The sequence below is a fragment of the Phreatobacter sp. genome, from assembly GCF_030691135.1.
In the GTDB taxonomy this organism is placed as follows: Bacteria; Pseudomonadota; Alphaproteobacteria; order Rhizobiales; family Phreatobacteraceae; genus Phreatobacter.
The window spans coordinates 1-49368 of sequence record NZ_JAUYFA010000032.1; the positions used below are offsets into that span (position 1 = coordinate 1).

39 protein-coding genes and 2 tRNA genes are annotated in these 49368 nt (G+C 66.2%); 16 read left to right on the forward strand and 25 right to left on the reverse strand.

The window, feature by feature from the left end; translation table 11 throughout:
* The 4 genes from nagZ to Q8O26_RS05085 all read right to left on the reverse strand — a co-directional run.
* Nucleotides 1-904: beta-N-acetylhexosaminidase (gene nagZ / locus Q8O26_RS05070; RefSeq protein ID WP_305574123.1), on the reverse strand; the 904-nt coding region annotated here is incomplete at its 3' end.
* Between the two features lie 16 nt (nt 905-920).
* Nucleotides 921-2588, reverse strand: a complete 1668-nt coding sequence (locus Q8O26_RS05075; RefSeq protein ID WP_305574125.1) for an SPOR domain-containing protein — start codon at nt 2586-2588, stop codon at nt 921-923.
* Nucleotides 2589-2652: 64 nt separating this feature from the next.
* On the reverse strand, nt 2653-4407 hold the full coding sequence (argS, locus tag Q8O26_RS05080; RefSeq protein ID WP_305574127.1) for an arginine--tRNA ligase: 1755 nt from the start codon (nt 4405-4407) through the stop codon (nt 2653-2655).
* 28 nt (nt 4408-4435) lie between these two features.
* Nucleotides 4436-5653, reverse strand: coding sequence for a deoxyguanosinetriphosphate triphosphohydrolase (locus tag Q8O26_RS05085; RefSeq protein ID WP_305574129.1), 1218 nt, complete (start codon nt 5651-5653; stop codon nt 4436-4438).
* Nucleotides 5654-5829: 176 nt separating this feature from the next.
* On the opposite strand from Q8O26_RS05085, the gene Q8O26_RS05090 reads away from it, so the two are divergent.
* Nucleotides 5830-6180 (forward strand): iron-sulfur cluster assembly accessory protein, encoded by a 351-nt coding sequence (locus Q8O26_RS05090; protein ID WP_305574131.1) that lies wholly within the window; start codon nt 5830-5832, stop codon nt 6178-6180.
* On the opposite strand, the gene Q8O26_RS05095 is transcribed toward Q8O26_RS05090, so the two are convergent.
* Nucleotides 6181-6786, reverse strand: a complete 606-nt coding sequence (locus Q8O26_RS05095) for a pyridoxamine 5'-phosphate oxidase family protein (protein ID WP_305574133.1) — start codon at nt 6784-6786, stop codon at nt 6181-6183.
* Between the two features lie 92 nt (nt 6787-6878).
* Between Q8O26_RS05095 and xth the strand changes: the two genes are divergently transcribed.
* The gene (gene xth, locus Q8O26_RS05100; RefSeq protein WP_305574135.1) at nt 6879-7661 is read left to right on the forward strand and encodes an exodeoxyribonuclease III; all 783 of its coding nucleotides are present in this window, start codon (nt 6879-6881) and stop codon (nt 7659-7661) included.
* On the opposite strand, the gene Q8O26_RS05105 is transcribed toward xth, so the two are convergent.
* The 4 genes from Q8O26_RS05105 to Q8O26_RS05120 all read right to left on the reverse strand — a co-directional run bounded on the left by Q8O26_RS05105 (nt 7651) and on the right by Q8O26_RS05120 (nt 14568).
* The gene (locus Q8O26_RS05105) at nt 7651-9033 is read right to left on the reverse strand and encodes a cytochrome P450 (RefSeq protein WP_305574136.1); all 1383 of its coding nucleotides are present in this window, start codon (nt 9031-9033) and stop codon (nt 7651-7653) included. The genes xth and Q8O26_RS05105 overlap by 11 nt on opposite strands.
* Nucleotides 9034-9046: 13 nt before the next feature.
* Entirely contained in the window at nt 9047-9859 is an 813-nt protein-coding gene (locus Q8O26_RS05110) for a tetratricopeptide repeat protein (protein ID WP_305574138.1), read from the reverse strand.
* Nucleotides 9846-11573, reverse strand: a complete 1728-nt coding sequence (gene ilvD / locus Q8O26_RS05115) for a dihydroxy-acid dehydratase (protein ID WP_305574140.1) — start codon at nt 11571-11573, stop codon at nt 9846-9848. The genes Q8O26_RS05110 and ilvD overlap by 14 nt, the downstream gene beginning before the upstream one ends.
* A gap of 310 nt (nt 11574-11883) precedes the next feature.
* A complete protein-coding gene (locus Q8O26_RS05120; protein ID WP_305574142.1) occupies nt 11884-14568 on the reverse strand; it encodes a valine--tRNA ligase in 2685 nt (894 codons plus the stop codon).
* Nucleotides 14569-14692: 124 nt separating this feature from the next.
* Here Q8O26_RS05120 and Q8O26_RS05125 point away from each other — a divergent pair, with 124 nt between their 5' ends.
* A complete protein-coding gene (locus Q8O26_RS05125) occupies nt 14693-15907 on the forward strand; it encodes an MFS transporter (protein ID WP_305574144.1) in 1215 nt (404 codons plus the stop codon).
* A 6-nt stretch (nt 15908-15913) separates the two neighbouring features.
* On the opposite strand, the gene Q8O26_RS05130 is transcribed toward Q8O26_RS05125, so the two are convergent.
* From Q8O26_RS05130 to Q8O26_RS05140, 3 genes are all read right to left on the reverse strand, one after another.
* The gene (locus Q8O26_RS05130) at nt 15914-16546 is read right to left on the reverse strand and encodes a PopZ family protein (RefSeq protein ID WP_305574146.1); all 633 of its coding nucleotides are present in this window, start codon (nt 16544-16546) and stop codon (nt 15914-15916) included.
* Between the two features lie 168 nt (nt 16547-16714).
* Entirely contained in the window at nt 16715-18094 is a 1380-nt protein-coding gene (locus Q8O26_RS05135) for a TolC family outer membrane protein (RefSeq protein WP_305574148.1), read from the reverse strand.
* Between the two features lie 205 nt (nt 18095-18299).
* Nucleotides 18300-18965, reverse strand: coding sequence for a protein-L-isoaspartate O-methyltransferase (locus tag Q8O26_RS05140; protein ID WP_305574149.1), 666 nt, complete (start codon nt 18963-18965; stop codon nt 18300-18302).
* Between the two features lie 183 nt (nt 18966-19148).
* Here Q8O26_RS05140 and Q8O26_RS05145 point away from each other — a divergent pair.
* Nucleotides 19149-19222, forward strand: a tRNA-Cys gene (locus tag Q8O26_RS05145).
* Nucleotides 19223-19238: 16 nt separating this feature from the next.
* Here the strand turns inward: Q8O26_RS05145 and Q8O26_RS05150 are convergent.
* A complete protein-coding gene (locus tag Q8O26_RS05150) occupies nt 19239-19556 on the reverse strand; it encodes a hypothetical protein (protein ID WP_305574151.1) in 318 nt (105 codons plus the stop codon).
* Between the two features lie 133 nt (nt 19557-19689).
* On the opposite strand from Q8O26_RS05150, the gene Q8O26_RS05155 reads away from it, so the two are divergent.
* Nucleotides 19690-19764 (forward strand) — tRNA-Asn (locus Q8O26_RS05155).
* A gap of 72 nt (nt 19765-19836) precedes the next feature.
* On the opposite strand, the gene Q8O26_RS05160 is transcribed toward Q8O26_RS05155, so the two are convergent.
* The 3 genes from Q8O26_RS05160 to Q8O26_RS05170 all read right to left on the reverse strand — a co-directional run bounded on the left by Q8O26_RS05160 (nt 19837) and on the right by Q8O26_RS05170 (nt 22667).
* On the reverse strand, nt 19837-20250 hold the full coding sequence (locus Q8O26_RS05160) for an ATP-binding protein (protein ID WP_305574153.1): 414 nt from the start codon (nt 20248-20250) through the stop codon (nt 19837-19839).
* 8 nt (nt 20251-20258) lie between these two features.
* A complete protein-coding gene (locus Q8O26_RS05165) occupies nt 20259-20603 on the reverse strand; it encodes an STAS domain-containing protein (protein WP_305574155.1) in 345 nt (114 codons plus the stop codon).
* A 90-nt stretch (nt 20604-20693) separates the two neighbouring features.
* On the reverse strand, nt 20694-22667 hold the full coding sequence (locus tag Q8O26_RS05170; RefSeq protein WP_305574157.1) for a hypothetical protein: 1974 nt from the start codon (nt 22665-22667) through the stop codon (nt 20694-20696).
* Nucleotides 22668-22726: 59 nt separating this feature from the next.
* Here Q8O26_RS05170 and Q8O26_RS05175 point away from each other — a divergent pair, with 59 nt between their 5' ends.
* Entirely contained in the window at nt 22727-23212 is a 486-nt protein-coding gene (locus Q8O26_RS05175; protein WP_305574159.1) for a hypothetical protein, read from the forward strand.
* Between the two features lie 21 nt (nt 23213-23233).
* Complete coding sequence (locus Q8O26_RS05180; protein ID WP_305574161.1) at nt 23234-24007, forward strand: MinD/ParA family protein; 774 nt, start codon at nt 23234-23236, stop codon at nt 24005-24007.
* Here Q8O26_RS05180 and Q8O26_RS05185 read toward each other — a convergent pair whose 3' ends face one another.
* The 4 genes from Q8O26_RS05185 to tssD form a co-directional block, all read right to left on the reverse strand.
* Nucleotides 24008-25369 (reverse strand): serine/threonine-protein kinase, encoded by a 1362-nt coding sequence (locus Q8O26_RS05185; RefSeq protein WP_305574163.1) that lies wholly within the window; start codon nt 25367-25369, stop codon nt 24008-24010.
* 53 nt (nt 25370-25422) lie between these two features.
* Nucleotides 25423-27069 (reverse strand): sigma 54-interacting transcriptional regulator, encoded by a 1647-nt coding sequence (locus Q8O26_RS05190; protein WP_305574165.1) that lies wholly within the window; start codon nt 27067-27069, stop codon nt 25423-25425.
* Nucleotides 27066-29768, reverse strand: coding sequence for a type VI secretion system ATPase TssH (gene tssH, locus Q8O26_RS05195; protein ID WP_305574167.1), 2703 nt, complete (start codon nt 29766-29768; stop codon nt 27066-27068). The genes Q8O26_RS05190 and tssH overlap by 4 nt, the downstream gene beginning before the upstream one ends.
* A gap of 139 nt (nt 29769-29907) precedes the next feature.
* Nucleotides 29908-30420, reverse strand: coding sequence for a type VI secretion system tube protein TssD (gene tssD / locus Q8O26_RS05200; RefSeq protein ID WP_305574169.1), 513 nt, complete (start codon nt 30418-30420; stop codon nt 29908-29910).
* 316 nt (nt 30421-30736) lie between these two features.
* Here tssD and Q8O26_RS05205 point away from each other — a divergent pair, with 316 nt between their 5' ends.
* From Q8O26_RS05205 to Q8O26_RS05245, 9 genes are all read left to right on the forward strand, one after another.
* The gene (locus Q8O26_RS05205; protein WP_305574171.1) at nt 30737-33772 is read left to right on the forward strand and encodes a DUF2169 domain-containing protein; all 3036 of its coding nucleotides are present in this window, start codon (nt 30737-30739) and stop codon (nt 33770-33772) included.
* Nucleotides 33759-34826, forward strand: coding sequence for a pentapeptide repeat-containing protein (locus Q8O26_RS05210; RefSeq protein ID WP_305574173.1), 1068 nt, complete (start codon nt 33759-33761; stop codon nt 34824-34826). Before Q8O26_RS05205 ends, Q8O26_RS05210 begins: the two co-directional genes overlap by 14 nt.
* 11 nt (nt 34827-34837) lie before the next feature.
* Entirely contained in the window at nt 34838-35245 is a 408-nt protein-coding gene (locus Q8O26_RS05215) for a DUF4150 domain-containing protein (RefSeq protein WP_305574175.1), read from the forward strand.
* A gap of 9 nt (nt 35246-35254) precedes the next feature.
* Nucleotides 35255-36760, forward strand: a complete 1506-nt coding sequence (locus Q8O26_RS05220; protein ID WP_305574177.1) for a type VI secretion system Vgr family protein — start codon at nt 35255-35257, stop codon at nt 36758-36760.
* Between the two features lie 66 nt (nt 36761-36826).
* Nucleotides 36827-37993: a hypothetical protein gene (locus tag Q8O26_RS05225; RefSeq protein WP_305574179.1), complete on the forward strand. Its 1167-nt coding sequence runs from the start codon at nt 36827-36829 to the stop codon at nt 37991-37993.
* A 27-nt stretch (nt 37994-38020) separates the two neighbouring features.
* Nucleotides 38021-38647 carry a DUF3540 domain-containing protein gene (locus Q8O26_RS05230; protein ID WP_305574180.1) on the forward strand — a complete coding sequence of 209 codons (627 nt, stop codon included), beginning with the start codon at nt 38021-38023 and terminating at the stop codon, nt 38645-38647.
* Nucleotides 38577-40457, forward strand: coding sequence for a tetratricopeptide repeat protein (locus Q8O26_RS05235; protein WP_305574182.1), 1881 nt, complete (start codon nt 38577-38579; stop codon nt 40455-40457). Before Q8O26_RS05230 ends, Q8O26_RS05235 begins: the two co-directional genes overlap by 71 nt.
* Complete coding sequence (locus Q8O26_RS05240; protein ID WP_305574184.1) at nt 40454-40819, forward strand: hypothetical protein; 366 nt, start codon at nt 40454-40456, stop codon at nt 40817-40819. Before Q8O26_RS05235 ends, Q8O26_RS05240 begins: the two co-directional genes overlap by 4 nt.
* An 82-nt stretch (nt 40820-40901) precedes the next feature.
* Nucleotides 40902-42539, forward strand: coding sequence for a hypothetical protein (locus Q8O26_RS05245; protein WP_305574186.1), 1638 nt, complete (start codon nt 40902-40904; stop codon nt 42537-42539).
* Nucleotides 42540-42543: 4 nt separating this feature from the next.
* Here the strand turns inward: Q8O26_RS05245 and Q8O26_RS05250 are convergent, their stop codons facing one another.
* From Q8O26_RS05250 to icmH, 5 genes are all read right to left on the reverse strand, one after another.
* A complete protein-coding gene (locus tag Q8O26_RS05250) occupies nt 42544-43515 on the reverse strand; it encodes a serine/threonine-protein kinase (RefSeq protein ID WP_305574188.1) in 972 nt (323 codons plus the stop codon).
* On the reverse strand, nt 43427-44143 hold the full coding sequence (locus Q8O26_RS05255) for a PP2C family serine/threonine-protein phosphatase (RefSeq protein ID WP_305574190.1): 717 nt from the start codon (nt 44141-44143) through the stop codon (nt 43427-43429). Before Q8O26_RS05255 ends, Q8O26_RS05250 begins: the two co-directional genes overlap by 89 nt.
* Nucleotides 44144-44145: 2 nt before the next feature.
* Nucleotides 44146-44871: a type VI secretion system-associated protein TagF gene (gene tagF, locus Q8O26_RS05260; protein ID WP_305574192.1), complete on the reverse strand. Its 726-nt coding sequence runs from the start codon at nt 44869-44871 to the stop codon at nt 44146-44148.
* The gene (gene tssM, locus Q8O26_RS05265; protein WP_305574194.1) at nt 44868-48467 is read right to left on the reverse strand and encodes a type VI secretion system membrane subunit TssM; all 3600 of its coding nucleotides are present in this window, start codon (nt 48465-48467) and stop codon (nt 44868-44870) included. The genes tagF and tssM overlap by 4 nt, the downstream gene beginning before the upstream one ends.
* 4 nt (nt 48468-48471) lie before the next feature.
* Nucleotides 48472-49368, reverse strand: an 897-nt coding sequence (gene icmH / locus Q8O26_RS05270; protein WP_305574196.1) for a type IVB secretion system protein IcmH/DotU, incomplete at its 5' end; no start/stop codon positions are given.

Genomic DNA, 49368 nt, shown 5'->3' on the forward strand with positions numbered 1-49368 from the left:
GGCCGGCGAGCCGGCGCGCCGCGCGCGCCACCGCCATCATCTCGTCGAGCTTGCCGTTGCAGTGGAGCACGACGTCGCATCCCGCGGCGTAGGAGAGACGGGCGCGGTCTCCGAGCGAGCCTTCGAGCGCGTTCATCGACAGGTCGTCGGTCATGACGAGCCCGTCATAGCCGATGGCTCCGCGGATGACGGACTGCATCACCCGTCGCGACGTCGTCGCCGGACGGCGCGGATCGATCGCGGTGTAGACGACATGGGCGGTCATTGCGAGCGGCATGTCGGTCAGGGTGCGAAACGGCAGGAAGTCGTTGTCCAGCGCAGCGCGCGGCGCATCGACGACGGGGAGCGCGGCGTGGCTGTCGGCCCCTGCCCTGCCATGGCCGGGAATATGCTTGATGACCGGCAGGACCCCGCCGGCGAGCAGGCCTTCCGCCACCGCACGGCCGAGGACCGCAACCTCGTCCGGTGCCAGGGAGAAGGCCCTGTCGCCGATGACGTCATGGGCACCGGCCACCGGCACGTCGAGCACCGGGGCGCAGTCGACGGTGATGCCAAGGCTCAGGAGGTCATGGGCGATCAGCCGGCCGGCGAGCCGCGCCATGGCGCGTGCGTGCAGCGGGTCATTGGCAACCAGGCGGGAAAATACCCGCGCCGGCGGATATTTCGGCCAGAATGGCGGTGCGAGGCGCTGCACCCGCCCACCCTCCTGATCGATCAGGACGGGCGCGTCGGCTCGCCCGACGGCATCGCGAAAATTGCTGACCAGGCGACGGATCTGTACGGGATCGGCGCAGTTCCGCCGGAACAGGATCAGGCCCCAGGGATCGAGATCGCGAAAGAAGGCGATCTCATCCGGCGACAGGGCAATGCCGGCACAGCCAAGAATCAGCGCCTTCTCGGCCATGGCCTTGCGGCGCCGGTCAGTTGAGGACGCAAGAGCCGCCGGCCGTCCTCAGCCGCTGGCACAGACCCTGGGCCTCGTCGCGGGAGAACGGGCCGACCCGCAGGCGGTGCCAGGTGCCGCGGCCGGGGATTTCCGCGGTCCGCACGTTCGGCGTCTGTCCCTGCAGCATCGGGAAGCGGCGGACCGCCGTCGTGAAGGCCGTGCGCGCTTCCTGATCCGACTGGTGCGAAGAAATCTGGACGAAGGTGCCGCCACCGGACGTGGACCCGGTGGAAACCGACGCCGTCCGCTGGGGACCAAGATCGAGGGGCTGCGTCTGGGCCACGGGGCGTGCCGGAGCGCGGCTAGGCTCGACCGAGGTCGCGGCCACCGGCTCGGCCCGTGCGACCCGGATCGTCTGCACCGGACGCGGCGCGGGAACGGGCGATGAACGGGCATCGGCGGCAGCCAGCGCGGGGGCCGAGGCGGGAACCACGGACAAGGCCGGCTGCGGCGCGACGGGAACTGCCGGACGCGCTGGAGCCGACTGGCTCGGCGTCTTGATAGTGCCGTCCGGGCCGACCTGAACGGTCCGCACACGACGCGGCTCTTCGGGAACGCGGGACTGGATCGGTGCTGCAGCCAACGGCGCGGCGGGTGCCGTGACAGGCACCGCATTGACGGTGCGCACGACGGGCTGGCCGGGATCGGTGACGACGCCGGACGAGGCCGCCGGTGCCGGAAAGAGCGGAATGACGCGGGCGGGCGTCGGCGGTTCCTGCACCTGTGCGGCCTGCTCGCGAACACTGACGGGGCGCTCCTCGCGCGTCACGACACGGTCGGCACCGGCGGCGCGATCAGCCACGGGTCGCGACTCCTGCGCCTGCGGCGCGGCGACGCGAACGGGGCTGGAATCGGCCCGCACGATACGCGGCTCGCCACCGGAGGCGCCCGAGCCATCCATGGCGCGATAGGCAAACACGCCGCCCCCGCCGATCAGCGCGAGGGCAACGATCGTCACGACGGCCGTGACGCCGGCACGACGCCGGCGCGGCGGAGCATCATCGGGATAGGCGTAGACGTCGCCATCAACAGCACCCTGCGGCGGCGTGGCATGGACGTCGGGTTCGCGGGGCTGATGGGCCCGCATCGCATAGACAGCCCCGGCTGCACCGGCGACACCGACGGCGCCGACGGCGCCGACGGCGCCGGCTGCCATGTAGGCCCCCGTATGGCCCTCGCGCAGCCTCTCCCCTTCGCCAAAGGACCGTTCGAACTCCGCCGCAAGACGACGCTCGAGATCATCGGCGGCAGCGGCCTCGCCGGGCCAGGCCTCGTGCGATCCGCGCAACGCGTCGATGGCCATGCCATCGTCGGCTCCGGAGACCTGGGCTGCCTCGCGGTGCTTGGTGAGCTCGGCTTCGAGGTCCTCCCAGTCGATACCCTGGTCGTCCGAGGCCGGGGCGCGGAGCGGCATGGCGGGAATGGCAATCTCGTCCTCGACGGCGTCGGACGGCGCTGCGGCGGGATCGGCGGGCGAACCCCGCGTCCGGGCCACCGCTTTCAGGAGATCGGCATAGCCGTCGTCCTGGCCGATGATCCGCGCGAGATCCGCAAGCGGATCACTGCCCGGACGGCCTGCAACTGCCGGCTCGGGCTCGCGGGCCTCGCGGTCGTATGAATCGTAGTCGCGATAGCTACGCACACTGTTCTCGTTGGCCATGGGCCCCGCCGTCGGTGGGCGCCGCAAACGAATACGCGCGGCGCGATCAACGCATTTCTTCGACGGCCTCGACGCCGAGGATCGCAAGACCCGATCTGAGAACGGTCACGATACCCTGGACCAGCGCAAGGCGCGCCTCCGTTATTTGTCGATCATTTTCCATAATGAAGCGTAAATGCGGCGAATCTTTCCCGCGATTCCACTGGGAATGGAGGTCGGACGCAAGCTCATAAAGATAGAATGCGACACGGTGTGGCTCATGCGCCTGCGCCGCAGCCTCGATCAGCCGCGGATACTGCGCCAGGCGCTGCACGATGGCGATCTCGCCCGGGTCGTCCAGCCGGTCCAGCGGTGCGGCGGCCAGCGCCTGTGCCGAAAGGTCGAGATCAGCCATGGCGGCCTTGGCGTTGCGCAGGATCGACCGGCCGCGCGCATGGGCGTACTGGACGTAGAAGACCGGATTGTCCTTCGACTGTTCCTTCACCTTGGCGAGGTCGAAATCGAGGGTCGCGTCGTTCTTCCGGTAGAGCATCATGAAGCGGACGGCGTCGCGGCCGACTTCGTCGACGACCTCCCGCAGCGTGACGAAATCACCCGAACGCTTCGACATGCGCACCGGCTCGCCGTCGCGGAACAGCCGCACGAGCTGCACCAGCTTGACGTCGAGCGCGGCGCGCCCGCCGCTGATCGCCTTCAGCGCCGCCTGCATCCGCTTCACATAGCCGCCGTGGTCGGCGCCCCAGACGTCGATCTGCTCGAGGAAGCCGCGATCGGCCTTGTCCTTGTGATAGGCGATGTCCGAGGCGAAATAGGTATAGGACCCGTCCGACTTCATCAGCGGCCGGTCGACGTCGTCACCGAAGGCGGTCGAGCGGAACAGCGTCTGCTCGCGCTCCTCCCACTCGTCGTCATCCGCGCCCTTGGGCCGCTCCAGCACGCCCTCGTAGATCTGGCCGTCGGCGCGCAGGCTCGCGATGGCGCCGCGCACCTTGTCCACGGGTGCCTGCAGCGATCGCTCGGAGAAGAACACGGCGTGGCGCACGTTGAGGGCGGCGAGGTCGCCGCGGATCTCCTCCATCATCGCCGCGATCGCCGCGTCCCGGCAGATCGGCAGCCACTCCGCCTCGGAAACATGCAGGAGGCGGTCGCCGTGTTCCGCCTTCAGCGCCTCGCCGACGGGCTTCAGGTAGTCGCCGGGATAGAGCCCTTCCGGAATCGTGATGGTCTCGCCGAGCGCCTCGCGGTAGCGCAAATGGGCGGAGCGGCCGAGGATCTGCACCTGCGCGCCCGCATCGTTGATGTAATATTCACGGGTGACGTCGAACCCGGCGACGTCCAGCAGGTTGGCCAGCGCATCGCCGAACACCGCGCCACGGCAGTGGCCGACATGCATCGGACCGGTCGGGTTTGCCGAGACATATTCGATATTGACCTTGGCGCCCTTGCCGACGGAGGCGCGTCCGAAGGCCTCGCCCGCTTCGACCGCCGATTTCAGCACGCGCGGCCAGACCGATGACTTCACCGTCAGGTTGATGAAGCCCGGCCCGGCGATGTCCACCTTCGCCACGTCCGGCACCGCGGTCAGGCAGGCAGCGATCTTGTCGGCGAGGTCGCGCGGCTTCAGGCCCGCCTCCTTCGACAGCACCATGGCGGCGTTAGTGGCGAGATCGCCATGCGTCGGATCGCGCGGCGCCTCCACCACGATCCGGTCGAGGGCGGCCTCCGACAGGACGATTCCCTCGGAGGCGAGGCCGGCGACGGCCGTGCGCACGTGCTGGGTGAAAAGAGCGAAGATGTTCATGCCGAACCCTGACCAGAAGCGGTCGCCTCTAGCGCAGATCGGGGGTCTGGGCAAACAGGCGGCGGTGTTCGTCGAGTGCGTAGCGGTCGGTCATCCCCGCGATGTAGTCGGCGGCACGGCGGGCGCGGCGCGCCTCATCGAGCAGCGCAACGCCCGCCGACCATTGCGGCGGCATGGCGCTCGGATGCTCGAAATAGGCGGCGAAGAGGTCGCGCACCACGCCGGCCGCATCGCGGCGGATCGGCACGACCCGCGGATGCCGGTAGACATTGGCGAAGAGGAAGGCCTTGATCCCCTCGTCATAGGCGCGGATGGGCGCTGAGAACTGCACCAGCGTGCGACCACAGCGGCGGATGTCGTCGGCGCTCGCCGGGGCCAACTCGCCAATGGCGCGCGTCGCCTCGGTGATGACGTCCTCCACCAGGCGCGTGATCACCCGGCGCGTCAGTTCGTTGATCTCCCGCGCCTTCTCCAGTGTTGGATGGCGGGCCCGGATCTCGTCGAGGAACTGACGCGCCAGCGGCACGGCGCCTCCGAGGTCGTCGAGCGTGAACAGCCCTGCCCTGAGCCCGTCGTCGATGTCGGCGGCGTCATAGGCGATGTCGTCCGCAATGGCCGCGACCTGGGCCTCGGCGCTGGCATGGGTCGCAAGGTCGAGCGGCTGCAAGGCATCATATTCAAGGATGGCGACGGGGATACCGCGGGCACGGTAGCGCTCGGTCGGCGTACCGTCGGGGGCGAGCAGCGGTCCGTTGTGTTTGACCAGACCCTCGAGCGTCTCCCAACTGAGGTTCAGCCCGTCGAAGCCGGCATAGCGGCGCTCCAGACGCGTCACGATCCGCAGGGACTGGGCATTGTGATCGAAGCCGCCATAGGGCCGCATCACCTCGTCAAGGGCATCCTCACCCGTGTGGCCGAATGGCGTGTGGCCGAGATCATGGGCGAGCGCCAGCGTTTCGGCGAGGTCCTCGTCCAGCCCGAGCGCACGCGCGAGCGAGCGACCGATCTGGGCCACCTCGATCGTGTGGGTCAGGCGCGTGCGGTAATGGTCGCCTTCCGGAGATACGAAGACCTGCGTCTTGTGCTTCAGCCGCCGGAATGCGGTGGCATGGACGATGCGATCGCGGTCGCGGTGGAACTCAGTGCGGGTCGGCGAGGCCGGCTCGGCCACCAGCCGGCCGCGGCTCGTGCGGGAATCGCAGGCATAGGGCGCGAGAGGCGGATAGAAATAGCTCGCGACAGCCATGCCGGTCTCCGGACGTTCCGTCGCCCCGGATGCACGATCCGGCCGACAGTTTCCGCACAAAGGCCCCGGGGCGATTGACCGGGGCCATGGGCGCACATACCTATGGGACGTCCCTGCCGCAAGTCGGGAGGCTGCCCTTTCCTGTGTTTCCGGCCTTGAACCGGGGAGACAAGCTCATGACCACCGATGTCGACACCCTCGCCCCTCCGGTGACGGTCACCGACCGTGCCGCGGCCCGCATCGCCAAGATCATGGTGGGCGAGCCGCCGGGCTCGATGCTGCGCATTTCGGTCGAGGGCGGCGGCTGCTCGGGCTTTCAGTACAAGTTCGATTTCACCACCACCCGCAACCCCGGTGATTTCGCCATCGTCAAGGACGGGGCCACCGTGCTCGTGGACGAGATCTCCCTGCCCTACATGGCGGGCACGCAACTCGACTGGGTCGACGACCTCATCGGCTCGGCCTTCAAGCTGCAGAACCCCAATGCCACAGCCAGTTGCGGCTGTGGCACCAGTTTCACGGTCTGATCAGTAGAGGGTGGCGGCGAGGCGCGCGGGCAGCGCCTTGTCGTAGGCCTCGACGTCGAAGCCCGCCCCCGCGCCCTTGAGCATCTGGCCAGGGGTCGGCAGTTCCGACCGGTCGCGCTGCGCCGCCGGATCCCAAAGCCGCGAGCGGACCAATGCTTTGGCGCACTGGAAATAGACGCTCGCCACGGTGATGACGAGGCCTGTGACCGGTACCTTGCCGTCCAAGGCCGCCGGCTCCAGCAGTGCGGGGTCGGTGGTGATGCGGCCATGGCCGTTGATGCGCAGGGTCTCGGCGACGCCCGGCACGAGGATGAGCAGCGCGACGCGCGGGTCCCGCACGATGTTCAGGAGGCTGTCGATGCGGTTGTTGCCGCGCCGGTCCGGGATGAGCAATGTCGTCGCGTCGAGAACGCGGATGAAGCCCGGCGGATCGCCGCGCGGCGTCGCATCGAGCCCCTCGGGTCCGGCGGTGGCGAGGACACAGAAGGGCGAAGCTTCCACCAAGGCGCGATATTGCGGTGTCAGCGCCGGAACCTCCTTGGTGAGCGAGGCCTCGCTGGCCGGCCCGTAGAGAGCCCTCAGCCCCTCTTCGCTATCGATCCACATGAACCCGTCTCCTGTCGGCTGCTGTCATGGCAGAGGCGACCGTATCCCAAGCTGTCGCTACACTGCCCCCTACAAGAATCGCAGGACCCGTCATGATCGTCGCCACGTGGAACGTCAATTCCGTCAAGATCAGGGTGGAAAACACCCTCGCCTGGCTGAAGGAGCGCGACCCCGACATCGTCTGCCTGCAGGAACTGAAATGTGTCGACGAGGCCTTCCCGCGCGAGGCTTTCGAGAGCGCAGGCTACAATGTCGCGACCCACGGCCAGAAGACCTATAACGGCGTCGCCATCCTCTCGAAAATGCCGCTGGAGGACGTGACCTCGCGCCTGCCCGGCAACGAGAAGGACGAGCAGGCCCGCTATCTCGAGGCGGTGGTGTCGACAGCCGCCGGAGCCGTCCGCGTCGCCAGCCTCTACCTGCCCAACGGCAATCCCCTCGGAACCGAAAAGTTCTCCTACAAGCTGAGCTGGATGGACCGGCTCATCCGCCACGCCCGCGAGCGGCTGGCGCTGGAGGAGCCCTTCCTCCTCTGCGGCGACTATAACGTCATCCCCATGCCCGACGACGCAAAGAACCCGAAGGACTGGGTCAACGACGCGCTGTTCCAGCCGGAATCGCGCGCCAGGTTCCGTCAGCTCGCTGCTCTCGGCTTCACCGATGCGCTGAGGGCCTGCGACGATTCCGCCGGGCTCTATTCGTTCTGGGATTATCAGGCGGGCGCCTGGCCGCGGAACAACGGCATCCGCATCGACCACCTCATGCTCTCGCCCCAGGCCACCGACCGGCTGGTGACGGCCGGGATCGACAGGCACGTGCGCGACTGGGAGAAGCCGAGCGACCACGTGCCCGTGTGGTGCGAGATCAGGGCCTAGCGCGCGGCTCGACGCGCATTGGCATGCCGCCGTCGGGGCGCAGCGTCAGCCGGATCGTCGGCAGCGGCTGGTGGCCGGCGATCGGGATGAAGCGTACGGCGCGCACAAGCGTGGCGAGAATCGCCACCGCCTCCGCCATGGCGAAGGCGGCGCCGATGCAGATCCGCGGTCCTGCGCCGAAGGGCAGATAGGCGCCGCGGTGGAGCGCGCGGGCGCGCGCTGGCGCGAAGCGGTCGGGATCGAACGCCTCCGGTTCATCCCAGATCAGATGGTGGCGATGCACGGCGTAGACAGGCACATAGACCGGCGTGCCGGCGGCAATCCGCTCGCCGCCCAGCGTCACGTCCTCGCTGGCGATACGCGGAATGAGTGGCGCCGGCGGATAGAGGCGCATGGCCTCCTGGACGACCTGTTTGACATAGACGAGCTCGTCGATATGGCCGGCCTCGACCGGCCCGTCGCCGACGACCCGCCCGACCTCTTCCAGGAGGCGCGCCTCGACGTCTGGAGCGTTGGAGAGGAGCCAGATCGCCCAGGTCAGCGCGAGGGCCGTTGTCTCGTGACCGGCGACGACGAAGGTCAGGAGATTGTCGGCGAGTTCTGCGTCCGTCATCGCCCGCCCTGTCTCCGGATCGGCGGCGGCAATGAGAAAGTCCAGAAGGTCAGGTGTTGTGCCGGACCGGGCGCGCCGCTCCGCAATCACGCGCGCCATTTCCCGCCTGAGGAACAGGTTGCCAGCCCGCGCGCGCCGCTTGCCCGGATAGGGCACCCAGGACGGGATCCGCAGGATGGACAGGGCGGCGATCCAGCCGACCGTATCGAAATAGTGGGAGATCTCCGCGCCGAACCGCCGGGTGTCGAAGCTCGCCGCGCCCGACAGCATGGTCTCGACGATGACGTCGAACGTCGTCGCCATCATCAGCTCGGCGACATCGACGGTCTCGCCGCCACGCGCTTCGAGAGCGCTGGCGGTCCGCGCGGCGGCTGCATGAAAGGACGGGACGAATCCGAGGATCGTCGCATGGCGGAACGGTGGCGCCGCGGCGCGGCGCTGCCAGCGCCACTGCGCGCCCTCTGCGGTGAAGATCGAATCGTTGCCGACGGCCGGGCCGATGGTGCGGCGGATGATCGGCGCCTTCGTAAAAACGGCGGCCTTGGCGACCAGCACCTCGTCGATGAGGACGGGGTCCATGACGAAGAGCAGCGGCCGTCCGGCGAACGACTGCCAGAACAGCCGCTCGGTGAAGAGCGGTCGCGGCCACGTCTCCAGCGGGTTGCGCACCAGCGTCGGCAGGAGTTTCACGAGGCCGAGCGCTGCCGGTGGGTGGTCGACGGAACGCGGCGTGAAAAGGAGCGACAAGACCTCGGTCATCGTCGTGCCTCCGTCACCGCCGGACGGTCTTGATCCAGGTCTCGACCATCCGCAGCGCGACACCGCGCTCGTCGTCGGAAGCCTGCCGCATGGCCTCCTCGTACATTTCGCTGATCCACGGCTCGTTCTCGCTCGCCGATTCCTTGGCGAGCGTCAGGAACATCAGTCCCCGCGGCGCGGCACGCGGCACATCGCGACCGGTGAACAGCATGTGACCGAGAACGGCCTGCGCCTGGTGGTGGCTCTTCTGTGCCGCGAGCTGCAGCCAGCGGGCCGCCTGCCGCGGATCGCGCGGTGCGCCCTTGCCCTCGAGCAGCATGCGCCCGAGGCGGAACTGGCCGTCGGCGTCGCCGAAGGTGGACGCCGCATAGAAAAAGAGCTCGACCGCCTTGCCTGGATCGGGCCGAACATAGGTGTTGGGAATGCCCTCGACGAGGTAATTGCCCATGGCGACGAAGGCGGAGGAAATGAACCGCGCATCTGGCGAGTTCGGTCCCTCCTCGCGCCGCGTCATGGTGATCTGGCGGAAGGTCTCGAAGGCTTTGAGGTCGGACCGGGCGACGCCCTCGCCCTCCATGTACATCCGGCCGAGGCGCCAGGCGGAAGCCGCATGGCCGCCGCTCGCGGCATATTGCAGAGCGGTCACGGCTTCGGCGGTACGGCCGTCGCGCAGGGCGCGGCCATAGGCGCGGAAGGCGTCGAGAGCTGAACGGGCATCCCCGGCAGGCTGGCCGTCGAAAGCCCACGCGCCACCCGTCGGCAGAGCTGCCGCCAAGACCGTCGCCACAAGGACGACATGCACGTTGAGACGATCAGATATCCGCATAGACGTGCTTTTCCCCGGCGCCGCCCGGATGGGTCACCGCGCCGTCAACTGCAGGTCCGACCTGCTGGGCGAATTTCCAGATGGCGCCCGAGCCGAATTCCGTAGGCTTCGGGCCTGTCCAAGCCTTCTTACGCGCCCGCAATTCGGCAGCCGTAAGGCGAACTTTGAGCGTTCCCTTGACGGCGTCGATTTCGATCATGTCGCCGTCGCGCAGCAGCGCGATGGGACCGCCGACCTGCGCCTCCGGCCCGACATGGCCGATGCAGAAACCGCGCGTCGCACCGGAAAAGCGGCCGTCGGTGATCAGGGCGACCTTGTCGCCCATGCCCTGGCCGTAAAGCGCGGCGGTGGTCGCGAGCATCTCGCGCATGCCCGGTCCACCCTTCGGGCCCTCATAGCGGATGACGATGACCTCGCCGTCGCGGATGGTGCGGTCGGTAACCGCCTTGAAGCACTCTTCCTCACGGTCGAAACAGCGCGCCGGCCCCTTGAACTTCAGGGTCTTCATACCGGCGACCTTCACGATCGCCCCGTCGGGCGCAAGATTGCCCTTGAGGCCGACGACGCCGCCGGTCTTGGTGATGGGCTTCGTCGTCGGATAGACGACATCCTGGTCCGGGTTCCACTTCACCGAAGCAAGGTTCTCGGCCATGGTCCGGCCGGTCACGGTCATGCAGTCACCGTGCAGATAGCCGCCGTCGAGCAGCGCCTTCATCAGAAGCGGAATACCGCCAGCCTCGAACAGATCCTTGGCGACATATTTTCCGCCTGGCTTCAGGTCGGCGATATAGGGCGTCTTCTTGAAGATCTCGGCGACGTCGAAGAGGTCGAACTTGATCCCGCATTCATGTGCCATGGCCGGCAGGTGGAGGGCGGCATTGGTCGAGCCGCCCGACGCGGCGACGACTGTCGCGGCATTCTCCAGCGCCTTGCGGGTGACGATGTCGCGCGGGCGGATGCCGCGGGCGATCAGCTCCATCACCTTCTCGCCGGCGGCGTAGCAGAAGGCGTCGCGGATGTCGTAAGGCGCCGGTGCACCCGCCGAATAGGGCAAGGCGAGACCGATGGCTTCCGACACGGTCGCCATGGTGTTGGCGGTGAACTGGGCGCCGCAGGCACCTGCCGAAGGCGCGCCCACCCGCTCGAGCTCATCGAGGTCCTCGTCGGACATGGCGCCGACCGAATGCTGGCCGACCGCCTCGAACAGGTCCTGGACCGTCACCTGCCGGCCGCGGAACGTGCCCGGCAGGATCGAGCCGCCATAGATGAAGATCGAGGGCACGTTGAGCCGGATCATCGCCATCATCATGCCCGGCAGCGACTTGTCGCAGCCGGCGAGACCGACCAGCGCGTCATAAGCATGGCCGCGCATCGACAGTTCGACCGAGTCGGCGATGATCTCGCGGGACGGCAGCGAGGACTTCATGCCGGCATGGCCCATGGCGATGCCGTCGGTGACCGTGATGGTGCAGAACTCGCGGGGCGTGCCCTGGGCGGATTCGACGCCCTTCTTGACCGCCTGCGCCTGGCGCATGAGGGCGATATTGCAAGGCGCGGCCTCGTTCCAGCAAGTCGCGACGCCGACGAAGGGCTGGTGGATCTGCTTGGTCGTCAGGCCCATCGCATAGAGGTAGGATCGGTGCGGCGCCCGCGACGGGCCTTCCGTCACGTGCCGGCTGGGCAACTTCGCCTTGTCGTAGGTGAAACCGCTCATCGGACAGCTCCCGCATGGAACGAGCCGGGCGGGACGCTGGGCGAACATTGGAGACGAAATACAGGTGTCATCTACGCCGGGGCCATAGAAAGGTTCCACGCGAGAGCGGGAACGGGGATGTTTACCCTTGAATTCTAGCGCTTCGGCCTGTGGCGGGATTGCGGCAAAACATGGTGAACGGATCTTCGCGCTGCGCACTGTTGCAGGCTGTTGCCGAAAGGACACGAAAAGGCAGGCGCGCTGGACACGTCGGCCTGCCCGGTCAGACAAAAAAAGCTGAAATGGCCTACTTTCCGACCTGCCGGCCCGCTCAGCCGAGCGCCGCCAGTCGCTGAAGCGCCGCCTCGACGCTCTTGCGCCGCTCCGCTGCCTCGGCCCGCTTCTCGTGCTGCTCGGCGACTACGTCTTCGCCGGCGCGGGTCATGAAATTGGCATTGTTCAGCTTGGCATCGCAGCGCGCGATGTCGCTCTCAGCTTCCTTCAGCGCCTTGGTGAGGCGCGACCGCTCGGCAGAGACGTCGATCAGGCCCGCCATCGGCAGGGCGAGCGTCTCGCCGCGCACGACGATCTGCACCGATCCTGCCGGGGCCTCGGAAGACAAGGTCAAGCCCGAGAGCCTCGCAAGACGGTTGAGCAGATCGCCATAACGCTCTGACAGAGATCGCGTCCTCTCGGATGGCGACAACAGGACGAGCGGCACCTGCGTACCCGGCGCGACGTTCATCTCCGCGCGGACCGAGCGGATGGCGGTGATGGCGTCCACCAGCCAGCCGATTTCCGCCTCTGCCGCCTCGTCCACCAGTCCGTCGAGAACCGGCCAGGGGCTCAGCGCCAGAACGCCCTCGCGGGCGGGCCCCGTCTCGCCCGTCACCGCCCACAATTCCTCGGTGATGAAGGGCATGAAGGGGTGCAGCAGTTTCAGGATCTGGTCGAGGGTCCAGGCGGTCGCCGCGCGCACCTCGGCCTTCGCCGCCTCGTCAGTGCCGGTGAAGATCGGCTTGGCGAATTCGAGGAACCAGTCGCAGAAAATGTTCCAGACGAAGCGATAGGTGGCGCCGGCCGCCTCGTTATAGCGATAGGCCTGGATCGCCGCCTCGGTCTCGGCCACGGCCTTCGCCGTCTCGCCGACGATCCACCGCGCGAGCGTCGTCTTCACCGCAGCGGGGTCGAAACCGGAGACACGCTGGCACTCGTTCATCTCCGCGAAGCGCGCCGCGTTCCACAGCTTTGTCGCGAAGTTGCGATAGCCCTCGACGCGCGAGCGCGCGAACTTGACGTCCGAACCCTGGCTCGCCTGGGCGACCAGCGCGAAGCGCAGCGCATCGGCGCCGAACTCGTCGATGAGGCCGAGTGGATCGACGACATTGCCGAGCGTCTTCGACATCTTGCGACCCTTGTCGTCGCGCACGAGGCCATGGATAACGACGTCGGAGAAGGGTTTGTCCCCCATGAAGTGCAGACCCAGCATCATCATCCGGGCGACCCAGAAGAAGATGATGTCGAAGCCGGTGACGAGGGTCGCGGTCGGATAGAACCGCTTCAGTTCCTGCGTGTCGTCCGGCCAGCCGAGCGTCGAGAAGGGCCAAAGGCCTGACGAGAACCAGGTGTCGAGCACGTCGGGGTCGCGGGTCAGCGGGACCCCTGCCCGGCAGAAATGCGCGTCCGCCTGAGCCTGAGCCTCGGCTTCGGTCGCCGCGACGAAGACCGCGCCGTCCTCGGCATACCAGGCGGGAATCTGGTGGCCCCACCAGAGCTGGCGCGAGATGCACCAGGGCTGGATATTCTCCAGCCAGCGGAAATAGTCACCGGCGAAGCGCTCCGGCACGAAGCGCGTCTCGCCGCTGCGGACAGCCGCGAGCGCCGGCTTCGCCAGGGTGGCGGCGTCGACATACCACTGCTCGGTCAGCCAGGGCTCGACTACCGCGCCACCGCGCTGGGCATGCGGCACCATATGGGTATGCGGCTCGATCTTCTCGACCAGCCCGAGCGCCTCCAGGTCCGCCACCACCTTTTTGCGCGCTTCGAAACGCGGCAGGCCGCGATAGGCCTCCGGCGCGTTTTCGTTGATCACGGCCGCAGCGTCGAAAATGTTGATGAGCGGCAGGTCGTGCCGCTTGCCCACCTCGAAATCGTTGAAATCGTGGGCCGGCGTGATCTTTACCGCGCCCGACCCCTTTTCCGGATCGGAATAGGTGTCGCCGACGATCGGAATTTCCCGGCCGACCAGCGGCAGCACCACGGTCTTGCCGATGAGATGCCTGTAGCGCTCGTCCTCGGGATGAACGGCAACGGCCGTATCGCCCAGCATGGTCTCGGGCCGCGTCGTCGCCACCGTGATGAACTGCGTCGGGTCATCCTTCAGCGGATAGTTGAAGTGCCAAAGGTGGCCCTTCACCTCGAGGGAATCGACCTCGAGGTCGGAGATCGCCGAGCGGAACTCCGGGTCCCAGTTGACCAGGCGGTTGTCGCGATAGATCAGGCCGGCCTTGTGCAGGTCGACGAAGACCTTGGTGACGGCGCGGACCATCTGGTCCGAGGCCTCGCCATGCGCACCCATGGTGAAGCGCTCGCGCGACCAGTCGCAGGAGGCGCCGAGGCGCTTCAGCTGGTTGAAGATGGTGCCGCCGCTCTCGGCCTTCCACTCCCAGACCTTCTCGATGAAGACCTCGCGGCCGAGATCGCGCATCTGGATCTGCTTGTCCGCCAGCTGGCGCGACACGACGAGCTGGGTCGCGATGCCGGCATGGTCCGTACCCGGCTGCCAGAGCACGTCCTTGCCGCGCATGCGCTCGTAGCGGCACAGCACGTCCTGCAGCGTGTTGTTGAGGGCATGTCCCATATGCAGCGAGCCGGTGACGTTCGGCGGCGGGATCATGATCGCGTAGGTTTCGGCGCCCGCACGGTCGGGCCGGCCGGCCCTGAAGGCCTCGGCCTTGTCCCATGCGGCCGCGATGCGGGCCTCGATATCCTTGGGCGAATAGGTCTTCTCGAGCATGACGGTCCGGCGGCTGTGCGGCGATGGGTGCGCACCAAAGCCGCGCCCGGACCGAGAAGTCAACATTTCTGCCATGCGAAGCCGTGACTTGCCGCAGTGCGGAAACAGGGCACATAGGCTGTCGATGACACAGCCCGACGCCGATGTCCTGCCTCCCGACGCCGTGCCGTGGCGGGCGCTGTTCCTCCTGGGGTCGGCCTCCTTCGCCTCGTCCGCGGGTCTGCGCTTCTGCGATCCGCTGCTGCCCAAGCTGGCCGACGCCTTCCAGACCACCCCCGGGGCCGCTGCGATCGTCGTCACCGCCTATGGACTGGCCTATGGCGGTTTCCAGCTCGTCACCGGCCCGCTCGGCGACCGCTACGGCAAGGTTCGCATGATCGCCCTTGGTGCCACGCTCTGCGGCCTGTTCACCCTCGCCTGCGCCTTCGCGACCTCGCTGGAGCAGATCGCCCTGTTTCGCTTCCTGGCGGGGCTGACGGGCGCCGCCATCATTCCCAATTGCCTCGCCTTCATCGGCGACACGATTCCGCTCGCCCAGAGACAGGCGGTGCTGGCGCGCTACATGATCTTCATGAGCTCGGGCGCCATCAGCGGCCAGGCCGTCGGCGGCCTGCTCGCCGACGCCTTCGGCTGGCAGGCGGCCTTCGTCATGGTCGGCGGATTCATGATCGCCGCCGGCCTGACGCTCACCATCCAGTTGCGGAGCAATCCCGTCCTGTCGCGCCGTATCGCGGTTCCTGCCGGCGGGCTCGCCGGCTCGTTCCGCCAGATCCTCGCCAGTGGCCGCACCCCGCTCGGCCGCCTCGTCCTGGCGACGGTGACGGTGGAGGCCGTGCTCTATATCGGCGCCTTCACCTTCGTCGGCGCCCACCTGCACGACAAGTTCGAGGTGAGTTTCACGGTCATCGGCATCATGACCGCGCTGGCAGCCGTCGGCGCCGTCGCCTATTCGTCCTTTGCGCCGATGCTTCTGGCGAGGTTCTCGCAATCGAGCCTCCTCGCCATGTCCGGCGCGGCCTTCAGTGTGAGCTTCGTGGTCATCGCACTCTCCCCGTGGCTCTGGCTGGTGGGCGTGGCGATCGTGCTTTGCGGTGCAGCCTTCGCACTGTTCCACAACGCGCTGCAGATCATGGCGACGCAGATCAATCCGGAGGCCCGCGGCGCCTCCATCGCGACTTTCGCCTTCTGCTTCTTCGCCGGGCAGACGCTGGGTGTTCTGTGCACCAGCGTAATGTTCGACCGCTACGGCCCCGAACCGATCTTCCTGGTGGCGGCGGCATTGACGCCCATCATGGCCCTGGTGTTCCGGGCCCGCCTCAAGGCCATGCAGAAGACCTGAGCCGGTTCAGCGACCAGGACCGCGCGATACGCGCTCGATTTCGGCCCGGACGAGCCGCTCGACGAGTTGCGGCAGGTTGTCGTCGAGCCAGGTCTTGAGCATCGGACGCAGCATGTCGCGGAGCAGATCCTCGATGGTGCGGTTCCCGCCGACCATCATGGAACTCGCCAGGGAGCCGAAGGCCGCACCGACGGCGGCATTGGCCTCGGCCGAGAGCAGCGGAGAGGCCGCGACCAGCGGGGCCGGTGCGGCATAGCGCTCCGGGGGAGAATCGATGAAGTCCAGATCGGCCCGCTGGGAGATCGGCTTGATCATGCCCATCCGTTCGGGCACGGCGTCGGCCTTACTCAGCTCGAAAATGTCGGGTTCGGGCGGCGCGGCTTTCGGCGGAGCCGGGGGCGGTGGAGGCGGAGGAGGCGCCGGTTCCTCGTCCATCGCGTCGAACCCGGCGAGAAGCGCGTCGATATCGTCCTGGGACTTCGGCGCTTCCTCGGCGGCCGGTTCCGGCGCCGGCGGAGGTGGCGGCGGAGCGGCCTTGGCAGCCGGCGCCTTGGCCGGCTCGTCGTCGGCGATGATCCTGCGGATTGACGCCAGGATTTCCTCCATCGACGGTTCGTTCGCCTTGGCCGCCTGTGACATCCCCGCCCACCTCAACCGTCGCACGCATCAGAAGCGAAGGGCAAAAATTCGGCCCAAAAGCCGAATCGCTCCCGAATCAACTGCGTCGACTATGCACCGCCACGGCATATGTAGCCAACGCGCGCCGCACCGATCCACAGCCAAAGTCGGCAGCGGATTGACGCGGGATCAGCGGCCGTCCGGGGTGCGAACGCCGATCCACTGGTCACGGACCTGATTGTAATGTGTGGTGGGGTCGAAAATCTCGGTGCGCAGCGCCAGGCGGCTGCCGTTCAGGCGCCCCATGGCGGAGAGGACCGAATAGGACAGCACGACGCGGTCACGCTGGGCGCGAACCAGCGCGACGCGGGCTTCGGTCAGGGTTTGCGTCGCGTTCAGCACGTCGATGATGGTGCGCTGGCCGACCTTGTACTCCTCGCGAATGCCGTTGACCGCGATATCCTGCGAGCGCACCTGCACTTCGGCCGCCTGGATCTGCGCGCGCGACGCCTCGAGCGCCGCCCAGGACTGGGTCACCGCCTGCCGCACGCTCGCCGCTGCCGTCTCGATCTGGATGCGGCGTTGGCCGTAGCTCTCCTTGGCCGCCCTGATCGTCGCGTAGTCGCGCCCGCCATTGGCGAAGATCGGAATGGTCAGCGTCATCCCGACGGCCGCCGACACGGATTGGCCGCTTGCGGAGGACTGCTCGGCGGCACGGGTCAAGCTCGCCGACAGGCCAAGCGTCGGATACAGCGCCGATTCGGCGATCCGCACCTGAAGAAGCTGCGAATCGGCGCCGTGGCGGGCGCCGCGGATCGCGGGATGCTCGGTCTGCCCGGCGATGACGGCCGCGTCGAGGTTGCGGGGCAGCAGCCGCTCGATGGTGCGGGCAGGCGTCAGGCGGGCCGGCTGGACGCCGACCTGCTGCATGTAAACGGACCGTGCATTGGCGAGGTCGGATTCGGCACCGGTCGCCACCGCGATCGCCGCCTGAAGCGCCGATTCGGCGAGCGCCACGTCGGTGCGCGTCACCTCGCCGACATTGAACCGATCGCGGGTGGCGCGGAGCTGCTCGCGCAAAACCTCGACGTTGCGGCGTCGGAGGTCGAGGACCGCCTGCTCGCGCAGGACATTCATGTGGGCCGTTGCCGAGGCGAGGAGGACGGTCTGTTCGGCATTGCGCAGGGTCTCGCGCGCCGCCAACACGTTCTGGTCGGCCTGGCGAACCGAATTGGTGGTGCGATTCCCGTCGAACAGCGGCTGGGTGACCGACAGCGTAGCGGCCCTCGGAGCCGAGCGGATCGCCCGCGAGGAGCCTGGACCCGTTCCGACATAGGTCGAAGCGCCGACGCTCGATTCATTGTATTGCCCTGCCGCGGTAATCGTGGCGTTGACGGACGGGCGATAGCCCGACAGGGCTGCCGGAACCCCCTCGTTCGCCACGCGAACGCCCGCACGGGCGGCATTCAGGTCTGGATTGTTGCGGTAGGCCTGGACGAGGGTCTGCTCGATGGACTGGGCCTGAGCGAGCGGGGCGGACAAAATGATGGAAGCGAACGCAACGGACACTACCGTCGCGGAGCGCGCACGAGACCTCGTGGCTCCGGTCATGGACAACACCTGCTTTTTGGCGCCACCCCGGAGCGATCCGCCACGACCCCAAGGCACTGGCGACAAGGGTTAATGAAAACCGCGCGCCGAGGGAACCCCCGCAGGCGGTCTAGTCCACGCTTCCCTGCCCCTGTGGGACAAGTCGGCAACACCTGTCGCTTCGTCAGAAGACGAAGCCGCGCGGCTCGGCAAAACCCGGCAACAAGGGAATGGCGGCGTCGAAAGCCGGTCTCACGCTGAACTCCTGGCCGATCCTGACATGGACCATGCATTTTGCGGCGCGCCCGGTCCCGACGACCGCCACGAGACGCCCGCCCTCGTTCAATTGCGCGAGCAAGCTCAGCGGAACGACCTCGGCGGCGCCCTGCAGGAGAATCACGTCGAACGGGCCGCGGTCCGCGGCTCCCGCGGCGAGCGATCCCTCGACGACTGTGACATGGGGCTCGCTGCCGAGCGCGGCGCGCGCTTGTGCCGCGAGTTCGGTATCCTCCTCGAGCGCGACGACCGAGCCGGCGATCCTTCCCAGCACCGCGCTGGAATAGCCGGTAGCGGAGCCCACATCGAGAACCCTGTCGGCTGTGCCGATAGTCGCGGCCTGGATCATCCGCGCCAGGACCATGGGCTCGACAAGGTAGCGCGCTCCGCGGCTGCCGTCCTCACCCTTCACGGCGAGGTCGTCGTCGAGATAGGCGAGAAGTCGCAGCGCGTCGGGGACGAAGTTTTCCCGCGGCACTGCCATCAGCGCGTCGACGATGCGACTATCCGTCACGTCATTCACGCGGATCTGGGTATCGACCATGGTCCGGCGCGCCCGGGCAAAATCCATCATGGGCTCAATCCCTCGATCGCGGCACCGTCACGATGCCATCAGGCCGTCTCGTCGTGTCGTGTTTACCGGTGGTGCAGCCGAAAACGCAAGGCGCGTGACGTCAGCCGTGGGTTGTTGCGAGCCCCCCCGCCACCATGCTAGAGCGAGCGCTCTCCGCGCCGGCTCGTCCGGCGATTTCGGGATGGCCTCGTGGCGGAGTGGTTACGCAGAGGACTGCAAATCCTTGCACCCCGGTTCGATTCCGGGCGAGGCCTCCACCCTTCTCGACAAAACTCAACTCTTCTTCGGCTGCAGGGCCGCGTTCACCCGCGGCCAGCGGCGGCCGATGGTGATCGTTAGTCGCCGGCGCGAGCGCCGCATACGCGGACTGTCGACCGAAAGAATCACAAAACCGACAGGAAACATCCAGGGGCCGAGCACCGGCAGGAAACTGAGCATGCCGCCGGCGATGAACGACCATCCCAATGCCTGCCTCTGCAAGCGCGTGCCCGGCAGCCGGTAGCGCCGACCGAAGACGACGGCCGAAACCGGCGGGCGGCCGATGACATCCGGGGAAACGGGTTCGAAGCTGGGCGGTCTGACGGTGTCCATGACGTTCAGTCATGACGGCGGCAACCCTTAGGATCAATGGTCTGCACGACCAAAATGTCACCCGGCGACGATTGGCCCTTGGCAATGGCGAAGCACCTGTGTTATTCGCGCCGCTCTCACGACGAGCACGTGATCCTCGGTAGCTCAGTGGTAGAGCAACCGGCTGTTAACCGGTTGGTCGCTGGTTCGAATCCGGCCCGGGGAGCCAATTCGAAGAACCCCCGAAGCGCAGACGCGCTCCGGGGGTTTTTCTTGTTCGGGCGGGCGAAGTACCATTAGGTCAGCGGTCGAAATCTGCCGTAAGCACATTGCGTTGGCCGTCCCGCCGGTACCCGACGAAGCGCGTCATTTCCTTGACCAGATGAACCCCGAGCCCACCGACCTGCCGCTCCTCGACCGAAGCGGTGACATCGGGCGTCGCAGCTTCCACCAGCGGATCGAAAAGCGGAGCCTCGTCCTGGAAGATGAGCGACAGTGCATCCGGCTTCGCCACGAGACGGATATGAATCCAGCCATCCTCGCGATCGCGGTAGCCATGCATGATGGCGTTCATGGAAAATTCTTCGGCGACCAGATGAAGCTTGAACCGCAACTCATCGGAGAGGGCCTGGGCTTCGCACCATGCGTCGATGAACGCCACGATCCGATCGATCTCTTCGATGGTGCTGCGTGCTTCGATCTCGGCGAAGTCCATGAGTCGACCTAAGACGAAGCGGCGGAGGCGGCCTCGTCGACAGTGTCCGTCAAGGTCAGGATTGACAGGAACCCGCTCACCGAAAACACTTGGCGGACATTGTCTTTAAGGCCGCAGACGACGAAACGGCGCCCGGGACCGTTCAGCTTTTTGGCCGCCACCAGCACAAGTCGGAGCCCGAAACTGCTGATATAGTCGACGCCCGAAAGATTCAGGACGATGCGGTCGCTTCCCCCGGCGATCCGGGCACCAATATGGGTGTCGAGCGTTTTCGAGGTCACCCCGTCCAAACGGCCGCTGACGCTCACCACCAGCACGGTGTCGCGATTTTCCTCATTGATCGTCAATGTCATTGGTCAACCTGTTCCCGCTCCGAAACAAAGACATGCTCGCTTGACCAAACGATGACAACGGCTCTCATGAGATGAGCACTGTCCGGGCATTCACCGGAGGGCCACCCCGGCAACACCGAGCGCCGCCGCCACGATGGCGGCTCCGGCACAGACGGTGGCTCCGGCGGCGCCGACGCGCGGGACGAGATCCAGAATGCCGGCGCGCAGCAGGTCGACGACCCCAGGAGCCGAGGCCAGAACGAGCCGACCGAGGCCGATTCCGACCAGCAGGCCGGCGACGGGCTGAACCAGGGTTGTCGGCATGCCGCTCGACAGGACGGCGAGAACGATGGTGGGGGCGGCGGCCATCCAGAAGGTGGTCTCGCTCGCGGTCGGGCCGCTTCCCCGCCCCATGAGGGCCGGCTGAAGCATGATACCGCACAGCAGCGCCGGCAGGACGGAAGCCGGCATGGCGCCAGCAAGAGCCGCTGCACTGCCGAGCACCGAGGCGCTCGACGAGATCGCCATGAGACCCACGCGTGGCGACGCGCGGCGCGGCGCGGCGTGCACCGTCCGCACCAGAAGCCGAAGCTGTCCCATGCGCTCTCCGGAGAGCCATGCCAGCGCGAAAACCCCCATCAGTGCCAAAACCGGAGCGGAACCTGGCCCCGACAGCGCGATCGGGTCTCCCAAACCGGCAACAATGAGCCCGCCGGCGAGTCCGGTGGCTGCGAGAACCCACAGCCCGCCGAGAGCGGCACGACGGCCGGCAACACGGCCGCCGGCGAGAACACGCGCCTGCAGTCCGCCGAGAACGGCGCCGAGACACAGTCCGAGGGCGGCCGGAACCGCCGTCTGTGCGGTCTCCTGGAAAACGGCGGCGAGCGCCGCGGCCGCGACAGCCGGAAGAGCAACGGCGACGGAGACACCGCGCCAGGGCCGGCCGATCAGCAGACGACCGCAGAGCATCAGACCGACCGCAGCACCGACGAGGACGAATGCGGCGGCGAGAGTTCCGCCTGGCGCGACAGCCGCGGCAGTTCCCGTACTGAAGCCGGCCGCTGCGGCCGGCAGGACGATGGCGGTGGCCTCGGCGAGGCTGCCGGCCCACCTCCTGCGACGGGGTCCGGTCGTGCGCGCCGCGCCCGCGGCGAGGTTGGCTCCGATCATTCCGAGGACGAGCGCCATGCCGGTCGCGGACAGAACCATGTCGATCCGTCCTGCCGGATCGAGGGATCGCGAGAAGGTCACCGTCAGATCGGCAACGTGGAGAGGCATGTCACGTCCCGTCACGAGAGCGCGGCGCAGCGTCGGGGCGACGGCCTCCAGAGGCCCTGTGGGTCGATGCGAAACGGCCAAGGCTGATCCTGTCGGTGAACGAAGATCGATTGCGACGAGCGAGGGAACCTGCGTCAGGGCGCGGGCGAGCAGTTGTGCGGCCGCAGCCTCTCGACCGGCTTGGCTCTCAACCTGAAAACTCTCCGTGATCGCCCATTCGAGCATTGCGAGGCGCCGCTGGTCCGCTGTTTCGGCTCGACCGGCATCGATGATGATCAGCCCCACCTGGGCCAGCGCGAGCGGCAGCACGACGATGCCGAGCATCATGGCGGAAGCCGGTGACACCGATCCCGCCCGAAGCATCAGGAAGAAGGCGGCAAAAGCGAGCGCCGCACCAGCGGCGACGACGGCTGCGACATCGGCGTCTGGAATGACCGAAACTGCCGGCCAGTTTGCAGTCGCGATGAAGGCCCCCCGGCGTGGCGAAACGCCGATCAGCTCGCCCGCGCCGGGTGCATCTTGCTCAGGCGCCCCGACGTCTGTCGGGACGGCGGCGAGGGCAATGCCGCGCGCCCCCTGTGCCTCCAGCAGCGGGACAGCGCCGGCGAGGATCTCGGCGCGTCGGAACGACCCGGCGGTTGCAGCACCGTCGAGCGCCGCCGTAACGATCGACAGTTCCTGCCCGCGCAGGGCGTCGACGTGCGACCGGCGCTCACGCATCTCCAGCCAACCCAGACAGGCATGGCCGGCGAGGATCATGAGGACGGCCGATAGGATCCTGAGGCGGCCCCCGTCCGGGAACGTCATGCGCAGCCTGTCATACGGGCGAGACGAAGCGTCATCTAAGCAGACTGGACGACCTCCGTATGAAGGCTGCGCCCCGGAGGTCGAGCGCCTATGGCCCGGCAGGAGAGCGAGACGACATCGTGAGCGATTCAACAGGGTCTTTTCTTGCCCAATTGAAAGACGTCTGCGGGGGAATTGCGCGCGGCGACTACCAGTCGATCGACACGCTTTTTGAGATGACCGGCAACGAGACGGCTGATCCGGCGCTCCAGGATCTGGCGGAATCCTTCGGCAACATGGTCGTGCAGGTCGAAGCGCGCGAGTTCCATCTCAGCAAGATGCTGGAAGAACTGAAGGAAACCAACCGGCAGCTCGACGAAGCAAGGCGCCGTCTGTCGGCCGAGAACGTACAACTGCGCGACCAGGTCCAGCGCATGCGTATCGAGATCGACCAGACCCAGAAGGAGCGCGAGGTCTCTGACATCGTCGAGACCGACTATTTCCAGACGCTGAAGACGCGGGCGCAAGACATGCGCGAGCGCCACCGCGCCAGGCGCCGGGATTGAGTGCAGAACGAGGATCGGACAGTGACGCGCGTCGTATCCACCCATTCCTACCGAGGCGGCACAGGCAAGTCGAACCTGACGGCGAACATCGCCGCGTCTCTCGCCCGCCGCGGCAGAAAAGTCGCGATCGTCGACACGGACATCCAGTCTCCGGGCATCCACGTCCTGTTCAACATCGACCCGAAACTCCTGCGCTTCACGCTCAACGACTACCTGTGGGGCCGGTGTCGCGTCGAGGAAACGGCAATCGACGTCACATCGTCGCTGGTCGACAGCAGCAACGCCCCGGTGCCCTGCCCCGGCAACGTGCTGCTCGTTCCCGCCAGCATCCGTGCCGGCGAAATCGCCCGCATCCTGAAGGAAGGCTACGACGTGAGCCTCCTGAACGACGGATTCCATAGCCTCGGGGAGGCTCTCGAACTCGACTATCTGCTGATCGACACCCATCCGGGCGTCAACGAGGAAACGTTGCTGTCGATCGCGATCTCCGACACGCTCATTCTCATCCTGCGCCCGGATTACCAGGACTATCAGGGGACGGCGGTCACGCTGGAACTCGCCCAGCGCCTCGAAGTGCCGCAACTGCTGATGGTGGTCAACAAGGTGCTGGCCAGCTTCGACTTCAAGCACCTGGCCGATCGCATCGGCACGACCTACAAAACTCCCGTGGCGGCCATGCTGCCCCTCAGCGAAGAGATGGTGGGTCTGGGCAGTTCCGGGCTCTTCTCGCTGCTCTATCCCGAATCGCCGTATGCCAAGGGCGTCGAGCAACTCGCCGACCTGATCGAGGCATGATCAGCGTTTGAAAATGCGGTCCATCAGGCTGCGTCCGCGGTAGGCCGCCAGGAAAGCGCCTGCATTGGCGGGGCGATCGGCACGGGCAAAAGACAGTGCGGCGCGCACCGCCCCCCAGGATTGGCCGCGCAGGTCCTCGATCGGCTCCGGCCGCAATCCCAGCCGGTTGGCCTCAGAGGCCGATGTGCCGTCGAAGGGATGGCGCCCGGTCAGAATGCGATAGACGAGGCAGCCGAGCGCATAGACGTCATCGCGGACGTCGCGCGGTTCCCCCGCGATCATTTCCGGACTGGCATAGGAGAGCGTCAGGGCATCCAGACTGGCCGCATCGAAACCGCTCAGGCGGCCGGCACTGGCAATGCCGAAATCGAGAACCTTGACCTCGTTCTCCAGGGTCAGAAAGACGTTGCCGGGCTTGAGGTCACAGTGGACGACATCACGACCATGGGCCTGTTCGAGGCCGCGGCAGATTCCCTCGATTACCCGATCGGCGTCGAACAGACCGCTTCCGGGGTCGTTGAGCGCATCTTCCAGCGTCCGCCCCTCCAGAAGTGCCATGACCATGAAGACGTTCGGACCGTCGCGGTCGAAGTCATGGACAGTGACGATATTCGGATGGGCGAGGTCCTGAACCTTGCGCGCTTCCGCCTCCAGCGTCCGAAAGGCATCCGGATGGTCGCGGAAACTCCCCGAAAGCAGTTTCAGCGCAACGTAGGGCTGCGCATGACGCGCCTCCAGGCGGCGGCGGTCGACGGCGCGATAGACCACACCCATGCCGCCGCGGCCGATCTCGCGGTCGAGGACGAAGCGATCCTTGAGGATCGAGCCGATGCCAATGGCGCGCGTCGCCGCCTGCGACCGTTGATGGGTGTCCATCCGTACGCGCCCGGACGCGGCATTGTGCGCGTCGCGGCGAACCCGGGCGCTGCGGAAGCTCGACAATGCATCGTCGAGTTGCCGGGCGTCGTTGCCACCGGTCCGTCCGCCAACCGATGGATCCCGGTATTGCCGGAAATCGTCGACCAGGGCGGACAGGATGACCCGGTCTATCTTGTCCCGGAAGGGATCGTCCTCGACGGTACCGCTGTGCGGCTCCTCCCGCCTCTGGTGCGGCTCGGTCGGCGGATCGAGGTCGTCGTCGGCAGTCTGATCTTCCTTTTCGATGGCATGACGGACGAGCGCGCCGAGGTCGGAAGGAAGCCGACCGGAATTGACGAGGTTGTCGATGACGCGGTCGATGTCCCGGCGCGCCGCCGGATTCGCCGCCATATCCTTGCGCAGTGCGGCAGTCAGTCGATCGAAAGTCAGCTTGCCTGCCAGGAACGAAAGGAACAGGGCATCAGGGCCGGCAGGAGACGTCATAGGAGACCCGGATCGCGGTCAGACGGACGGAACCTGCTTATCATGGCACGGGATCAGCCTGGAGGCTTCAGTTCATAGCGTTGCAGCTTGTCGATAAGGCTGCGCCGGGAAATGCGAAGAAGTCGCGCGGCCCGGCTCTGGTTCCAGCCAGTCTCGAACAGCTTGGTCTCGATGATGCGCGCCTCATAGGACTGCATGATCGAGCGAAGATCGCCGTCCACCGCGCGCGGCGGCGCAGCCCGCACCTCCCCACCGACCCCGGCGATCGCCGGCGGCAGATGGCGCGTGTCGATACGCTCTCCGTCGTCGAGCAGAACCAGGGCGCGCTCGACGACATTGCGGAGTTCGCGCACATTTCCAGGCCAGTGCCAGCCGACCAGACAGTCGAGCGCCCGCGGGGTCAGGGCCGGCACGGGCCGTCCGAGGCTAGCCGCCATGGCAACCAAAAAATGGTCTGCCAGGGCCGGCACGTCCGATGGCCGCTCCCGCAGCGGCGGCAGGCTCATCGGAAAAACGTTGAGCCGGTAGAAGAGGTCCTTGCGGAACAATCCCGCCTCGATCTTCTCGGGCAGGTTGACGTTGGTGGCAGCGACGACGCGGACGTTGACGGGCTCGACCCGGCCGCCACCGACCCGCCGAATGCTGCCCTCCTCGAGCATGCGCAGGATCTTCGCCTGCAGGCCGATGGGCATGTCCCCGATCTCGTCAAGGAAGAGCGTCCCGCCTTCGGCCTCCTGGACGAGTCCCTTCTTATCGGCGACGGCGCCGGTGAAGGCGCCCTTGCGGTGCCCGAACAACTCGCTTTCGAGGAGAGTTTCCGGCAAGGCAGCGCAATTCTGGGCGATGAAGGGCTTCTCGGCACGCTGACTGTTGTGGTGGATCGCGCGCGCGAAGACCTCCTTGCCGGTGCCGGTCTCGCCGAGCAGCAGGACGGCCACGTGGGTCTGCGCTGCACGCTGCATCAGATCAACGGCGGCGCGCATCGGGGCACTGTTGCCGACGAAACCGGCCGGGTTCGGTTTGTCCATTCGGCGCAGGCGCGTGTTTTCCTCCTGCAGACGCGTCGCGCGACTGTCGAGGTGACGGATCAGCGCCTCGTTCTGGTCGAAGAGCCTGGCATTGGTGATCGCCACCGCAGCATGAGCGGCAAACGAGGCGAGCAGACGTTCATAACGCACCGGCAGGGCGCCGACGCGACCATCGGGTGTCAGCGAAGGATTGAGAATCTGCAGGACACCAAGAGTAAGGCGATCGGGCCGCCACAGCGGCACGGCCACGAAGGATCGGGTCATGAAGCCGCCTCGCCGCTCGAAGGCGAACAGGCGGGAGACGTCGAAGCTCGATGCTGATTGCACGTCGCCGAGATTGACGACCTTGCCGGTGACGACGGCATAGACGTTGGGATCGCGCAGGTTGTAGCTTTCGTTGGCCAGATAGACCGGCACGGCCTCCGGCATGCCGGCGACGTCCGGATGCGCGTCGTTCTGGCCGACGACGCAGTGCAGATTGCGCACGGCGTGATCGAGGACCAGGATACGCCCGGCCTCGGCTTTGGTGAGGCGCCGGGCCGCCGCTATCACTGCGCCGAGCAGGGATTCGAGATCCCGAACCGTGGCGACGCGTGTCGCGAGGTCCATTAGTTCCTCGGCCACCACAAGCGGCGCGCAAGGGTCGTGGTCGGGCATCCAGGACAGCGTCACTCGGCGGCAATCCTATCGAGAGCACCCGTCTGTGTATCGATGAACCGATAGACGAAGCGGCCGTCTTCGCCGACATCAGCATCAAGCGCCGTCGGCATCCTTTCCTCGCTCATGCGACTGAGGATTTCCGTGGCGATCTCCGGCAGCAGCGTCTTGTTGACGATATGGTCGATGTTGCGCGCGCCGGTCTCGACCTCCGTGCAGCGCGTGGTGATCGCGTCGACCAGCGCGTCGCTATAAGCGAAGCGGATCTTCTGGCTCGCGAGGAGGCGATGGCCGACCTTGTCGAGCTTCAGGCGCACGATCTGCGAAAGCACGTCCGGAAGAAGCGGATAGAACGGCACGACCTGCATGCGCGCGAGCAGAGCCGGCTTGAAGTGGCGCGACAAGGTGGGCCGGATCGCATCGGCGATCTCACTGGTGGAGGGACGGTCCTCGCGCGTTCCGAGATCGGTGATGATCTCTGTGGCCAGGTTCGAGGTGAGGATGATCACCGTGTTCTTGAAATCGATGATGCGGCCCTCGCCGTCGGACAACGTCCCCTTGTCGAAGACCTGATAGAAAAGGTTGAGCACTTCCGGATCGGCCTTCTCGACCTCGTCGAGCAGCACCACAGAGTACGGGCGCTGACGGACGGCCTCGGTGAGGATCCCGCCCTCGCCGTAACCGACATAGCCCGCCGGCGCTCCTACCAGCTTCGAGACCGTGTGCCGCTCCTGGAACTCGGACATGTTGATGGTGATCAGAAAACGGTCGCCGCCGAACAGGAGATCGGCGAGCTGGGTCGCGAGTTCGGTCTTGCCGACGCCGGACGTCCCAACGAAAAGGAAAACTCCCATCGGCTGGCCCGGATTGTTGACGCCGGCCTTGGCTGCCCGCATCCCCTCGTCGAGCGACTGGATCGCGTGGTCCTGGCCCTTGATGCGCTGCTGCAGGTTCAACGCCAGGCTGAGGATGGCGGTGGCCTCGTCCTTGACCATGTTGCCGGTCGGAATTCCGGTCCAGTCGGAGATGACCTGGCCGACCGCTTCCGGTGTCACCTCGAAATGGACGAGGGGCGCCCGCCCCCTTAGCGCGTCCAGCTCGATGGCCTTGGCCGCCAGTTCATCCCGCAGCAGGGCGGCGCTCTCCGCCGGGAGCTCTTCCGCGTCATCCGCTCCGGCAACAGCGCCCAGTCCGAGTTTTTGGCGCAGGCCCAGCACCTCGTCGACGAGCCGCTGCTCCTCGGTCCAGCGGACCGTCAGCGCCGCCGCCGCATCCTCGATGCGGGCGATCTCGGCGTTGATCTCGTCGACCCGCGCGCCATCCCGGCGACCGGTCGTTCCGGCGTCACGCTCGATCGACGCCAACTCCCGGCGCAGAACCGCGATGCGCCGGTCGAGGTCCTCGATCTGAGCCGGCCGGGTGGTCATCGACAGCTTGACGCGGGCACAGGCAGTGTCCAGCACGTCGACCGCCTTGTCGGGCAGCTGGCGGCCGGAGATATAGCGGGCCGATAGAAGTGCCGCAGCGACGAGCGCATCGTCGCGGACATAGACGCCATGGCTCTTCTCATAGGCACCGCGCAGGCCGCGCATAATGGTGACGGCTTCCTGGGGTGACGGTTCGTCGAGCTTGACGAGCTGGAAGCGGCGGGCCAGCGCCGGATCCTTCTCGAAATATTTCTTGTATTCGCTCCAGGTCGTCGCGGCGACCGTGCGCAACTCACCACGGGCCAGTGCCGGCTTGAGCAGGTTGGCCGCGTCGCTGCCGCCGGCCGAGCCGCCGGCGCCGACCAGCGTGTGGGCCTCGTCGATGAACAGGACGAGAGGCTTGGGCGAGGCCTTGACCTCGTCGATGATGCCCTTCAAGCGGTTCTCGAACTCGCCTTTCACTCCAGCGCCCGCCTGCAGCATGCCGAGATCCAGGCTGAGCAGATCGACGTTCTTCAGAAAATCGGGGACGTCCCCCTCCGCGATCTTGAGCGCCAGGCCTTCGACCACCGCCGTTTTGCCGACGCCGGGATCGCCGACGCAGATCGGGTTGTTCTTCCGCCGCCGCCCGAGAATATCGATCATCTGCCGGATTTCGCGATCGCGCCCGAACACCGGATCGATCTTGCCGGCCCGCGCCTGGGCCGTGAAATTGATCGTGAAGCGGGCCAACGCACCGTCGGGATCGCGCTCACCGGAGGCTCGCACTGCACTGCCGGCGGACGTCGGAGCTTCGGTGGTGAGAGCACCAGCTTCCTCACTGGAAGCAGCGACGATGGAGGCATATTTCTGTTTCAGTTCGCCAAGCGGGATCGCCCTCAAATGGTCGTACCAGTCGGCGACGCCGAAGCGCCCGGGATTGGCGAGGGCCGTGGCGACGAGAACACCCGAGCGCATATGGCCGATCCCGAGCTCGATCGATGCAAAAAGCCAGGCATCGGCAAAGAAGTCGATCAACTGCGGCGAAAACACCGGCCGGCCGGTGTTGCCGGAACGGAACCCCTCCACGGCACGCTGCAGGTCACGCTTCAGCAGGGCGGGATCGACCTTGTAGTGAGCCAGTATCTCGGCGACGTCCCGCTGGACGTCATCAACCATCGTCAGAAGAACATGTTCGACCGTGATTTCGTAATGCCCGCGCGAGACGCACATGCCGGCGGCGTTTTCCAACGCTCGCTTGCAATAGGGGTTAAATCTGCCCAGCAACTGCTTCAGATCGACCTGCATGGCGTATCCCCGACCCTATCCCGGCACCGACGGTGCGACGAACTCACACCCATGGGAATGAAGCCGGGTTAGGTGTCTGCCGAATGACAGGATGCGCCCGGCACGAATGCCGGGCGCCGCGGTGCTGGATGGTGACGCCTTACCAGGTGTCTTCACCGGACGTCGAACCCGGGCCGTGCTCCCACTTCACCTTCTTGTAGGTGAACGACCAGTCTTCCATGCACTGGAAGTGCTTGTGCTCCGGGTCGGTGATCAGCGGCACGTAGGCCTTGCCCTCGATGAGGGTCGCCTCGTTCCAGGTCATGGTGAAGAACTTCTGCGCCTGCGGGGCGCCGCCCGGATCGGGACGGTAGAATTCGCACACGACCTCCTCGAGCATCTCGTTGGTCGCCAGTGCCTGCCAGAGCTGAGGCGACGACTTGTCGAAATACTTGGTGAAGATCACCGGCTGGTGGTTCCGGGCGCCGGTCACGACGCCCGAGGCGAGATCCCGCGGCAGCACGATGCCGGACGAGAACGCCACGACGGTGATCATGCCCTGCAGCGTGGTATCGGCCTTCGCCACCTGACCGATGCTGTCCTTCTTGGACGCATCCTTCGAAATGTCACCCTGCTTGGTGCCCTTGATCTTGATGTAGGATTCCAACGCCATCGTTTCGGCTCCTCGTCAATGGATGGCCGGCTCAGGAACGGCCTGCCCAGGTTCACTTGCGCAACGGTCATGCCACCTGCTTTCCAGCGCGCCGAAGCCGGAATTCACGTGGTTTTTGCTCACCTCCCGGCAAAACAACCTCTCCTCCACCTGTGCAGATCCGTGCACAGTTCAGCGTAGCGGGAGCGTTTCTGCACAATGGGACCTGCGGCTCTTCTCTCGGTGAACCCCCGAAACGTTGAACAAACTGTCATTGGCACGCGCCATGCTGGGCAGCATGGGCAAAGGCGTCCGCGCTGCGCGGACACGGAGAGCCATGACGAAGATCATCAAGCCGCGCCAGTTGGGGATACTCACCAAGACCGAGCGCCGCCGTTCGGGTGTGTCTTTCGTCGTCTCGGCACTTGGGCTCGTCGACCTCCAACAGCCGACCGATTTCCTCGGCGATCAGGCCTTGTGGGCCCTTGCCGCGCAGGAATTGCCTGAAGGCACCATCCTCGACATGGCCATGCCGAAGCCCTGCGGTGAGGTTCTCGTGGCTGGAAAGGCAATGGCTCCCGGCGGCGTGCCGGTGCCCACCATGACCGTCCAGTTCGTCGTTGGACCCGTGGCGAAGCGCCTTGCCGCCATCGGGTCGCGTACATGGACCTCTACCGCCGAGGGTGTCCGGTTCACTCCGCCGAAGCCGTTCACCGAGATGCCGCTGGTGGCGGCGCGCGCTTTCGGTGGCCCGGGTCATCCAAGCAATCCGGCGGGTCTGGGCTATCGCGCCGGCTCGCTGCTCGGTTCGGGACTTGCCGTTCCTATGCCGAACATCGAGACTCCGGACCGCCTGATCCGCAGCATCGACGACAGGCCGCCTCCAATGCTGGTCGGCGCCCTCGACCCCGCCAGCCGCGAGCGTCTGCAATATGCCGGGACGATGGACGGCGAATGGCAACGCCTCGATTTTCCCGGCCTTCCCGTCGACGCCGATCCGCGGCTGTTCCTCGTCGCTCCCCAGGACCAGCGTCGCGAAGGCTTCTTCGACGGTGATGAGCCGTTTTTGCTGCGCGGGTTTTCCGCAGCCGTGCCGGAAGTGACGGGCCGGCTGCCCGCCATGCGCGTACGCGCATTCGTCGAAAGGAGCAGCGATCCGGCAGGCCTCTATGAGCTGCCTCTGGTCATCGACACCGTATGGCTCTTCGGGTCCGTCGCCAAGGCCGTGCTGATCTACCGCGGCGCGATGCTGATCGACGACATCGACGGCAAGGACGCCAGAACACTTCTCCTGGCCTATGAAAGAAGCTCGGATGCCCCTCGCGACCCCGGCCACTACGCCGAACAGATCCGGCTGCGCGCCGATCCCGACCAAGCGGTCAAATACATGCTGGCTGACCAGTTCCTGCGGCCGGAGCGCTCTGGGGAACAGGCTGCCGAAAAGTTGGAACGCCGACGGGCCTACAACCTGACACTCTCCGAACGGACCCGAGCCGGTCAGGAACTTTCGTTTCGGCTGCTCGCTGCGAAACACGGGCTTCCCGACACCATCCTGCCGGCGCAACCGGAAAACGGCGACCCCGAAGTCTTGCTGCCGACGCCCGACGAGATCGAGAGCGGCGAGATCGACATTGCCGATTTTATCGAATCCGCCCTCGCCTTCCGGGACCGGCAAATGGCGATGCTCGAGGAGCAGCGTTCCAAATATGCGGGCGTCATGGAGGCGGCCCAGCGCATGCACGGTGATGGTGGGGCGGTCCAGGCTCTTCTCGACAGCCTGCCGGGTGCCGAAGGTGCAGACGCGCGAGAGGCCATCGACGAGGCGCGGCGCTCCGGTGCGCCGGGCTCGATCGACGACATCCTGGCGGCCATACCCCGGCAGCAGGACGAAGACGCTGAATTCCGCGCCGCGGCCGAGCGTTTCGCAACGCCGGGGTTCGCGAGCCTTTTCGTCGACGTTCGCGACAATCTGGCACGGGCGGACCTCTCCAGCACTCCGACGTCTGGCCAGCCGCCGGCTCCCCCCGAGAGGGACCAGATCACCAGGCTGCGAGAAACACTCGGAGCACCGCCGGAGGCAGGTGGTCCCGACCCCAAGGCTGGACGCGATGCCCTGGCGAGGATCACTGCGGCAGAAGCCGCTGTAACAGCCGCCTTTCCACGCCTTCCACAATCGTCGGCATCACCGCTCGACGCCCTGCTCGACAGCCTGACCGTCGATCCGCCAGGTGCTTCGATTTCCGGCGACGACATCAGGACACATGCGGATGGAGCTATCGCCCATGCCGAGCAGAGCCTGACTGAAGGTATCGCCGTTCTCCGTCTGAAATCGCCCGAGGCCGTCTATCCCGAACGGCCCCTGAGCCCGCACGTCGCCCGACGCCTCGGCGACGTGGTGCTTGCGGAGCGGGCGCGGATGGGGAGCCTCGCCGGACGCGATCTCGCTGGCGCCGACCTCTCCGGCGAGGACCTGTCCAGAACCGACTTCACCGGCGCCTTTCTCGAGCGCGCCAACCTGTCGCGGGCCATTCTGGCCGGCTCCAGCCTTGCCCGGGCTGCGATGACGGGGGCCGTCCTGTTCGGTGCCGATCTTTCCGACTGCGATTGCAGCGAGGCCAACCTGTCGGCCGCAACCCTCACGAACGCGAGCCTCGCCGGTGCGACCCTGAATGGCTGCGTGCTCATCAACACGACCCTTGACGGCACCGACGCCTCGCGGAGCAGCTGGGACGGCGTGCGAATCCTCAACAGTTCGGCGCGCGGCCTCCGACTCGACGGCGCGCGGCTGAAAAAAGTGTCCTTCATCCAGACGCCCATGCCGGACGCATCCCTTTCCGCCGCTTCGTTGGAGGAATGCATGTTCATCGATTTGGACGCGATGAACCTTTCGGCGCGTGCTGCCTCGATCCGGCGCAGCATCTTCCTGCTCTTCAAGGCCGACCATGCGGACTTTGTCGAAGCGGTTCTCGACGACAGTGTCTTTCTGGGACCGGCGAGCCTGCGGGAATCGGATTTCACGGGCGCCAGCCTGCTGCGCACGACGTTCCAGGGCGCCGACCTGGAAGCCGGGAAGTTCGATTCAGCTCGCGGCGATCGCGCTACGCTCGGTGACGCAAAGCTCGCGCGCGCTTCTTTGCGACTGGCCTCGCTGAAGGAGGCGATCCTCGGCAATGCCGACCTGCGTGGCATCGATGCCTTCGGTGCAAACCTGCAGGGCTGCCAACTCCGCCGCAGCGACCTCAGCGGTTCGTTGCTGCGGCAGGCGAACATGGCGAGTTCCGATCTGTCGGATGCAAATCTCACCGGCGCCGACCTGACCGGCGCCAACCTCGACCAGACCCATCTTCGGATTGCGACCGATGCAGCGCAGTGACTTTCTCGAATGCTGCCGTCTCGGCGTTCCGGTCATCGAAGAAGACCTGTCGGCGGTCGACCTCACGGGGCTGCATATCGAAGCATGCATGATCGTAAGCTGCAATCTGACGGACGCGCGCCTCGCCGGGGCAACCCTCTCGCAGGTCACGCTGGCATCCTGCGGCACGGACGGAATCGACCTCACCGGAGTCAACCTCCTCCGGAGCAATATGGTCGAGTGCGGGCTGGCCGGCGCCTCCTTCCGCGGCGCCCACCTGTCCGAGACCAAGCTGGCGCTCTGCAATCTGACGGGCGCCGATTTCGGCGAGGCCAAGATCGACAAGTCCTTCTTCGTCGATTGCCGGCTTTCGAGCGCCAGTTTCGCTTCATCCACGCAGAATACGGTCGCCATCCTCGAATGCGACCTCGAAGGGATCATCCTCACCGACGCGATCATCACCAATCTCGTCGCGACCAAGGCCGACCTGCGCAAAGCTGCGCTCGACGGCGCGCGGTTCGACACGATCATGTTCGTGGATGCAGACCTGAGCGGCCGTGATCTGACGTCGCTGAGTCTGACGCGGGCCAACCTGATGAAGTCCAGGCTCGTCGGCACCAACCTCTCCGGCCTCGACCTGTCGCAATCGATCTTCCTCCAGTCAGATCTGAGAAACGCGCGCTTGGACGGTGTGACAGGTCCGATGTGCCTGTTTTCTGAAGCCGACCTGAGGAATGCGTCTCTCGCCGGCGCGAAACTGCCGAGTAGCAATTTTTCGGGGGCCAATCTCGCAGGTGCCGATCTTTCGGACGCCATTGTCACCGAAGCCATGTTCGAGCGCACGGACTGCCGGGGAACACGGTTTGATCGCACCAGCCTCGCCTATTCCCGCCTGCCCTATGCCCGCCTCGACGGCGCTTCTCTGGTGGGTGCGAGCTTCCTGCAGACCGATCTGCACGGGGTCAGCGCCGAAGGTGCGCTGTTCACCGGGACGAGCGGTTCGACCTTGACGACCCGCGTGCCGCAACTTGTCGCCGATTCCTACGACCCCCGTCGCGTCGTTCGGCGCCGCTGAGAGGAACGAACATGGTCTTTCAGAACGCCAACGGCCCGATCCCCGGCATCAACTTCGCCTTCCCGGACGTTTGCCTGACGCCCACGCCGGTCGGCCCCATCCCTATTCCCTATCCCAACATGCAGATGACGCCGACCGCGATCCCGGCCCAGGTCAAGGTCTTTCTGATGATGATGCCCGCTCACAACCTGATGACCACCCATCCGATGTCGCTCGGCGATCAGCCGGGCGTCAATCTGGGACCGGCTTCGGGGATGGTCATGGGGCCGGTGCGCTCGCAATTCGGGTCCGTCAAGGTTTTTACCGGCGGCCCCCCGGCCACAAAGATGCTCAATCCGAGCGGCCATAACGGCCTCTCGCCGAACGCCGTGGGGGCGACCCTGTCCCCCTCGCAGATCAAGGTCATCATACTCAGCTGAGGTGTCGCCATGCCGAACAGTTCAGAGGTCGGGATCAGCCTGACACTGACACCGCCACCGAGCGGTGCGACGCTCAAAGTCCAGGGGTTCGAAGGGACCGAGGCGATCTCGCGTCCCTATGAATTCAGGATCTCCTTTTCCTCCAGCCGGGCCCTGCTCCCAGCCGAAATCATCGGCAAGAGCGCGACGGCCGTCGCAACGACTCCCATGGGGACAGTGACGGTCAACGGCCTGGTCTTCCGCATGTCGGCGGTCGAAGGCTTTTCGGAGGATACCGCTCTCGGCTTTGCCTACTCCATCGATGTTCGCCCGCGGCTCGATCTGCTTGCGCTGCACCGGCAGAACCGCATCCTTGGGGCGACCAATGCCATCGGTCTTCCGGCGTTGATCTCGACCGTGCTGCAAGGCACCGAGGATTCGACGCGAGGCGAAGCGATCGTCCTGCAGAGCGAAAATCACCTGGCGGCGAGCTATCCGACGCGCGACTTTATCGTCCAGTACGAGGAGAGCGATCTCGCGTTCCTGTCCCGCCAGTGCGAACAGGCCGGGATATTCTATTTCTTCAAGCAGAACTCCACGATGGAGGTTTTCGCCTACGGCGATTCCAACATCGCCTTCCCGGACGTCGAGCCGCCTTCCAGCGGCCAAACCAAACTGCCTTTTGGTAGCAGAAGTGAAGCCTCCATCCTGGCGTTCGCCTACACTGCCGATCTCGTTGCGAGTTCCGTGAGCCTCGAGGACTACGATCCGAGCCAGCCGACGACCCAGCCGGGAGCAACCGCCAACGTTTCGGACGGCCATCACGGTATCGTCCATGGGTTCGGCAATCTGTTGAACGGCGGCGTCACGAAGCAGCGTGCGGCGGACGTCCGCGCGCAGGAAATTGCCTGCCACAGCCGCATCTTCAAGGGGCGGAGCAACCACTGCAAGATGCGGCCCGGCCACGTCTTTGAAATGACGGACCATCCCGACACCAGCCTAAACGGGCGTTACCTTCTGACCGAGGTTCGGCATGCCATGGCGACGACCGTGGCACCGGGATTTGCCGCGAGTGTGGGCTCCCACGCCTATGACAACCAGTTCACCTGTATCCGCTTTATCGACACGCTGCCCTATCGTCCGCGGCGCCAGACACCGGTCCCCCGGGTCCCCGGCCTGCACACGGCGCGGATCGATGGACCAGCATGGGGTGGCCGCGCCGAGATCGATGCCGACGGGCGATACAAGATCACCTTCATCCACCCGAGTGCCTCTTCGGCACGAAACCAGGGCAGCAACTATGTCCGCAAAGCCAGCCCCTATTCGGGCGCAAGCGACACCGGCATGGAGTTTCCGCTGCTGCCGGGGACGGAGGTGGTCGTGGCCTACCTGAACGGCGATCTCGACCACCCGATCATCCTGGGCGCCGTGCCCAACGGCGACACGCGGTCGGTCGTCAAGCAGGACAACCAGCAATACAACCGCCTGAGAACGCAGGCCGGCCTCGTGCTCGAAATGTTCGACGGCCCTGCCTGACACGCAGGTCCTCGACGAGACAGCCCGACTTGAGCCCGCCGCAGCGCCCCCGGAAGGAATGCCGCCATGACGACCACCGCTCCCAGCTCTCCCAGAACCTTCTCGCGCCTTGCGGTTCCGACCTCGGCCAGCGCCGCCGTCACCAGCGGCACCTATTTCCGCCTCGGCGGCTATATCGACGCGGAGGAGTCGGGCCTCATCCCCGCCAATCTGACATACTCCTCCAGCGTCACCACCCAAGAGTTGCAGACGCTGCCCGACACCACCAACCGCGAGACGGCGGCCGAGGAATACAATACGACGCTCAATTCACGCAACCAGGATCTCTTTTCCCAGGAGGATGGATCGTCATTGGCGACGTCGAGCGGTGGTCGCACCCGCAACACGACCCGCCAGTTCGAGCTCAACAAGATCTCGATCACCCGAACCGCCCAGACACCGCTGAAGAACGGCATTCTCGCCAAGACAGACGGCGACATCATCGCGGTCGCTGACGGTGGCGCGATCGTCGACCTGGAGAAAGGCCTGATGCTCGCCAGTCAGACCGGCGATTTCACCGTCGACCTGCCGGCAGGCGCGGCCAAGTTCTCGACCTTCAATGGCATCGAGATGCAGGCAGGGAACAGCACCCATCCCGCCAATATCGCGCTCACCGCCTTCGGCTACATCAAGCAGGCCGCCTATGGCCCCCTCGACGACGTGCGTTTCGCGACCTCGTCGATGAAGACCTACGGCTACACCAAGGAGTGGTTCTACGGCGAAAAGTACTCCGAGCACCACGGAACGTCGACATCGAAATTCTACGGCGACGAGACGCGCGTGACCGACGGCACCTCGGATCAGACCTTCCTTGGCTTCGCCAATGCGAAATTCGTCGGCCGCCGCCACACGTTCAATCTCGCCGGCACCCTCACGATTGCGCTCGCCGGTGACTTCACGCTTCACGCCGGCGGCAAGCTCGACATCAACATCGGCCTTTACATGAAGATCAACGCGATCGGCGAAGCCAAGGTCTGCGGCGTCATCGACTTCAAGCTCGCCCATATCGACTTCAAGATCGTCGACATCGACTGCAAATTTATCAATGGGGCGGAGATAAAACAGGAAAAACTGACCCTGAAACAGACTGTCGGAAAGATCTGGGACAAGTCGCTCGATATCACCGGCTCCCGGATCAAGGCCGCGGGTGAATCGATCGCGGCCAAATTTACCAGCGCCGACGTCACCGCCTGAGGCAAGCCTATGGAACGCGAGACCAGCATGAGGGTCGCTGTTTCGCCCCAGGAGACGGGCAGCCTGATCCTTCGCGAAGCGGATGTGATCGAGGTCGCCGGTCCGCGCGCGCTGGTCCGCATCGACGACAGGGTCTTGCCGGCGTCACGGGCGCTATCCTGTCTCATCGAGATCGCGGCCGGGGACCAGGTTCTGGTCGCGGCGACGAAGACGGAGGCGATCGTCATCGCCGTGACGCGCCGGCCCGGTCTCGGGGATGCTACCCTGTCCCTCCCCGACAGCGCCGCCCGCATGACCCTGCGCGCCCAGGCACTCGCCTTGGGTGCCGCCACGACGGTGACCGTCGAGGCCCCGGACGTCAGCATCGACGCTGCGCGCCTCTCGCTGCTGGGTCAGGTCACCCATTGGTTCGGGCGAACGCTCACGCTCATCGGAGACAAGCTGACGACGTCTGTCGCGACCAGTGAAACGATCGCCAAGAAAACGCTGCTGCGCAGCAACAGTCGCGTCACTGTCATCGACGGCCTCGACACTGAACAGGTCGGCAGCCGTGTGTCTGACGTCTCCGGCCTGTCCGCCAGCAGTGCCGGAAGCGCGATCATCACCGGTTCCGAGGACGTGCGCATCGACGCCAAGCGCATCACCATGGGCTGACCCGGGCATGAACGACATTGTGGACCGGCATATTCGCGCCGCCGTGACGCTCGGCCAGGCCCGCCGTTTCACCGAGGCCAGGGCCCTTCTGCTCGATCTGCAGGCGCTGAACCCCGGTCATCCTGGGATCATCACCGCCTTCGGTGTCCTCGCGATCGAGATGGGCGACGCGGCACAAGCTGTCGACATCTTCGGCGCAGCCACCACCGCCTCTCCCGACAATGCCGAATTCTGCGCCAATCTCGCAGCAGCCTATCGCCTCGCCGGCCGGCGCGAAGAGGCCGAGGCGAGCCTTGAACGTGCCCTGCTCCTAGCACCCCGGACGGCGAGGTTCTCGCTCTTGCGCGCCGAGCTTATGATTGAGCGGCGCGACGGTCCCGCCGCGCTCGATGCGGTGGAGAGGGCCTTGCGGCTCGCCCATGACGAACCTGCGGTTCACCGCGCGGCGGGGCTCGTGCTCGTTGCCCTGGGTATCCATGACGGAGCCGAGCGCGCCTTCCGGCATGCCCATGCGCTGGATCCGGCAGATGTCGCCGCACCGCACAACCTCGCCAACCTACTCGCCATGCTCGGCCGGCACGACGAGGCCCTGCCCTTGGCGGAGAACGCTTTCCTGGCCAGCCCGACCGACCCCGATCTGACACGCGCCTACGCCTCCAGACTGGCGGAAGTGGGACGCCTGGACGAGGCCGTCCGTACGGCGCGGCGATTGCTCGCGGCCATGCCGGACGACCTGGAGACGGTGGAACTGGTCGCCGGCCTGCAGATCCGGCGCGGCGAACCGGCGGACGCGCTCGCCGTCATCGGCGCCCTTGTCCGCCGCCAGCCGCGCGCGCCGGCCGCTCTCGCCGCACTCGGGCGCCTGCTGCTTGCGACTGGACGCACCTCAGATGCGCTTGTCGCGGCCGATCAGGCGCTGGCGATCGACGCGGCGCATGAACCTGCGAGCATCCTGCGCCGCACCGTCTTGCTGACGCTCGGGCGGTTCGCGGAGGCGCTGCCGGAGGGGCCGGGCGTCCCCGACGACGCCGACATCGTCATCGATCACCAGTCCGACCTGATAGAAACCGTCATTGCTCTGCGCTGGCACCGCAACCTCGTCAGCGACGGTGCAGCGCTCCACAGCGACGAGGCCCATCGGGCGTTGTTCTGCCAGCTCACGGGGCGCGAGGCGGCGGCCCCCACCGGCCCACCACCGGCTGTCGCGGTGACTCCGGCCATTCTGATGCGGCACGGCCTGACCAGCGGAGCCGGTCTGGCGGCGGAATGGCCCTGCCTGCAGGCATCAGATGAACAACTCGCTCCATGGACCGCGGCGCTCTCCGAGTTTGCCGCGCCCCGCCTCGGCATTGTCTGGAATCGGGTGCGGCCGGGGTTCACGCTCGACATGATGCGGGAGGTGCTTCCGGCCGGCGTCACGCCGGTCAGCCTCGCCATCGGTTCCGCGCGACGCCAGTTGCGAGACTGGCCCGAAGCTCTGGATGGCGGTGCGCAGATATCCGGACCGATCGACATCATCGGCGCAGTCGGCGCCCTCGACGGCCTCATCGCCATCGACGGCATCGCGCTGCATCTGGCTGGCGCGATGGGGCGGCCGGCCATCGCCATCCTCCCCATCGGTTCGCCCTGGTACTGGCTCGGGGACAACGGCCGAGCCAGGCTCTACCCTTCGGTGCGGATCCTTCGGCAGTCCAGTCCCGGCCGCTGGGATCATGAGATCAGTTTGCTGCGCGCGATGATCTGCGCCCTCATGTCAGACGCCGCGACGAAACCGATCGACGTCGAAGCCCTGGGGACGGCGGCGTCATGACCTGGTCGCCGGCAACCAACGAACCGCCTCTGCTCGACGAAGCGGCGACGGCCATCATCCGCTCCTGCGTCATGCCCGGCCTCCTGGCGGGCTTCGCACCCGCTGCCGACGGACGGCGCGTCGTGCACCTCGCCGACGGCCGGACCCTGCACGCGATGGCAGAGGCGGAGGCCCTCGACCGGCGCGACTTCGCCAGCCGCGCCTGCATCGTCTACCGGGTCACCGGAAACCTCGTCGTCGACAGCGGTGCGAATGACGGCCTGCGACAGGGCTTTCAACTGCAGGGCGAGGCCTGGGTCGACATCCAGACCAAGGCGTTCCTGCACGTGGTCCACCGTTTGAGCCATGTCGGAGTAGCCTGAACCTCTGCGGAGGCTTCGTTGTCTGCCTGCCACGAAAGCCCGGCATGATGACGGCGTCATCGACGGGAGGCAGGAGGCAGACATGAGCGAAGAGGCACAGCGGGGCGGTGTCATCGTCAGCAGCCAGTTCGGCGCAGGTCTTGGTCCGGTCAGTCGGCCGCCACTGCCGCCATCCCGCATTCTGGTCATCGGCGATTTCGGCGGCGGCGCTCGGGGCGACCTGCTCACAATCGACGCCGCCGAGCTTGTTGATCTTCCGGGAAAACTCGGCGTCAGCATCACCTGTGACGTTCCAAACCTCATCGGCGAAGCCGGCCCGACGCTCCGCCTGACCTTTCCTATCGCGACGCTGCGCGACCTCGACCCGGTCCGCGCCGTGAAGGCAGAACCGACCCTCGCGCGCGCGATGGCCGTCGTGGCAGGCGCGCATGACGAGGATCCGTCCCTCGCACGGCTGCGGCCGGCATCGGCCTCGACCATTCTCGCAACGGCGGTCCCACCCGCCGCCGTCTCTCCACCGGACGACGATGGCGCCCTTGACCGTCTGCTGGGCATGGTGGACACGGCGCCGGCACCACAGGAGCCCGCCCGGCTGGCGATTTCAGCCTTCCTTGCCGGCGTGCCGCGCAGCAGCACGGCGGCTACCGGGCAGACGGGCGATCCGGTCGCCGGTGAACTCCTCGACCGTCAGATGCGCCTCGCGTTTGCCTCCCCCGCATGGCGCGACATCGAAGCGCGCTGGGCGGGGCTGAAGCTGATCGTCGACCATGTTCGGCGCGAGACACCGCTTCGAATCGACATGTGCGAGGTCGGCCGCTCGGAAATCCCCGCCGTGCTGCAACGGATGGCCTCCATCCAGCCGGAAGACACCACACTCGTGGCCGTCGTCGTCGCAGGTCATTTCTCCACGCATCCCGGTGATTTCGAGTTGATGCGTGCCATCGCAGAGGCGTGCGAGACCCTCGGAGCTCCGGCCTTCGTGTCACTCCATAACGGCTGGCTTGGGACCGCCGGTTCTGAAGTGGGGCGCAGCGACGCCCCTTCGCAACTCATCGGCGGCCCCGCTCACGACGCCTGGCGCGGGATCATGGCGACACCGGCAGGCGCCTATCTCGCCGCCTTCTGGAACGGACCTCTGCTGAAGGACGCACAAGGCACCCGCGAAGCCCTCCACGGGGAGCCGGCCATGCTGACCGGCGCCCTTCTCGCCAGCCGAATGGGCCCTCAGGGCTGGCCGCGCAATCTCGCTGGAACCGAGGCCGCGATCGGCGGCCTGGTCGTTGCCACACACCGGCTGGGGGGCCGCGACATCGCATGGCCGCTGGAGGTGGTGATCGGTATGGAAGCGGCCCGGGACCTGCGTAGGATAGGGGTAAACGCCTTTGTCGGCCATGCTGACCGGGATATCGCGCTACTGACGCATGCGACGACCGCAGCGGGTTCGCAGGCAGCGGCGAGCGCCGAGGCCAGCCTGAATCACGCCCTCGCCGGTGCACGGCTGATGGGGCTGATGGCGAGCCAGTTGCCGGAGGTGCTCGCCGGACGCACGCCGACCGACGCCGCCGATGCGGTCTCGGCCTGGCTGGGAGAACTCGTCGCATCGACCGGACCGGGCCGGGCGGCTTCCGTCACCCGGTCCGAGGATGGACTGGATCTTCGGATCCGCCTGGGAGCCGACGTCGCGGTCGACGCCGAATTCTCCTTCGGGATCGCGCTGTAGGGCCTCAGCCGAGCCAAGCGTCGAGGAGCCCCTCACCCGCCACACCGGCCACGAAATCGGCAACCGAGGTCGGCCTTTCGGCCGCGTCGAAAGCCAGTCCCGCCCGCATCACGTTCCAGCGCCGCCGGGACAGGCCGGCGATGGGCGCGGGCTCCAGCAGTTCTTCGCGTGCCTTGATCGCCGGCTTGCGGTCGAAGGGGTGGCGGCCGGTCATGACGATGTAGGTGATGACGCCGAGAGAAAAGATGTCGTCAACCTCACCGGGCGATGCGCCCGCGAGGCGTTCCGGCGAGGCATAGGCGGGCGTCAACGCCCCCACCCGTTCGATCGCAAGTTCGGAATCGTCGTCGCTCAACCGCCGGCCCGGATCGGCCAGCGCATGGGCAGTTCCGAAATCGAGAAGCTTTGCCTGCCCCTCGGTGGCAATGAAGACGTTTCCGGGTTTCAGATCCGCGTGGACCAGACCGCGATCGTGCGCGTGCTGCAGACCGGCTCCGATCTCCCGCATCAGGGTGAACGCCAGCCGCAGCGGAAGACCCGCAAAATCCCTGGTCCTCACGACGTCGGCGAGCGTCACGCCGCGGAGCCGTTCCATCACCATCAGTTGAAAGGGTCCGTGGCAGTGCGAATTGTGGACACGGACGATGTTCGGGTGCGTGAGATCGATGAGCCGCCGTGCCTCCAGTTGCAAAAGGCGGGCAAAATCCGGTGCGGCGGCGCTGGTCCGCATGACCTTCAGAGCGACCTCCCTTGGCGCCCCGTTGCGAGCGTGGCTCTGCATGTCGTGCCCGGCGAAGACAGTGCTCATGCCACCTCGGCCGATGACCTTGCCCACCCGGTAGCGACCGGCGAGCAGCCCTGATCCGTCACTCCCCTGCGTCACGGCCTCAGCCCTCGTAGCGCACCGTGACGACGGTGACGTCGTCGCGGGCTCCCGCAACAGCCGCGAGTGCCACGAGCCGCGCCGCGAGCCCATCGAGATTGCCGTCGAGCATGGACCCGATCGCCACGTCGTCGACCACCTTCGTCAGTCCGTCCGTACACAGGAGCAGGGTGTCTGAGGCCTCCAGCGGAACGACGACACGATCGATCTCGACGGTTTCGCTCGCCCCGACCGCGCGGGTCAACATGGCGCCACGGGAGCCCACAACGTCCGGAGTGCCCTCGAGATTTGCCACGTTGTGGTCGCGACTGAGCATGAACAACTCCCCCTGCCGGCTCAGATAAATGCGCGAATCGCCGACCCAGAGGCAGACCGCATAGCCGTCCGCCACGTAGATCGCCGCAACGGTGGAGCCGACGATGACCGGCACGGGGCGGCCCTGCCCCTCGCGCCAGAGAGCCGTGGCGACCGATCTGAGGCCATCCTCGACAAGGCTCGTGCCGTCCCGAAGCGATTTCGCCTCCTGAATCACCATCTGCAGCATCTCGATGATCGAGCGGCTGGCCAGGCCGCCGTCGGAATGTCCGCCCATGCCGTCAGCGACGGCGAAGAGGCCCGCCTCGGGCATGGACAGAAAAGCATCTTCGTTGGTCGCGTGCTGGGAACCGCAGCGCGACTGGCCGGAAGCGAGCAGGTTGGGCTTTGGGGAGGCCAATGTCATGGTCAGCGCAACTTCTTGGACCAACCGCGGTCGGCCCAGCGGCCGTCAAGAAAGCCGACGAAAACATCCGGCGGCGGCAGACCGCGGGAAATAATCGTGGTGGGCGGCATGTCGGCCCATCCGTCTTGCCACCAGCAACACATCCCGTCGACGGCGAGCAACGGATCGCCGCCCGCTCGCTTGAACCTCTCGGCAAGGCCGACGCCGGTCCGTCCGAAACCGACCGAGACGTCGGGAATGGCGCCGTGACGCAAAACCTCGTCGGTTCCCGGGTTCGCGAGCGCGGCCATGGCCGGCTCGAGCGCCCTCACCTTCCGCTGAAGCTCGTCGGCATCGATCCGCCCCTCGATCGCCTCGAAGATCGCCGCCTCCATACCGGCGAAGCCCTCATCGGCGCTGCCCGGAAGGTCGCGCGGCCGCAGACCCTGGGCGAGCCCATGGAAGGTCGTCACCGGATAGGTTCGACGGACCTTGTCGACGGAACTGGCCACGACACCGGCCACCGCGACGTTGGACACGACGTTGCGATCGAGGACGAAGCGCCAGGGGGGACTGCTCAGATAGGTGGGAAGCCAATAGTCCCCGAGGGCATGTCGGGCCATGGCCAAGCTGCGATCGAGCCATTGGGTCCAGGCATTGACCATGCCAATGGGAATCCCGCGATTGATGAAATCACCGTGGGCAGGCAGTTTGCCATAGACGCCGATGAGGGAACCGGTGTCGCTCATAGGCGGTCGGGGCATCGGAACGCGCGAAGCACGTCCGGATTGAAGGGGTTGGAAACGCTCGCGGCGCGCAACTCGTAGACCACTCTCGGGCCGTCAGCCGCCCCGACCTGAAAGCGGAAACGCTCGGCACTGCCGCCGGATGTCAGGCCCTGCCGATCGGCGAGGCGGAACAATGCCCAGGGGCCAGTCTGCTCCACGCGCTGTTCGGAGGCGTTCACCAGAGTCAGGATAACCGCGATGGAACTCGACTCCGACCGGGTCGGCCATTCGATCTCAGAGGCGCGAGGCGGCTCGTGGCGATAGACAATATCGCGACCATCGATCGACAGAGTCGCCCTCAGAACCTGCGGGTGGAGAAATGCGGGCCGGACCGAGAACTTGACGCTCGGAGCCGCCCCGGCCGTGGCGAAGAAGGACTGGCGGATCACGCGCGCACGATGGAACTGGGCGAGGGCCTCCGGCCGAAGCGGCAGCGCAACACCGTCGATGCGGGCAGGTGCAAAGCCGTTGCGCTGGTCGACCACGAGGGGTTCCAGATACTTCTTGAAGAATTCGTCGAGAATGCCGCCGTTGCGAAAGAAGTCCGAGAAATCGCGAAGGGTAATATCCTCCCGCGCGCCGGCAAAGATGGGATAGCGATTGGAAATCGATCCCTCGCAGACCGGGAGGATTTCACGCTTCCAGGCCTCGTTGACGTGTTCGTAGGCGAGGCTCAACAGCGCAGTCCAGCCGGAATTTGTAATGTCGCGCAGAATGGATCGCAGAGGCTCCGGCCTGAGCGCCGAATCCGCGCGCAGGTTGGCGAAGACATCGGAGCCAGCGTCGCGGACCCGCCGCTGGAAATACTGGTAGGCGGCAAGCGACGGCTCAGGAGCGTTGGCGATGCTTCCGACCGTCCCGTAGAGCGACGACAACAGATCGCGGACCCGTCCGATCGGTGCAGTCCCGGCAGCGCTGGGTGTGATCAGCGATGTGAGCGGGAGCAACCCGTCGGAGATGCGCTTGCCTGGCCACGGCGCATCGCCGAGCGCGGTCGCCAGCGCGGCACCGCTGGCAGATCGGACGAGCGATGCCGCAACCCCTCCGGCGATCGGAATGGCGCCCGCCACCTGCTGGGCGGCGCCGCTCGCCTGTTCCCCTGGCGGCGGAAGATCGGCATTATCCTTGACGAGTTGCAGGACCGCTTCGAGCGGGGAACGCGGCCCCGCGAGCCCCTGCAGGACTTGCATGCCGCGTGGCAGATCCTGGAACGGGATCGACGTGACCGATGCCAGCGCCGTGTTCCAGTTGCGGACATAGTCTTCGACATAGCGATCGAGAACCTCGATCGCGACCCGCTGGAACTGGGTATCGTCGACCGTATCGGAGGCGAGAACCCAGTCCGTTCCCTGCTCTTCTCGGACGAGTTGCGGCAAGCGTGTCAGGACGAACTGATAGAAGCCGTCCTTGGTATAGATGCCGGGAATGCCGAGGCGTTGAATCTGCGCGCTCCGTGCCGCAGAAAGCGTGAGGCTGGTCGAACCGACGACACTCGCGAAGTCGATGGGTCTCAACCTCTGGTTCTGGGCAGCTTCGCGCAGCAGCCGGGCATAGATCTGGTCGGTCCGCGGCTCGCGCGTCAGGCGCTGACGACCGGCGCGGACCAGGCCGGTGTCTATCGGCAGCGGCTTGGGGAAGAGGTCGAGCATCCGATCGACATGACCGGACATCGCGGTGCGTGACTGGGCATCCACCGGGAAGGCGAGTGGCAGCTCGGCCCGTGCTGCGGTCGCAACGACCGACCTGTCATAGCGCGCCGGATCACCGAGCATGAGATAGGTCCGCAACTGGTCACGGACCTGAAGCGACTCGCCCGCCACCGCTGAAGATTGCAGGCGTTCGGCCATGCGGCGCTCGAAGGCGGGCATCAGACGGCCGATGACGAGCTGATCGTAGATTTCTGCGGCTCGCGGTCCGAGGCGTGCGGCCGACGATAATCCTGCTCCCTCCAGCCAGGCGAACAGGCTGTTCTCGCCGCTGACCTGCTTGAGTTCGCGCGCGGCATTAAGCGTCGGCAGCACGTTGGTGAAGGTCAGCGGCGTCGCCTGCTGTGCCATCGCGCTGGACAACGCCTGCGCAGCAGTGGCGACCTCTGAGATCCGTGCCTCGCTCCGCGCGAAGGCACCGTACCAATAAAGCCCGGTGACGACGGCGATCGTCGCGGCGATCCCGTAGCCTGCGGCCTGTACCGCCATCAACCGGCGTTCGAGATTGCGGTCGGTGCCGACGAGACCCTGTTCCTCAAAGATGACATCGGTCAGCAGCCGGTTGATGAAGAAGGCCTTGCCCTGTCCGGAGAACGGCGTTTTCACCCCGCCACCGAGCAGCCCGAAGGACTTCCCCAATTCGCTGACGAGTTTGTCGATAGGGGTACCCTGCTGGGTGCCGCTGGTCAGGTAGACGCCGCGCAACAGCGCCGTGGCATCGAACCGCGTCGGGCGGAACACTTCGTAGACGAAACTCCCGATGGCGGCGCGTGCGGCTGCAAACTCCTTGGGGAACATGAACATGGCAGCCCGGCGCCGCAGGTTGCGTTCTTCGTGCATCCGCCCTGGAAGGCCGCGTTCGAGGCGCAGCCAGAGCTCCTTGAAATTGGCATCGAAGTTCTCGGTGATCCGGGTCGCTGCGCCGTCGACCGGAAACGTCATGCCCCAGACCTGCTTGCGCTCCTCGTCGTCGCTGGCATCGAAATACTCGTTGAAGCCGGAGATCAGATCGGCCTTGGTCAGCAGTACATAGATCGGGATGGCCATCCCGAATTTGCGCAACAGCTCCTGGATTCGTTTGCGCAGCGCCTCCACATGGCGCTTGCGGTCGCGCTCGTTGAACGTCAGCACATCGGCGAGGCTGATCGCCAGGATGACACCGTTGACGGGCTGCCGAGGCCGATAGGTCTTCAAAAGGTCGAGAAACCCGACCCATGCCGCACGGTCGAGTTCACTGTTGGTGTCCTGGGTGGTGTAGCGGCCGGCCGTGTCGATGATGACCGCCTGATTGGTGAACCACCAGTCGCAGTTCCGGGTGCCACCGATCCCCTGGATCGCTTCCGCTCCCATCCGGTCGGCGAGCGGAAAATCGAGCCCCGAATGACGCAGGATGGTCGTCTTGCCGGCCCCCGGCGGGCCGATGATGATGTACCAGGGCAAGTCGGAAATGTACCCGGCGCCGGACTTGCCTTGGAAGACCCGCTCGCGCAGCGCCTCCATGGCGTCCTGGAAGCGATCGCGGATGACCTCTACCTCTTCGCCGCTGCGATTGTCGGCGATAGCCGACATCTGCTCGGTCTCCAGCAGCGAGGCGATCATCTTGCGGTTGGCCCGCCGCGCCATCCAGAAGCGCAGCAGTGCCACCGCGGCGATCAGCCCGAGCAGCATGAAGATGGTGCCGGCCCTAGCCGGCGGGCGCTCCAGCGGAAACCAGTCCGGGTAGCCGAACAGACCCATTCCGACGAGGGGACCGAGAAACCAGATGGCGAGGGCGAGGCAGATCAGGCCAGCGAGCGTGACCAGCGACCGCAGGGTGAACAGCGAGAACAGGAAGGAGCGGACCAGTCCCACGGCTTCACCCCTCCCCGCGCAGGATGGCGTCGAGCCGCTGCTCAACCGGCGCGATGGCGGTCCCAAGCCGCCATTGCAGGGCCCCGTATGCCCCGATCATCAGGATAGCGGCGCCCGCGAACACCACCCACAACGGCATGTAGGATTTCAACTGCTTGCGTCCGGAGACCCCCATCCAGTTGGCGGAGAGCTCCTTGGCCGGCACAGAGCCATATTGCCGGAGGAGGCGGCCTAGTTCCTCGCGCAGTTCGTCGAGCCTTTCGCGACCGCCGTCGATCACGCGGAACTTTCCCTCGAAACCCAGCAGCAGACACAGGTCGATCAGTTTCAGCAGCGCGATGTATTTTGACGGCTCGCCCTTCACCCGTTCCAGGATCTCGAAGACCTTCTCGCCGCCCCAGGTCTCGTTGTGAAACTGGTTCAGCAGACTGTTGGCGCTCCAGTTGCTCCGGCTCCCCCACGGCGTCGACATGACGAGCTCGTCGAGCATGGAACACAGAACATAGCGCGCGGCGCTGATGTCGCCGGCCCGAGCGCCGAAGCGTACGGCACGCTCCTCGAACCGACGCGCTTGATCAACAATCTCGCGACGCAGGGCCGCAACATCGGCATTTTCGACGGATTCGCGCAGTTTCGCGGCGAGCAGCAGAAGCGGGCCGGCCGCCGCAGCGAGCGTGTCCTCCTGTCCATCGGGCTCATCGAGCCCGGGTTGCAGGGCAAGGCCAGTGCCCTGGCTGGCGGGCGCACGTGCATTGCTCAATGCCGCGTCGATGTCGCCCTGCCCCTCGGCCGCCGTCTGCCCTCGCACGGGATCGACGATGTGCGGACCGCCGCCGGGCGGACGGCGCTGCCCTCCGCGCGAGGGGCCGATCGGCCTGTGACCGACGACCGTCGGATCATC

Excerpts from the sequence above, each read along its gene's own strand:
- argS (WP_305574127.1), bottom strand. The coding sequence starts at position 4,407 with ATGAACATCTTCGCTCTTTTCACCCAGCACGTGCGCACGGCCGTCGCC.
- Q8O26_RS05085 (WP_305574129.1), bottom strand. The coding sequence starts at position 5,653 with ATGGCTGTCGCGAGCTATTTCTATCCGCCTCTCGCGCCCTATGCCTGC.
- Q8O26_RS05090 (WP_305574131.1), top strand. The coding sequence starts at position 5,830 with ATGACCACCGATGTCGACACCCTCGCCCCTCCGGTGACGGTCACCGAC.
- Q8O26_RS05095 (WP_305574133.1), bottom strand. The coding sequence starts at position 6,786 with ATGTGGATCGATAGCGAAGAGGGGCTGAGGGCTCTCTACGGGCCGGCC.
- xth (WP_305574135.1), top strand. The coding sequence starts at position 6,879 with ATGATCGTCGCCACGTGGAACGTCAATTCCGTCAAGATCAGGGTGGAA.
- Q8O26_RS05105 (WP_305574136.1), bottom strand. The coding sequence starts at position 9,033 with ATGACCGAGGTCTTGTCGCTCCTTTTCACGCCGCGTTCCGTCGACCAC.
- Q8O26_RS05110 (WP_305574138.1), bottom strand. The coding sequence starts at position 9,859 with ATGCGGATATCTGATCGTCTCAACGTGCATGTCGTCCTTGTGGCGACG.
- ilvD (WP_305574140.1), bottom strand. The coding sequence starts at position 11,573 with ATGAGCGGTTTCACCTACGACAAGGCGAAGTTGCCCAGCCGGCACGTG.
- Q8O26_RS05120 (WP_305574142.1), bottom strand. The coding sequence starts at position 14,568 with ATGCTCGAGAAGACCTATTCGCCCAAGGATATCGAGGCCCGCATCGCG.
- Q8O26_RS05125 (WP_305574144.1), top strand. The coding sequence starts at position 14,693 with ATGACACAGCCCGACGCCGATGTCCTGCCTCCCGACGCCGTGCCGTGG.
- Q8O26_RS05130 (WP_305574146.1), bottom strand. The coding sequence starts at position 16,546 with ATGTCACAGGCGGCCAAGGCGAACGAACCGTCGATGGAGGAAATCCTG.
- Q8O26_RS05140 (WP_305574149.1), bottom strand. The coding sequence starts at position 18,965 with ATGATGGATTTTGCCCGGGCGCGCCGGACCATGGTCGATACCCAGATC.
- Q8O26_RS05150 (WP_305574151.1), bottom strand. The coding sequence starts at position 19,556 with ATGGACACCGTCAGACCGCCCAGCTTCGAACCCGTTTCCCCGGATGTC.
- Q8O26_RS05160 (WP_305574153.1), bottom strand. The coding sequence starts at position 20,250 with ATGGACTTCGCCGAGATCGAAGCACGCAGCACCATCGAAGAGATCGAT.
- Q8O26_RS05165 (WP_305574155.1), bottom strand. The coding sequence starts at position 20,603 with ATGACATTGACGATCAATGAGGAAAATCGCGACACCGTGCTGGTGGTG.
- Q8O26_RS05170 (WP_305574157.1), bottom strand. The coding sequence starts at position 22,667 with ATGACGTTCCCGGACGGGGGCCGCCTCAGGATCCTATCGGCCGTCCTC.
- Q8O26_RS05175 (WP_305574159.1), top strand. The coding sequence starts at position 22,727 with ATGAAGGCTGCGCCCCGGAGGTCGAGCGCCTATGGCCCGGCAGGAGAG.
- Q8O26_RS05185 (WP_305574163.1), bottom strand. The coding sequence starts at position 25,369 with ATGACGTCTCCTGCCGGCCCTGATGCCCTGTTCCTTTCGTTCCTGGCA.
- tssH (WP_305574167.1), bottom strand. The coding sequence starts at position 29,768 with ATGCAGGTCGATCTGAAGCAGTTGCTGGGCAGATTTAACCCCTATTGC.
- tssD (WP_305574169.1), bottom strand. The coding sequence starts at position 30,420 with ATGGCGTTGGAATCCTACATCAAGATCAAGGGCACCAAGCAGGGTGAC.
- Q8O26_RS05205 (WP_305574171.1), top strand. The coding sequence starts at position 30,737 with ATGACGAAGATCATCAAGCCGCGCCAGTTGGGGATACTCACCAAGACC.
- Q8O26_RS05210 (WP_305574173.1), top strand. The coding sequence starts at position 33,759 with ATGCAGCGCAGTGACTTTCTCGAATGCTGCCGTCTCGGCGTTCCGGTC.
- Q8O26_RS05215 (WP_305574175.1), top strand. The coding sequence starts at position 34,838 with ATGGTCTTTCAGAACGCCAACGGCCCGATCCCCGGCATCAACTTCGCC.
- Q8O26_RS05220 (WP_305574177.1), top strand. The coding sequence starts at position 35,255 with ATGCCGAACAGTTCAGAGGTCGGGATCAGCCTGACACTGACACCGCCA.
- Q8O26_RS05225 (WP_305574179.1), top strand. The coding sequence starts at position 36,827 with ATGACGACCACCGCTCCCAGCTCTCCCAGAACCTTCTCGCGCCTTGCG.
- Q8O26_RS05230 (WP_305574180.1), top strand. The coding sequence starts at position 38,021 with ATGAGGGTCGCTGTTTCGCCCCAGGAGACGGGCAGCCTGATCCTTCGC.
- Q8O26_RS05240 (WP_305574184.1), top strand. The coding sequence starts at position 40,454 with ATGACCTGGTCGCCGGCAACCAACGAACCGCCTCTGCTCGACGAAGCG.
- Q8O26_RS05245 (WP_305574186.1), top strand. The coding sequence starts at position 40,902 with ATGAGCGAAGAGGCACAGCGGGGCGGTGTCATCGTCAGCAGCCAGTTC.
- Q8O26_RS05250 (WP_305574188.1), bottom strand. The coding sequence starts at position 43,515 with ATGGGCTCGCGGCGCGGCTCGTGGCACTCGCGGCTGTTGCGGGAGCCC.
- Q8O26_RS05255 (WP_305574190.1), bottom strand. The coding sequence starts at position 44,143 with ATGACATTGGCCTCCCCAAAGCCCAACCTGCTCGCTTCCGGCCAGTCG.
- tagF (WP_305574192.1), bottom strand. The coding sequence starts at position 44,871 with ATGAGCGACACCGGTTCCCTCATCGGCGTCTATGGCAAACTGCCTGCC.